Genomic DNA, 57,671 nt, shown 5'->3' with positions numbered 1-57,671 from the left:
GTCAAAACGGTGTCTCACTCAATCTGAGTTTGGCACCGTCACTATAAACAAAGCTTTAAAAACAGAAAATTTTTATAGTGGTTAATTGACTAGATGGCTAAATGATTGACGGCTTGATTAACTGTTTGTTATACGCCCCGCCCTTTTTTGGCACTACTAGGAGATTAGTTATGTTATGGACTTACATCACTAACACTCGCAAAAGCAACACTCGCAGCATTAAAACTTATAAAAACAAGACTGTAAAAATTACCACCCAAAAGATTCTGAATACGACTGCTCGCCCGCTAGCACTGCTATTGGTGGTCAGTGCGCTGACTGTAACAACCGACTTTGCGTTTATGAGCACGCAAGCACAAGCAAAAGAGCTGACCATTCAGCCGGGCACTTATCGTCCGTTATATTTGAGTAAAAATTCACCGTTAGTGGCAGTTGATAAATTTAAAATTGATGAGCTGCCAGTTACTAATATACAGTTTTATCAGTTTTTAAAAGAAAACCCAAAATTTCGCCAACGAGCAATTGCGCCAATTTTTGCCGATGCCGGTTATTTAAAGCACTGGCTCAATACCAAAGATATCTCTGTCCCTAAAAAGGCGGATTTTCGTAAGCCTGTGGTCAATGTGTCATGGTATGCCGCCAATCAGTATTGCCGCGCTCAAAACAAGCGCTTGCCAACCGTTGAACAGTGGGAATATGTCGCGCAGGCTTCTACCACCAATAAAAATGGTAGCTTGGAGGCCGGCTACAACCAACGCATCCTTGATTGGTATGGCAAATCGGCTGGTAGCAAAGACCAACTTGCCGATGTTGGACAAAGCCCTGCCAACTATTGGGGCGTCAAAGACATGCACGGTTTGATTTGGGAATGGACAGAGAATTTTAACAATAGCTTAGTGACTGGCGAATCGCGTGCCGATAGCAACCTAAACCAACAGATGTTCTGCGGCTCGGGCGCAGCAGGTGCGGTCGACCCAAGTGATTATGCGGCCTTTATGCGTTATGGTTTTCGCTCAAGCTTAGAAGCCAAATATACGGTTAGCAGCCTTGGTTTTCGCTGTGCTAGTAATTAATTTGCCTCAATACAGCGCTCTACTTTAACCTAGCGCCCTTTTAACATATTGCCCTTTTAACATAGCGCCCTACTTTTTATTCTCAATTGAATTTAATGGCCTCTAAGGATTGTCTTATGAAAACAATAAAAACCATTCAAAATACAAGATTGCAAAATACAGCGACTCACTCATTAGCTCATGTATCTCATGCTATCAAACTAACCTTGGCGGCTGGACTATGTATGGGCTTACTCGCTTGTAGCAACCCTGACGCGCCTAACTCGGCGACGACACAAGAAAGTCAACCTGATGCTACTTCTGAATCTAAAGTAGCGAAAGATAATCATCACGATATGAAGGACATGGACCATCAACAGATGAATCATGCCGATATGAATGCGCAAGAACCGGCAGAAGCATTGGGACAAGATTATTCTATCTATCAGGCAGGCGGCGACTGGACAGACCATCGTGGCAATACCTTTGAGCTTGATAATCTTAAGGGTAAAAATCAAGTAGTGGTGATGGCTTATACCAGCTGTCAGCACACCTGCCCTATCTTAGTGCAATCGATGAAACAGATGTATAAAGAGATGACGCCTGAAGCGCGTGCGCAAACGGAGTTTTTACTGGCGACATTAGACACTGAGCGCGATAGCGTCGAGGTGATGAAAAACTTTGCTGAGCATAATGATCTTGGCGATAACTGGCGCCTGATTTGTAGCGATGAAGCCAGTACCCGCATGCTTGCCAATACCTTAAATATCAAGTATCAATTTGCCGATAATGGCGATATCAACCACTCTAACCTGATTTCTGTATTAGATAAAGAAGGCCGCTTAGTCGCCCAAGGCGTTGGTGTTGCAGACTCTGGCATCAAGCCATTGATTGAGTATTTAAATAGTCACAGTTAAGCATTCAAAATCTATACCTTTCAAATGAGGTTGTTAAAGCTATCATATTAGCTTTAACCTTACTTTTAAATTTCTCTTTAGATATTATAAAAGTATAAAAAAACACCGCTTATCTGAATAGACAAGCGGTGTTTTTAATGGTGTCATCAGCTAGCTATGGCGCTGATTTTGGCGTTAAACCTTGAATTAGCCTTTTAATTAAGCGTTTAAACCGCCAAAGCCAAACCTTTTTTGACGCGCATATCGCCGGTTTCAACATAACGTTGATGCCAAGACAATGCTTCACTCAGGATATGAGGCGTTTGCATACCAGCAGTCTGTGCAGCGCGATCATAGTAATCTTGCAGCATAGGGCGATAGTCTGGATGCGCACAGTTATCAATGATTTTTTGCGCGCGTTGACGCGGTGATAAACCACGCAAGTCAGCCAAACCTTGCTCAGTGACGATAATCATCACATCATGCTCGGTATGGTCAACGTGTGACACCATCGGTGTAATACATGAGATAGCGCCACCTTTGGCAACCGACGGACTTACAAACATTGAGGTAAAGGCGTTACGAGCAAAGTCGCCAGAGCCGCCCAAACCATTCATCATGTTGGTACCCATGACGTGGGTTGAGTTGACGTTACCATAAAGGTCACACTCAATCATCGCATTGATAGCCAACACGCCGAGACGACGCGAGACTTCAGGATGGTTAGTGATTTCTTGTGGGCGCAAGATAATGCGTTTGCGCAATTCTTCGATATTGGCGTTAAAACGATCTAATGCATCTGGGCTTAACGACATAGCAGTAGCAGAAGCTTGGGTCATTTTGCCTGACATAATTAAATCTAACATACCGTCTTGCAATACTTCGGTATAGCCGGTTAAATTCTCAAACGGACTGGCTTGTAATCCTGCCAATACCGCATTGGCAACGTTACCTACACCTGATTGGATAGGCAATAAGTTAGCTGGCATGCGGCCTTTTTTCACTTCTTCATGGAAAAAGTCAATAATATAACCGGCAATTTTATTCGAGCATTCATCAGGATCAGCAAATTTGCTATTGCGGTCAGGCGAATCTGTTAAGACCACGGCAACGACTTTATCCAAATCACAAGTTAGGTAAGGCGAGCCAACACGCTCACCTGGCGTGGTAATCGGAATTGGCTTACGATACGGCGGTACACCAATATCATCAAAGATATCATGCATACCTTCTAGTAACAGGCTTTGGCGGCTATTAACTTCAAGAATAATCTTGTCAGCATTATGCAACCATGCATTATTGGTACCGATAGAGGTAGAAGGAATCAGGCGACCATCTGGCAAAATACCGGCCACTTCAACCACCGCCACATGCATGTCACCGTAGAAACCAAAGGTGCTTTGCTGAGCAACATGCGATAAGTGCATATCAAAATAATGGGTTTCGCCGGCGTTAATTTGCTTACGAAGGGCAGCTTCTGACTGATAAGGCGTGCGCATTTTGATACCATTGGCTTCAGCCAATACACCATCACACTCTGCGGCAGTTGACGCGCCGGTTAATAAACCGATTTTGAATTCTTCACCGCGTGCTTGAGCCGCTTTCATACGCTCTGCTAATGCAGCTGGGATGGCTTTTGGATAACCTGCTCCCGTAAAACCACTCATTCCAACATTCATGTCATGTGAGATAAATGTCGCTGCTTGCTCCGCAGACATGATTTTTTCACGTAAACCTTCATGACGGACGCGCTCTTCGTGATTAATTGCACTCATACCTTTTTTCCTAGTAACTTCCCTATTAAAACCAAATTCTCATAATAATGATAAATTTGATACCGAAATAGCAATAAAATACGATGTAGTATATTAACAACTTTACAATAAAAGACAAGCCGATTGTTTTAGATTTTAATATTGCACATTAAATATCATTATAATTATTAACAATAGTTCATTATTAATAATGATATCCAATCTTCTTTTTTAATTTTTTTGTAATGCTAGTTTAAATTTTCTTCAAATACATATAACCAAAAAAATTTTATACTTAGTTAGTATTTGAAAAATTTCTTGAATAAATGTTCAAAAATTTATTCAGATAGCTGTAACTTTAAAGAACTATGGACTGCTTTAAGCAGTGACTGTGAACTGAGTTGTATGCTGCTCTTTGGTGGTTCACATCATTGTCTTTTTTACTTTTATAGCTAAGTAGTTGCCAAATTACAGCGATTAAAAATAATATTAAGAGAAGATGTTTCTGAAAGAAAGAATAGGAAATATGATAAATATAATTTTTAAATAATATGAAGCCATATAACCATCATCTATCAATTAATAGATGAAGTTTTGATAGATATCAGCTTTTTGACTAGCAGACCTATTTGACAATTTTTAGAAAACACAATTATTATTGGTTCATACTCATGTTTTATAATTGCAATGCACTCTATTGTTTGCCATTACTCATGATGACTTAACTAATGAAATATTGTTCTATATTTGAAAAAATATATTCTTGGAAAGAAATTTAAAGCACAGTGCTTTAATGTTGAAATGACTGCATTTGAGGTAAGATAATAGCGAAAGACAAGTTATTAGCAATTTAGGTTAAAAATATCTATAACATCAGGATAAAAGACGCTTATCAGATGATAGATGAAACTAAGGACAGATTATGATAACGGAAGAGCACGTTTTGGCTTGTATCGATGGCTCAGCGGTGACTGGCTCAGTATGTGATTATGCCGCGTGGTACGCAAGCAAGCTGGACATATCGGTAGCATTATTGCACGTTAGCGACGTAGCAGCTTCGATCAGACACGATTTATCTGGCGCCATTGGCATTAATAGTCGCCAGTCTTTACTCGATGAGTTATCCGAGCTGGATGAGCAACGGGCTCAGGTGGTAAACAGCTACAGCAATGCATTAGTACAAGACGCAAAAAGTCATATCCAAAGTAACTTTAAAGGCGTGAACGTCTGCATCTATCAACGCCGCGGGAAGCTGCTGCCAGCGATTGAATACTTTCAAGCAAAAAACCGTGCTATCGTCATGGGCCGCCGCGGTGAAGATCATAAAAACAGCCGAATCAATATCGGTAGCCAAATCGAAACGGTTGCCCGTGCCTCAAACATACCTGTGTTAATTTGTTCAGAGAAATTTAAAGAGCCCCAATCCTATATGGTGGCGTTTGATGGTAGTAAAACCGCGATGAATGCCATCCAGATGCTAGCGAAAAGCAATCTTTTACAAGGCCTGCAAGGTCATATCGTAATGGTCGGTCATGATAATGAGGCGTCTAAAAAAAGCCTTGACGACGCTACCATGCAATTGAGGACAGCAGGCTTTAGCGTAGATGCCCATCACCTGCCACTGCTTGATGCGGTTGATGGCTTACTCGGCTTTCAACTTGAAAATAACATCGACATCATTGTGGTTGGGGCTTATGGGCGTTCTAAGCTCCAGCATTTATTTTTGGGTAGTACCACCACAGAGATTATTGCCAGCACCCTATCACCTGTTCTTTTGGTACGTTGAATAGTTGAAGTTACAGATTTTTATATCATAAATTTTGCCTTAAAAATTTTAGTTTTTATTTAATTAATTCAACACTCTATATTTCATTAGGTAATTTCTATCCGTAAAAAAGCAAGGCATCTAATGCCTTGCTTTTTTTGTTTTCCTTTGATGAGTCAATGACTATTTAGCTTGGTTTAAATTAACTACATAGCTAATTAGTCAAAGTGGAAGCCTGCGCCGATTGCAGCACCTACGTTCCCTTGCGTATCCGCTGTGCCATTTAGCTTCATTACCCAACGTCCATCATTAGACATTTTAGAGAAACCAATAGCGACGGCACTTTCACCATTATACGCTGCAATACCACCCCCTATCATTGGTTTACCGATGATGTAAGCTTGTGGCAATGAAGACATGGCCATAGCCGCTGAGATACCCGCATTGGCGTCATCTTCGACTTCGCCAATTTTGTAGCCAAGCTCATTAATGCTGTTACCTAAACCTCTGCTAACAGCGTCTAATTGCCCGAAGTTCACAGCATCTCTAGGTGCCATGCCATCCGCAACATTCGTCACCTTAGTGCCAGCTGCATTGATACCGGCAGCAGTCATACCAGGGGCAGTTTCGGCATTACCTGCATAGATGCCAGCAGCTGTCATACTTGGGCCATTTTTAATAGTAACACCACTATTATTAACCGTCGTATTACCAGTCGTCACGCTCTCTACATTGATATTACCATTCAAGTCAAACTTGATGCTACTGCCTTCAGCGGTGGTCTTAATGTTATTACCGCCTTTGAAGCTGAGTACGCTGCTATCACCGATTGGTTTATTAATGACGGCACCGCTATCGGCTCCAAAGTTGAGACCAGCATCGATTTTGTCTTTGTTGGCTTTGATATTGGTGGTATTGGTACTGATATTCGCAGTATTCGTTACGATATCAGCCGCGTTTTTGGTGATGTTGGTAGTGCTGGTTGCGATACTACCACTAAGATCATTAGCTATTACATAAAGCTGACCACCATTAACAGCATCTTTACTATCTTTTGTAATATCTCCATCCATAAGATTGGTAATCTTAGTGTTATTAGCATTAATACCAGCTACGGTGACACTAGGTCCACCTACAATCGTTAAACCATTGTTATTAAAGGTGTTAGCGCCTGCTTTTATACTATCTACATTAAGATTAGGATTCAGGTCAAAACTAACATCATTACTATCAGTAGTTTTAGAGAGAACAATATTGCCATCAGTGTTATTTAGATCAACGCTATCGCCACCTACTACTTTGCTAGCGTTAGCACCTTGGGCACTGATTCCCCAGCCTTTACCTAATGCAAAAGTTGTAGCCTCTAACTGTCCAACAGTAGCAGCGTCAGTAAAATCAATACCTGCCGCTACGTTTGTAATTCTATTGAAACCGTTGTCAATACCTTTATTTGAAATAATAACATCGCCAAAGGTTGCACTATCAAGACTAGTTAAGTCTTTAGCAAGTTTGATTGTTAAAGTACTGTTTGTATCATTAGCCACTACTCCAATGTTGTTACCAGAAGCGAGATTATCCAAGTCAGTTTCGCCGCCTTGAATGGTAAGCTTCTGACCAAGTTTACGATTAACAGTCGTCATGCTATTGTCACCAGTAAAATCAAGACCTAAAGCAATATCAGCACTGTTTTTATCTACTGCTATGTTTGTCGCATATAACTGACTACCGTTAATCGCATCAGTGCTGCTCTCATTAACCGCACCACCACTAACATGCTTTATCTGACGCTCATGTCCTTCCGAGCCAACAGATACTTGAGCACCAACTCCCTGCGCCGCTCCAGCGATATCGTACTCTACTCCACCAACGGTCATTTTCTCTTCTTTGGTTGCATCGGTGATTGTGGTTGAGCCTGCACCTAGTGCCACTGAGCCCTTTTTACTTGCTGAAGAGCCCATACCAAAGGCAGAAGATGCATCACCTGATGAGCTTGAACGCACACCCACAGCTGTGGAGAGGTCTCCTTCGGACTGTGCTTTGACACCAATGGCGACAGATGCTGCACCAACTGATTCAGTATGTCCAGTATATGGAGTAGCTGAATTTTCTATAAGATCACCACCTGTATAATACTTAAACGTATCATTTACGCCAGCACTTTTTGAGGCATCATCTAAATCATCACCACCGATGGCGATGGAAGAGTGGCCGCTTGATTCAACGTTTGCACCAATGGCGATAGATTGCTCTCCACTTGCTGTGGTGTTCTGACCACTCTCTCCGCTACCAATTGCTATTGCTTGTCCACCAGTCGCTGATGCATTGCCACCCATAGCCATGGCGTTTGATTTGGTTGCACCCAAGTTATCAGCATTGCCAACCGCACTTGAATTCACACTATAGTACTTGGTTTTATTAGCGACGACTGTGTTAGATAAGCCTCTTAGTTGCGCGACATTCACCGCATCACTGCCTTTGGTACCAGCGGCTAGATTGACGATCTGACGATTGCCGTCTTTAGCATTGCCAAGAGAAACAGCACCAAGGCTTGTGCTGTTAGTCGCTGTGATAGCAGCTTTGTCTATGACACTGGCACTTGTTGGAGCGAAACCTAGTGCACCACCTGCAACGTTAGCCACTGATCTTGAACCTAGAGCTACACCATCATCTATGATGGACTGAGCACCAGCACCTAATGCGAGTGAACCTTTTGCTGCTGCGGATGAGCCCACACCAAACGCTGATGAGGCAGTACCGGCTGCACTTGAATGTATGCCAATCGCTGTTGCTAGGTTACCAGCAGACCGGGATTTAGCACCCATTGCTATGGAGGCTGCTCCACCTGCTTCAGTGTATCCTCCATAATTGTCACTGGTGTTTAGTAAGTCTCGACCAGCATAGTCATTAAAGGCTGCGTTTACACCGCCACTATTGAATGCTCCAATAGATAGTGTGCCGTCAATATTGGTTTTTGAGGCTGTATCTAGATCATCGCCACCAATGGCGATAGAGGATGCCCCTTTTGATACTGTGTTGGCACCAATGGCGATAGACTGCTCTCCACTAGCAGTGGTGTTCTGACCACTTGAACCGCCACCAATGGCTATGCCTTGACTACCTAAAACTGTGGCATTTTTACCTATAGCAATGCCATGAAGACCTCCTGTTGTAGCATTAATTCCGCATTTTATCTCTGTACTAGCGTCGCAAGGTACGGCAATCGCCTGCATACTAAATCCAGCCGTCACTAACCCCAACCAGATAGTGGTTATACGAAAAATACGGGTAGATGAAAGAGTGGATGTGGTATTGATAGTAGCGTTTGAGCTCACGCTAGATTTTGACGATTTACCACGCGCTTTAGCGTACTCAGAAACTGCCATAAAGCAGTTTAAAGACGCATTCCATATGACTTTATAATTCCGGTTCATGATGTATACTCCCTTACAGACTTATGTGATTTGAGAAATCAAAAGTAAAATCCATTTTTAGAGAGCTGATATGACAAAATAAAACGGGGTATAAATTCATAGGATAAAAGCCATACTTCAGGGAATGTTACCAGTAACAACACTTAACTAACAGTACGCCTTGTTTTGTAAAATCATTATTACTCTCTGTATATTATTATTAATGAATATACAGAGAGTAACAATACCACTCGTCGGAGATTTATTACCGTTCATCATATATATGTTAAATATTGAATATATTTAAATAGGAGAGTTTTTATTATTGATTTATTATTGCTAATTAGCGTTATTGAATAGGCAGCACTATCTGTACTACTAAACCTTGAATAGTATCTTGGCGATTACGAACACTAATTTGACCTTTATGTGCCATCACTACTGCGTGAACGATTGCTAATCCCAATCCATAGCCGCCTGTTTCCCTGTGTCGCGCACTATCAAGGCGTACAAATGGCTGAAAAATACGCTCTAAGTCTTTTTCTGCTACCCCGCCGCCTTCGTCTGTAATGGCGATTGCAAGGGTATCTTTTTTATTATCGAACCGTTTTTTTGTGACTTCAGCGGTGACGGTTGAGCCTGAGGATGTGTGCATAAAAGCATTACGGATAATATTTTCAAGGGCGCTATGCAACTGTTCTTGATTGCCAATCACAGTCAAAGACGCACCAGATGATGACGATGATAAAACATCGGGAGGCGTCCACTGCCAGCGCACATTTTTATGCTGAAACTCAAAACAGACGTCTTTGCCAATTTCAGTGATGAGTTCAACAATATTTACGGCATCATTTTCTAAATTATCGAGGGTATATTGCTGCATTTGTAGCGATTGAATATGAATAATTTGCTCAATCAGCTCATTCATTCGTGCTGACTCTTTATCGATACGGTCAAGGTAGCGGCTGGCATTGGGCGCAAAGTCACGCGTCAGTTCAGTAGCCACATCAAGACGCGCCAGTGGTGAGCGCAGTTCATGGGAGATATCACTTAACATCTGTTTGCGCGCCAGCTCACTATCCGCCAATCGCGTCGATAATTGAGCAACATCTTTTGCCAATAGTCCTAGCTCATCAAAGCCCATCTCTGATAAATGGGGGTTGGCTTGATAATCGCCATCGATCATACGGTGCACGGTATCTTGCACCTGAGCGATGCGCCGAGTCAGTGTACGACTGAGCCAAAAGCAGACCAAAGTACTAAAGAGGATAATCAGCAGCAAACGCACCGTGAAATTACCGCGTTGTAGCTCTAAAACGTCGGCAAAACGTAAATGCGGGCGCAATTGTATAATGGCCGTTTGGCCGTCCGGCAAATCTACGGTTAAATCTGCCAGTTCTGGGCGATTATTAGGGTCAAAAATCACTTCTCTATTCGGCATCGCTGGATGCAGAATTTCGTTAATGAAAGAAGGCTTTTCATAGGCGCTGTCATTTTTATTATTAGGCGCTCTACGATTGTCAGACATAGCCTGTGATGGCAAGTCACGCTCCACTTCCTGACCGTTTGTTTGACGCTCTTCCCTATAACGATAACGCGGAAAAATAATAGCGCCCTGCTCATCGTAAATTCTAATTTGACTCATCAACCGTCGGTCTTGCCGGTACAGCTGCCTGACGGCCAATAAATCACCCGCTTGTAGCGCCGTAACCACTGCTTGACGCTTGAGTAACAGACTGTCAATTTGCACGTCCATCCGAGCGCTGAGCTCTTTACCATTGAGCCAACGTTCTACCATAACAGAGATGATAGAGGTGATGAGTACAGTCAATAACAGACTGAGAAATAGCCGCCAAAATAGCGTCATTCTTGGCTTAAATGTAGAAGTAGGCATTGATGAGTCCGTCATTACAGCACCAGCTGATAACCTTTACCACGAATCGCCTTGATAGACTCCTCATGAAAAGGTTGGAGTTTTTTACGCAGGCGAGATACATGCACATCAAGGCTGCGATCGAACGGCTGCAGTTCACGCTGTAAGACATTTTGTGACAGCCATGCTTTACTTACCACCTCGCCTTTCTGTTTAAGTAGCGCCAACAATAAATCGAACTCTGTACCAGTCACTTGTAGCTCAACGCCATCTATTTGACAAATACGTTGATTTTGGTCCAAATGCAGGCGACTCTCTGGCAATATCGTATGCTCTGACGAGGCTGCACCCAAGGCGGTAATACGGCTGCGTTTAATCACCGCGTTAATACGTGCCAGCAGCTCACGCGGGTTACAAGGCTTGGTAATATAATCATCTGCCCCAAGTTCCAGCCCAATAATGCGATCAATTTCTTCACCTTTTGCCGTCAACATAATCACAGGGATATCGCTGATAGCGGGCAGCTGACGCAGGACACTGAGCCCATCTATCTTTGGCATCATAATATCGAGCACCAATAAATCATAAGGTGCACTGTCATGCATCGCTACTTTTAAGCGTTCGATGACTGCCTCGCCATCATGAACACAATCACAGCGAATACCGTGATTATGCAAATATTCTTGCAACAGTTGGGTCAACTCTTCATCATCGTCACCCAATAAAATATTTGGCATCGTCATCCTCCACTCCTCTCTACTTTCTTGCCGCTCAGTCAAATGATTCCAAGCATGCCATAGTATGGCGCATATTATCAGGCAAGCGCCCATCAATGCGCCACAAACGTTACCTTTCTTAATATTTCATAAATGTTCGCAACTTCTAGCTGTCGTATGATAGCCGCTATCAGCAACAAACACTGACGGCAAGTAATGATTCATAGTGGCTATCCGGGACACTTGCCAATCGTTACTTCTCAGACAAAAAACTGCTTTTCGTAATAAGTGCAGCTTGTAACATAAATTTTGTAACATAAGTAACGTTTGCTCCCTCATTTAAGGTAACTATTAAGGTAATAATGATGAAAAAATTATTGATAGGCTCAGTATTGGCGATGTCTAGCGTGTTAACGGTTACGGGCTGTACCAGTGTCAACGCAACCACCGATACGACGTCAGCAACGCCAACAACGACCAGCATGCAAAAGCAGCATAAAGCTGGAATGAAAGACGGCATGCACAAAGACAGCATGAGAGGCCCTATGGCGCAGCTAGATTTGACAGCGACGCAGCAGGCGCAAATCAAAGCCATTATGCAAGAAAAATATGCTGGCAACAAAAACGATCGTAGCAAATATCAAGCAGAGCGCGCGCAAATGCAGCAACAAATGCAGACGTTGACTAATGCCAAAACTTTAGATGCCGCAGCAGTTAACCGCCTAGCCGATCAACAAGCAGCAAAGACCAAGCAGCGCTTTATTGAACGCGTACAAACCGAGCATGCTATCTCGCAAGTACTGACCCCTGAACAACGTCAAAAAATGGTGCAATTAAAATCAGAAAGAAAGGCAAAAGGTCATCATGGTTCAAAAAATCGTCAGATGCATGGCAAGTATCAGCAAGGCATGTAATTGACTGCTACTCTTCAATAACAATATGAATGTTTTAAGAAGAATATGAGTATTTAAGAAAGTAGATTATAAAAAAGCGCATCGGTTAGCCGGTGCGCTTTTTTAATTTCAAATGCCTTCTTTATAGGATTAATTACACCCAAATTGGTTGCATGAGTAATTAAAGCTATTTCCATCACTATCACTACCATTATGGTAAGTATAAGACCCAATCTGGCGAGAAGATTTGTTCCAAGAACTCCCATTAGCACTAGTGCCATTAGTATATGAAGTGTCCCCAATTCTATTTGTATTCTGACTCCAATTACTTCCCGTATTGCTATTATAACCAGGCGTATAGGTTGTATTTCCTATTCTACTATTCGTATACGAGTTCCCACTTGCATCAGAGCAGGTCGAAAATGTCGAGCTTCCAATGCATCCTGCCTGTGCTGAGCTACAAGTAATTACAGCAAAGATAATACCCACTAAATACTGTTTCATATCTATCCTTTTTAATTTAAATAATGTTTCTATTTATAAGAAACCATCTAACTCTTTAAGTACTTTAAAAAATAAAACCCATTTTCTTAATCCATTGAGCCCAAGCGCTGTTTATACATCGGTAGCATATTAAATAGCGTTTTGCCCATTGCGGTACCATTACCTTGACGGTAATATTCGCCAATCTCAGCGCTATATTCTTTTAAATCAATGCTGTTATTGGCGTTTGGTATCTGACTGTCATTCGGTAGGTTGGGAAACGCCTTATCTTGAGCACGAATAGGCATATATTGAGTAAGGGCATCAATAATGAGACTGCTCTTTTCTGTGGTTTCTACACTTAACTCATCACTTGATTCACCACTGGCATCGTTCGGTAGATAGTGGCGACTGTGCTGCCATTGCAACTGACCTCCTTTATCAAAGCCGTATAGTTTTTGCACGGGCAGATTTGCAGTCAAGGCCGGTGAGCTTGTTTCTAGTAAATCCGCTTCTTGTGTTCTTAGCATTTTATCATCAGCAAAATCTTTCATTTTTACTAAAACTTGTTTGACCATTGATTTACTGGTGATTTTACTATCCGCAGCATAAATGTCATCTTGTGTATCAGAGGCACTGTGTGTTATCAGCTCAGGGTATTGCTGAGTGATGAGTTTATAAAAGGTGCGCATATAGTCTTTATATGCCTGTTCATCGCTCGCGCTACTTTGGACACGGCGAATGATTTTTGCAGTATTGAGCATAGGTGCTAGCTGCTTTTCAGGTAATTTAGGCGCTAGTGCCGTTAGAATACTTGGATTAATAAAATCGAATTGACTCACATCAGCCTTTGCATAGACGCTGTCTTCTGCTTGAATATGACTTTTTATCATCGCACGACCAAAATCCTTCGGTAACGTACCATCATCAAGGCCTATTTTTAACCATTTATTTTGCCATTTGGTGCCCAACTTATCATCAGCAAGCTTTGATGTCAGCAAAGCAAAATTGTCCGCCCACAGATAGACGCTAGCGGTTTTAAAATCGATATAAATAGGTTGATTGATACTACTATGATGGTTACGCGCCAAATACTGCGCACTACCCAGCATGGTAAACTTACCTGCCAGCGGCTGATAAACACCCTGCGCATTCATAGATAATGGCTTTAGCAGATAAGCATCCAGTAATTGCGATTTTTTGATATCTAGTGTAGATTTTTTGCTGTCATATTCATTAAATAGCTTTTGGTAATAAGGTGAGATGGTAGCAACACTGGCGGCGCTAGCAGAATCTATATCAGATGATGCTGGCACCGCGACCTCTGCCGCCGCGTCTACCACGTCCTCCGCTGCTTCCTCAACGCTATAAGCAGTACTATCATAGTGAACCTCCGCCCACGCTTCATAAGCTGCTGAGCAGGCTAGGTACGATTGCTTAAGTGCCTCACGCTGGGGCGCGTAATCAATCGACGTAATCTCTTTTTTCTGTGCTTCTGCTTTTGTTAATAAGGTAGCATAAGCTTGGTCGTGGTTATCTTCGCAATAGCTATCAACATCGTCTGATGCCACCCGTTGTGTACTATCGATAGCTGTAAATTGATGCTCATTAATAACCTCAATATTACTATGATAAGCAAAAGACTGCCGGCGTTGCTGCTGTAATGCGCTGGCTAATGCGTTTTTTGCAACGCTTGGCGCATTATCTGCCTGCAAATTTTTTGATTGACCAAGATTGGTAGATAAGTTGGTAGACTGGCAAGCCGTTATCAGTAATGTACTGGCGACCAATGTCATAGAAACCAAAGAGCTTACCGTCATCATTGATTTAGAGCACAAGGTATTTATCTGCCTTGGTTTATTAATGGATAAGGCCACATTTAATTTTTTCATTTTCTCTATCCTTGAAAGACGTTATATTTTGCTAGACGTTATATTCTGCTAAGCATTGTGCAACGATGATTGATACTGAAAATATATCAGCATATCAGCGCCTATCATCAAACGAGGCTGCCTACTCTGCTGAGTTTGTGACATCATCATAATCAGCACTTGCATCAGTCGCTTCTACCTCTGCTGCTTCTACTTCCGTTGCTTCTATATAGTCATAGCGCGCATAACGTGCCTTCTCTAACTTCTCTTTTTGCTGACGATTTGTTGCAAGCCACGCGTTGCCATCGATAGCGGTCGGCGACTTTGCGCTAAAAGATTGTGCCAATAATGGTGCTAATGGATGTTTGTTAAAGCTGGCACTATCATAGCGCGTCTGATTCAAGACCGTGTTTTGTGAACCAAAAAAGTCACTGCCGATATTGGTTCGTTGCTGTTTTGCCAATAAATGATCTGAGCCATCTAAATAATAGTAATTGATATGATTAAAAGAGATAGGACTCACCGCTTCTATCAGCTGCAGCAATCCGCCAATATCTGCACTTTGATAGCCTTTGTTATACAATTCAATCTTAGCAATCGCAGCTTTCAACACATTATCATCAGGATAGTCTTGTGGATTTTGGTCAATATGCTTTTGCAACGATCGTGAGATGTTTTTAAATATTTTACCTATCATCTCACCGCTTTGACGACTGCCAAAATAGACTTTAACCGCCCTATCAGCGCCTACCTCTTTAGCAAACTCATCATCACGTATATCCACAGCACTGAAATACTCTGGCTCTAGCTCTGCCATACTGTTTTGTACTGCGTCAATGACCGCATCATAAATGACACCTGACGGTATTTGAGCAATAGAAGTAACCGCTTCAGGTAAGCCAAAATTCACCGTATGAGTGGTCATTTGCGCGGGCAACGGCGTATGCTCAGGATTGCCTAGTGCCAAGATGGGCATCAACGCCGATGGATCGATCGTCGCTGCACCTTTGTCAAAATCAAGAGCAAGCGGTAGCTGAATCGATGAATGGATGGTCGGCGCTACATAGTCGTAGCTGTATACACTCTGTAGCTGCTTTTGTTTGGGCTTATAATGACTGACGCTATTGAGGGTCAGGTATTGATAATGGTAGGCATTCATTGCTTGAACTTGTTCAGGGGTACGGATAAACATATTGATAAGATTGGTCATTAACCCCGGATAAGCATGAACGGCATTTTTATCTTTAGGGTCATTTGCCGTTTTGCTAGCTTGCATGTCTTCATAGTTACGTAGCCAATCTTTTGATTTGATACGACTTAAATTAGATAACAAACCACTAGCGTCGCTTTCGTACGCGCTATCATCTCTCTGATTGCCGTATTCATTGTAGTTATTCTCGTCATAACCCTCTGTATCGTAACCATACTTATCGTGGCCATATTCATCATAACCTTCACTATCATACCCATATTCGTCGTAGCCGTTTTGATCATAGCCTTCCTCATCATAGCCATTTTGATCATAGCCATACTCATCGTAACGACGCTCTTCTTCGACAGTGCGCGCAGCGACAGCGGCAGCCACCGCTTCAGCAGCAGAATCGCCGCTATAAACCTTATCACTATCCTCAATATCATTTTCTTCATTATCGCTGTTAATGTCTTCTTCGACCGCCACCTCGTCTGCTGCTTCTAGATTTTCATCATCATTAATATTTTCATCAGCGGTACTGTTATAAAGATAAAGCTCGAGCAGTGTTCTAAAAAAACTGCTCGAGCCGGCGTCAATACTGTCGGCTTTAATATAAGGGACGGAATGATAATTAGCCTGCGATACTGACACGTGCTCCGTCGCTAAATTCTGACGAATAGCACTCAGTAGACGCGCCTTGGCTTGCACTTCTGGATTTGGGTTTTTAGTTTGGTCAAATAAACGCTGATAACGTTCAGCATTCTTATTCAATTTGGTGTTGAACACTTTACCCTGAGTTTGGTTTTGCTGAGTATCAGCAACACTAAAATCTATGCCTGTCGTGGATAAATTGGACTGCGATGACAAATCTGCCGTTGTTTGACAACCCACCAACGTCACCGTGGCACTTGCAGCACTAAGCACATAGACAACAAACTTGGTAGAAGGATTTTTATAATTGGTAAATGATTGGGCTACCAAATTTTGAAACCGATGCGGCAAGGTGCGTTTAGGAGAAGTAATCGGTGACATAAAAATCCCTTTATTTGATAAAAACAGACAATGATAACTTTAGTCATTATTCTTTTATTTATAACATAAAAGGTTACATTTTAGGAAAGATACAGAAATATTTTAGTGAAATTTTTATAATTACTCTTATATTCTAGAAAACAAAAAAGCGCTACCCGATAAGATAGCGCTTCATATTAAATAAGCATTAAAGAAATTTACCATAAACGGATATGTTCTTTACCATCCTCATTAATAATAACCAAACCTTTGGTAAAATCTATACTTTGGCGAGCATTTTTAATCGTTTTATAATTATAGCTTTTACGGTCTGCTAAATTGATGAGCTCATACACTTCATCGCCACCTATATCTACATAACGACTACTGTCACCATCCGGCCATTTGATAGTAAGGAGCGGTAAAGACTCATGAGAACCAAAAAGTGCTTTAGCTCTAGAATCTTTTGCTGAGCTAATTTCTGACTTTTTTACCAAGCATTTTTTGCTGGCAATTTTAAGTTTATAAGCACAATTAAAATAACCTGACCCATTCTCAGCAGACATAAATTCTTCAATCGTCGACGCAGCTTGGACGTGCATTGTTCCAACCGCAAAAGCTAAGCCTATACCTGCTGCTAATAGTTTATTCATAACTACCTCCAGAGATTTTGCTAAAGTAAGATTCACAACAAAATTTCATTGTAATACAATTATGAATATTTGAATGATTTTTAGTTTAAGCTATTTGTGTATTTCATAAATAGCAATCACAATAAGACTTTATCTTCTTATCTACGTAAAAAGGAATTTACGATGCAACACTCAGCATTAAGAAATAAAATGGACGCTCCTCATAGCAATCTTCAAGCTAGAGCAAAGATTAAAGCGGCTATCTTATTAATCAGTAGTACGTTTTTAGTCTCATTATCCGCTCATGCTGCTGAGCCGATCAGCAATACGAAAAACACTATCAATCCGATGTCAATAAACCAAGAATCAATTAATACCAGTGCAATCAATCTAGCAATTATGGCAGAAAACCCTACCATATTGTCTGAGACGCAGCGCGTAACAAGAGCGAAAACCAACACGCTCACGCCTAAGAGTAATCAAACTAAGACCACCCAAGCTAAAACTGATCAGGCCATCTATTCTGAGGATGCTATCCACCACCCTGTTTGGGCAAAGAACGGTATGGTCGCAAGCCAAGAAGCAATGGCTTCTGATATTGGACTAAAGATTTTAAAAGAGGGCGGTAATGCCGTTGACGCCGCTGTAGCAGTTGGTTTTGCTCTAGCGGTCACATTGCCGCGAGCTGGCAATATCGGCGGCGGTGGTTTTATGATGGTTTATGATGCCAAACAAGGTAAAACCGTGGCGCTCGATTATCGTGAAAAAGCCCCCAGTAGCGCCTCACGCGATATGTATCTTGATAAGGATGGCAATGCCGTCAGCGACTTATCTCAATATCATGGCTTAGCCGTTGGTGTACCGGGTACAGTTGCAGGCTTACTCAAAGCATTAGAAGATCACGGCACAATGAGCCGCGGGCAAGTGATGGCGCCAGCGATTGCACTGGCAGAGAAAGGTATCGTGGTAACACCTGGACTATCTGAATCACTAGAAGCGTTAAGCAAGCGCATGCAAAAATGGCCTAGCACCAAAAAGATATTTTTTAAAGCTGATGGCAGCGCTTATCAACCGGGTGAGCGCTTAAAGCAGCCTGAGCTTGCCCATTCGCTAAAACTGATTGCAGCCAAAGGGGCTGATGGATTTTATAAAGGGGAAACGGCACGTAAATTGGTTAAAGCGGTCAATGATGCTGGTGGCAATATGAGTTTGCAGGACTTGGCAAATTATGAAGCCATCGCTCGCGTGCCCGTTAAAGGTGATTATCGTGGTTATGAGATTGTCTCAATGCCACCACCGTCTTCTGGCGGTATTCATATTGTGCAGATTTTAAACATTTTGGAAGGTTATCCGCTAAAAGACTATGGTCAAAATAGCGCGCAAACCATTCATTTGATGGCTGAGGCTATGCAGCTTGCTTATGCCGATCGTGCTGAGTATTTGGGAGATTCTGATTTTATCGATGTTCCTGCCAGCGGGTTAACCTCACAAGCTTATGCCGATAAACTGCGCGCGTTAATCAATCCAGATAAAGCCACACCAGCTGCGACTATCAAAGCCAATAACCCTCTACCGTACGAGAGCGATCAAACCACGCACTTCTCGATTGTCGATAAGGATGGCAACGCGGTTGCCAATACTTATACACTGAACTTCTCTTATGGCACAGGCCTTGTCGCTGAAGGTACGGGTATCCTGCTCAATAATGAGATGGATGATTTTTCTGCCAAGCCTGGCGTACCTAATGGCTATGGTTTAATCGGCGGCGATGCAAATGCGGTTGAAGCGAATAAACGTCCGTTGTCTTCGATGAGTCCAACAATCGTATTTAAAGACAGCAAACCTTATATCGTCACGGGCAGCCCAGGTGGTAGCCGCATCATCACAACCGTCACGCAAGTGATATCCAACGTCATCGACCATGATATGAATATCGCTGAAGCTACGCATGCACCGCGGATTCATGACCAATGGCTACCCGATGAGATTCGTATCGAAAAAGCACTGAATGTCGATACGATTAAAAAACTTGAATCAATGGGACATAAGATCAGTCCGCAGTCAGCTATGGGTTCAACACAGTCGATTATGATGACGCCAAATGGTGTCTATGGTTCTTCAGACCCACGTATTGTCGATGCGGCAGTGGTCGGCTATTGATTTGATTTTACAGTAAATGTATCTGGTGAAACTGAGTGGGCGATATTACTATAAATTATTTGAACTGCCGGCTAAAATAGCCGGCCTTCAACGATATTTGATTAACAGCTGTCTATCTCAGTTATGTAAATAGCGCTCATTTTCTTAATCCATTGAACTGGGCGTGTCGTCATTTTTATCCCCGTTTTTAAAATGAAGGCACGCCCTAAGGTTATTGGTTTTAGCTAGATGACCGTTATAACACCAGTTACTTCCTTCTCCTTAATCAGTGCATGAGCACTTTTAGAATTTTTACAGAGAACGTTTATGGACACCCCAAACTTCGATTTACATATCATCGGTGGCGGTATTATTGGTCTGGCAACTGCAGTGACATTACAAGCACGAGGTGTAAAGGTCGCTCTACTAGAGGCAAATGAAGTTGGACAAGGTGCGTCATTTGGTAATGCAGGACATATCGCGCCAGAGCATGTATTCCCGATTGCCGATGCCAGTATGCTCCGTCATATTCCAGCTATGTTATTGAATCCAACAGGTCCACTGCGCATAGATTGGCGCTATCTGCCACGCTTGACGCCTTGGGCCATTCAGTTACTAATGAATATGCGCCCTGAACCATTTGCTCGTATTCATCAAGCGCTATTAAGCTTAAATGATAATTGCCTACAAGCATGGTTAGACTTCGCCCAGCAATGGCAGTTAGACGATTGGATAAAAGTGAAAGGCTCGTTATTAACAGTCGAGAAGACCAGTAGCTTAGACTCTCTGAAGACCCATGGCAGACGTCTTAATGATGTCGGCGTAGCTAATGAGTTGTTGACGAAAGAGAGCTTATTAGAGCATGAACCCGCCTTACAAGATAACCAGTTAGCGGCGTTATTGTTCCCAAATACAGGCCATATCACCAACTTAACAGCCGTCATCAACCAGCTTAGCATCACATTTAGACAATTAGGCGGTCACATTATTGAACATTGCCGTGTCTTTGAAGCGAAGACTAACGTTGAAGGCCTCCATTTAACGACCAACCAAGGTGATATCATAGCTTCCAAGGTGATGTTGTCGGCCGGGGCTCATTCTAAAATATTGGCCAAACAGCTAACAGGCGTCAATGTTCCTTTAGACACCGAACGTGGTTATCACTTAATGCTACCGCACGAAAGCGCACGTTTACAGATGCCCGTAACCAGTCTGGATCGGCGCTTTGTGATGACACCGATGCAAGAAGGTCTACGCTTGGCGGGCACAGTGGAATATGCAGGACTTGAAGCCCCTGCTAATATGCAACGGGCACACATCCTCTTACAACACGCGCAGCCCATGTTAAAAACGCCATTAAATTCGGCTGATAGTATGCCATGGATGGGCTTTCGACCATCGACCTCAGACTCCTTACCAGTTATCGATAACATTGAGCGGGTGTTTTTAAATTTCGGCCATCAGCATTTAGGGCTGACGCAAGCGGTTGTCAGCGCACAAATGATCGCGGCATACTATTTTGATGAAGCGCACGCTATCGATCCAAAACCCTATCAACTTGCCCGCTTTACATAAACAACTTATGAAAAGCTTATCCATTAAGAAAAAACTACCGACATATCTTTAAGCATAATAGTTTTGAGCACAATAGTTTATTGCTACGCAGACCTACTCTCAATGTCTGTCACCTCGCTGTTGGGCGCTGAATCAGTGGCTGTTATGGGCAAAGAATGCTATTATTATCCGTTAAGATTAGAAGACCCAAACCAAGCGATGAATCGCTTGTCGCCGCATCAATAATGCTAAAGCTTCGTAAATGAGCTTGCAATGTCTTCTGACCTTCTCTCTTAGCACCACACCCTTTTGATCGCATCCGTAAGAGTCCTCTATGGCATTTGTACACCTTGGCATCCACAGCGAATATTCAATTACCGATTCTATCGTGCGTATAAAGCCGCTTATCAAAGCGGCGGCGGCAGACAATCAAAGTGCGCTGGCATTGACTGATTTATCCAACCTTTATGCCACGGTGAAGTTTTATCGTGCCTGCTTAGGTGCGGGTATTAAGCCAATCATCGGCAGTGAAATCATTATGGATAATGAAGACACGCGGTTGGTATTGCTGGCGATGGACAATGAAGGCTATCAAAATATCACCCGCATCGTATCGCTCGGCTTTACTGAAGGGCGCGCCGATGCTGCCAATCATGGTGTGCCCGTTGTTGAGCGTCGCCATGTTTTACAGCACGCAGCCGGTGTCATTGTTTTATTTACTGAAAAATCCGATGTCGGACAAGCACTGGTCGGTTCCATGCCAGAAAAAGCCGACGAGCTGCTGGCAGAATGGCAGGCGCAGTTCGATAATCGCTTGTATTTTGCTATCAAGCGCACCAATCGCTCAGGTGAGGACGCTTTTATTAAAGCGGCTATTCATGCAGGAGCCAAGCATCACATTCCTATTATTGCCCATAACGATGTGCGTTTCTTAGAGCAAGACGATTTTGATGCCCATGAAGCACGTGTTTGTATTGCAGGCTCGTATGTACTTGCTGACCTTAATCGTCCACGACTCTATTCGGACGAGCAATATCTTAAAACCCAAGCACAGATGGCACAGCTATTTGCTGATATTCCGCAGGTGATTGACAATACCTTGCGCTTAGCAACCCGCTGTAACGTGACCTTAACGCTAGGTATTAACGTCCTGCCTGAATTTCCTGTACCTGAAGGCGAAACAATTGAATCTTTCTTTCGCTTAGAATCGCAACGTGGGCTTGAAAATCGCTTAGACAAGCTATTTCCGATTGAAGCACGTACTGACAACTGGAGCGACTTTCGCCAAAAGTACGATGAGCGTTTAGAGTATGAGCTAAAGGTTATCCTCTCAATGGGTTTCCCCGGTTATTTCTTAATCGTAATGGACTTTATCCGTTGGGCAAAAGCCAATGGCGTCCCAGTCGGTCCTGGTCGTGGTTCTGGTGCAGGCTCGCTCGTGGCTTACGCGCTCAACATCACCGACCTTGACCCTATTCATTACGACTTATTATTTGAGCGCTTCTTAAACCCTGAACGGGTATCCATGCCCGATTTCGATATTGATTTTTGTATTGAAGGTCGCGATCGGGTCATTGATTATGTGGCGCAGACCTATGGTCGTGAAGCGGTCTCGCAAATCATTACCTTTGGTACGATGGCAGCAAAAGCAGTGGTACGAGATGTTGCGCGAGCACAAAGTAAATCCTACTTCCTTGCGAGTAAGATGTCGAAACTTATTCCCAAAACACCGGGTATCACCCTCAGTCAAGCGCTTGAGCAAGAACCACAGCTCAAAGACTTAATCTCCAATCCTGACAACATGGATTATGAAGATGCCACTGAAGTGTGGGATATGGCGATTAAGCTTGAAGGCATTTGCCGCAACGTGGGTAAACATGCCGGTGGCGTATTGATTGCGCCACACAGAATAACTGATTTTAGTGCTATTTATTGTGATGATGAAGGTCATCGTGTCAGCCAGTTTGATAAAGACGATGTTGAAGCAGTTGGGTTAGTAAAATTTGACTTTTTGGGTCTGCGTAACTTGACCGTGATTGATGCGGCGGTCAGAAATATCAACCTGCGTCGTGCAAAAGAAGGCAAAGATGCGTTGGTGTTAGAAGACCTACCACTAGATGATAAAAAAGCCTATAAGTTATTGCAAGATGCTAAGACCACTGCCGTCTTTCAGTTAGAAAGTATGGGCATGAAAAAGTATCTGGCGAAATTACAACCGACCAATATCGAAGACGTCATCGCCATGTGTGCGCTCTATCGCCCGGGCCCGCTCGATGCAGGTATGGTAGAGATGTATATCGACCGTAAGCATGGTCGTGAGGAAGTTATTTATGACCATCCAAACCTTGAGCCTATTTTAGAAAATACCAACGGCGTTATTGTCTATCAAGAACAGGTCATGCAAATCTCGCAGGTTATGGCAGGCTATAGCTTGGGCGGCGCTGATATGCTACGCCGAGCTATGGGTAAAAAGAAACCTGAAGAAATGGCTAAGCAGCGTGATATCTTTATCACGGGTGCGACGGCGCAAGGTATTGATGAGGCAACGTCAGGTGGTGTTTTCGATTTGATGGAAAAATTCGCCGGTTATGGTTTTAACCGCTCACATTCCGCCGCTTATGGCGTGCTGGCTTATCAGACCGCTTATTTAAAACAATACTACCCTGCCGAATTTATGGCAGCGGTACTCACCTCTGATATGAACAATACCGATAACGTGGTTTTCTTTATCAATGATTGCCGTGAAAACTTTGATTTAACCGTCGTTAATCCATCAGTGAATCGTAGTGAATGGCATTTCGTCGCCGACACCCCGACCAATATTATTTATGGATTGGGGGCGATTAAAGGCGTTGGTGAAGGTGCCGTCGAATCTATCGTCGATGCACGCCGCCGCGAAGGCCCATTTAAAGACTTATACGACTTTTGCCGCCGCGTTGATATCAAAAAGGTCAATAAACGTACCCTTGAAGGACTGATAAACGCTGGTTGTTTTGATGACTTTGCGGCGACCTTACGTCCAGACTTGCCAAGCGATGAAGCTTACGAGATTCGCGGCGCATTAATGAGTCAGTTACCAAGCGCCGTACAAGCAGCGGAGCAAGACCGTCAAAACCGTGAAATCGGCATGATGGACTTATTTGGTGAGATGGATGGTGTCGTTGCTGCGCCGCCACTGGTTATGACGCCAGAGCTGATTTGGGGTGATAAACACCGCCTCAAAGCAGAGAAAAATACTCTAGGTCTCTATTTAACCGGACATCCTATCGATGAATATCGTGAGGAGCTAAAACGTTATACCTCAGGCGCCCGTCTCGATAAACTAACGGACACTGGCTATAACGGCAGCTGCTATTTTGCTGGTTTAATCATTGATATTGCTAACTTCGGTACGCGCAACGTCATTACCCTAGACGATGGCACGTCACGCTTAGAAGTCAGCTGTTATGCTGAGCGCTTTAACCGCGTAAAAGAGCAATTAAAAATAGATGAAGTGGTCATCATTAAAGGCAGTATTCGTGAGCGTGACGGACGCCTATTTGCCCGTCTTGATAATGCCATGAGTATGGTTGATGCCCGCCTAAGATGGCTGAAAAAAATCAGCATCAAAGTTCACGGTAGTGATATTAATCTGCTGACACGTATGCAGCCGCTGCTTAAATCCGCTCAAGCTGACATCATACCAGCGCCGCGCTTGTCTTATAACGATGAGCAGGACGAGCAAGGTAATAATGGTGGCGGTGGTAACGGTGCTTATGACCCATCGATGGGTGGCAGCCTATATGATGAAGATGGCAATGATTTATTGGCGCTAGAAAATGATATGCATCAAGATGCGCTACATCAAAATAGCAATGGTTATGCCAATAATGCCCTTAGCAATACCGATGCCTCTATTAATGATAACTGTCTGCCACTTGGTTTAAGTATTTATGAAGAATACGGCATTGCCAATGTAGGACTCTCCGAGCATTGGCGCATCTACCCTAACGATGACAACATACAGCAATTAAAGAGTATGGTTAGCGAAGATAATCTACATTTTCATTATAACTAGCCGCTTTATGATGATTAACTTTACTGCTTTAACTTTCAATATATTGGACACATGATCATGACTGAAAACCCAAATAATAATATGAATACTCAAATTGATGACGAGATTATCAATGACGAGCAATTTGATGATATGCGTGACTTGTTAGAAGAGGACTTTGTCGATTTGATACAAGTGTATTTTACCGACAGTCAGCAGCGAATTACTGACTTAAGAAACGCCCAACAAAAAGATGACAACGCCAATGGCTATGAAATTGCTCATGCGCTAAAAGGTGCCAGTGCCAATTTGGGCGCAACTCAATTGATGCATCTTAGTGGGCAATTGCAAGAAGCTTGCCGTGAGCGTCTTATCGGCGACCAAGCTGAACTTATTGAAGCAGTTGCAGCAGCGTTGCAACGTGTTGAGCAAGAAATAAACCAAAGATTGGGGTTGTAATGAATCACGATTCTTCCTCAATCTTAGCAAGCTCGACTGTCAATCATACGGTAAGCGACTATTTGTCTTGTGTGCAAATCGTCATGGTCAATACCACATTGCCTGCCAATATTGGTTCAGCAGCTCGCGCTATGCACACCATGGGTTTATCGCGCTTGACCGTCGTTGATCCTAAGCTGCCTATTGATGAGACCAGTGTCTCTCATGCAGCAGGCGGCAATGATTTACTATCATCAGCCACTATTACACCGACGTTAGAATCTGCGATAGCGGATTGCCAGTTGGTATTTGCGGCCAGCAGTCGTAGCAGGCATTTACCGCGCCCTGTAGTGACGCCTACGCAAGCCGCCAAAATCATGTTTGATTTTATCGATAAGCAAATGGCTGTCGATGTGGTGGATAACAATGCAAACCCTCAACTGAGTGAAAATTCTCAACCTATAAGCAAGCCAAATATCGCCATTTTATTTGGTCGTGAAGACCGCGGTTTGACCAATGAAGAATTGGCTTACGCCGATTATCATATTCAAATTGATGCCAATCCAGCGTACCCCGTACTTAATGTTGCTTCAGCCGTCCAAGTCATTGCCAGCTTTATCTTTGCTTATGCGCAGACCCATGCTCAAACGACTAGCAACAGCCTAGATAATGATAAAAATACAACGTTACAGCCAACATTAGACGTACATCTGCGTCAACAATGGGATGAGCCTGCCATTAGCCAGCAGCAACTGCAACAGCTGACTCAGCGCACGACAGAGCTGATGGTCCAACGTGGTTTGGCCGATAGCGAAAACCTAAAGTCTTTACCGTCGCGACTATCACGCCTTGGCTCACGCGTTCAGCTTGATCAGAAAGAGTACCAGCTACTGAGTGCTTTAATTGCTAAGCTTGCAAAGGACTAAAGCTTATCATTTGCAAGGTTTAGAGCATTGATTTTAGGAAATTGATTTTAAGGCATTGAGTGCTTGGTGTTAGCAGCAGTAGCCTTAATGTTCTACAAGTTCTATGGTTTAATAATAAAAAGGAGTTAACAGTGAACTGGACTGTTTATTTATCTGGAGAGATACACACCGACTGGCGGCAGAAAATTATGCAAGGTGCGAAAGCCCATGGTCTTGCTATTACCTTTACATCCGCCGTGACTGACCATGAAGCCAGCGACGCGGCTGGTGATGTGTTGGGTGAAAATGACAATGGATTCTGGCGCGACCATCAGTCATCAAAGGTTAATGCCATTCGAACCAAAAATATGATTCAAAAATGTGATATCGCTATCATTCGCTTTGGTGATAAATACAAACAATGGAACGCTGCATTTGACGCGGGCTACTGCGCCGCATTAGGCAAGCCTTATATTACTTTGCATGCTGAAGATATTATTCATCCGCTGAAAGAAGTGGATGCGGCAGCAATGGCATGGGCGCAAACGCCTGAACAGGTTGTCGAGCTGCTAAAATATGTGACCAGTGACAGCTAAATGACACCTGCTTGTCACCGATAAATCGTCGGTAATGGGCGTTTTATCTACAGACCCTCTGTTTTAATTTATCACTCATTGCTATATTTTGTACGGCGAAACTGCTATAACTAAAGAGATTGTCATTACAAAACAATAGGACGCTTTATGTCATTGCCAACCACCTTATTCAAATCGCTTGCCAATATCAAAAAAGACCTAAAAGAAGATATTGAAGCGGTATTCAATCGCGACCCTGCAGCGCGTAATAGCCTAGAAGTCATCTTGACCTACCCTGGCATCCACGCCCTCATTTTACATCGTGGCGCGCATTGTCTCTGGCAAAATGAGCAAAAACTTGCCGCGCGCGTGATTTCTTACGGCTCGCGTATCGTCACTGGCATTGAGATTCATCCTGCTGCAAAAATCGGTAAGCGCTTTTTTATTGATCATGGTGTTGGCGTGGTGATTGGTGAGACGGCTGAGATTGGCAACGACGTTACGCTTTATCACGGCGTGACCCTTGGCGGTGTCTCATGGAATAATGGCAAACGTCATCCTACTTTAGAAGACGGTGTCATTGTCGGTGCCGGTGCCAAAGTATTAGGGCCTTTCACGGTCGGTAAAGGCGCTAAAATTGGCTCAAATGCCGTGGTGGTAAAAGCAGTGCCAGCCGGTGCGACGATGGTCGGTAGTGCCGCCCGTATGATCTCAGACCATCATGACGAAAAAGGCAATCCTATTACGACCAAAGTAGACGACGCCAAACAACAAGAAAAAGCCGCGCAAGCAGGCACAACTACTCATCATCAGGCTAAAAGCGCCGCTTCTAGCACAGCACGAGCGACAGCGTTTCAGGCTTATGGGATTGACCCCTCTTCACAAGATCCTGTTGCTGAAGCTTTTGCTAAAATGCTCGAGCATATTCAGCAGTCAGAAAATCGACTCGACCAACTGCAAGCCGCTATGTGCAAAATAGATCCGGATTTTTGCAAAAAGGAATACGATAAATTGTGCTTAGAGGACTTGGATGTGATTGGTCGTACTGATATGGAAGATATAGGCACTGAGCAGAAGTAATCTGCTAGCTGTCGTCAATACTGAATAAAAAAGAGGCCAAACAGCCTCTTTTTCTATTTTAACCAATTGATAAGCAGCGCTTTATCGACTAGCTAGTTAACAGACAACATTTATAAAAAAGATGAGTCAGGCTGGGTCAAAAACTCTATTTCTTCACTACTCGAAACCCGTCCTAAAATGTCATTACGATGTGGATAACGACCAAAACGATCGATAATAACTTTATGTTTAAGCTCAGCATCCACGGTGTCTGCATTGGTATATTGCTTAAATAGCTTTTCTGCTTGCTGATGAATCAGTTTTGATTCGCTGTGCATATAAGGCATCAACAAAAACTTACGTTCATCCATCGTTTCAAGCGCCTCTAATGCACCGGCAGCAACCGCTTCTTGCGCGAGCGCGAGACTCATCGCATCTTGGGCAAAAGCCGCTGGCGTGTCACGGTAAATGTTGCGCGAAAATTGATCCAATATAATAATTTCAGCCAACCTACCCTGAATATTACATCGCCATTCGTATAGCTCTGACGCCGCTACTTGCTCAAGCAAATCACTGTATCGCTCTATTAGTAATTTATCAAAATCCTCGTCTTTCTCGAAAAACTTCTCACTACCCGCCTCATTAAAACAGAAATTTAATATGTCGTTGTACATTATTTCCTCACTACATTATTTAAAAAAGTCAGCCAAAAGCATTATTTAAAGCTATCTTTTAAAAACATAAAGCATTGACTTTTGGTTTCATAATTACTAAGGAGTATTTAGCGATTCTGCCCTATACTCTCTCATTATTCATAACTAAAAAAACAGGAAAACTTATGGCTCGTTTACAAGATAAAGTTATCATTATCACTGGTGCCGCCCAAGGCATGGGCGAAACTCATGCGCGTTTATGTATGGCAGAAGGCGCGAAAGTGGTCTTGACCGATATCAATTCTGATAAAGGCGACGCCTTGGCTAAAGAGCTTGGCGCTGATGCGCTATTTATTAAGCATGATGTTACTAGCGAGCAAGATTGGAAGCAAGTCGTTGAGCAGACTGAAGCGCGTTTTGGACGTATTGACGTCTTGGTCAATAATGCAGGTATCACCACTCACAAATCCATTTTAGATACTTCAGTAGAAGAGTATCGCAAGATTCTAGAGATTAACCAAGTGTCAGTATTTTTAGGCATGAAAGCGGTCATTCCAACCATGAAAGCAGCCAAACAAGGCTCTATCATCAATATCTCATCGATTAATGGCTTAGTTGGCGGTGCAATTGGCTATACCGATTCTAAGTTTGCGGTACGCGGTATGACCAAAGCGGCAGCATTAGAGTGTGCCCCTCATGGCATTCGCGTGAACTCCATTCATCCAGGCGTCATTGCCACACCGATGATTATGCAAGGCGATACCAAAGATGCGGTTGAAGCTTTTGCCAAAACTATTCCGATGAGACGTGTGGCTCAGCCAGAAGAAGTCAGCGGCATGGTGCTATTCTTAGCGTCAGATGATTCAAGCTACTCAACAGGTTCGGAGTTTATCGTTGATGGTGGTTTAACGGCGCAATAAGAATTTTCAATCTAAACCATGTGAGTTAAATAAAAGCTAGGCATTTCGCCTAGCTTTTATTTTGAGATTTTTTTCAGAAAAATACTAAGCTATCGAATACTAAGCCTTCAATAGCTTAATTCTTAATAAAATTTCAGCCGCTTAATTTAACCTCTTTAAAGCCCATTCGAAATTAATTCCTCAACTCCTGCTCTTTCATGCGCCTTAAATGGATATCTATCCGCCATGATTACCCATTGCTTTGGGCTTTTGGATATTTCTTTTTTGCTTAGGCTATTCTTATTAAAAGCAGTTTCTATCAGTAGAATGTCGATATCCATAGTGACTGTTTCTATCGGGCGTTTTATTGACGTTTGCGCTTCCGTTAAACGCTGCCTTTTGCAATCACTTTCAAACTTTTTAAAAGTCTGCTGCAACTGTTGCAAGGTCATGGCGGATGTAAGGGCTAAATAAACACACTGATTGGTATAATCAGGTTTTGGCAGCTCAGGTGTTGCCGTAAAATCAGGGTTTTGAAAAGCCGTCGAGAGTTGTATTTCACCTAAATCGGCTAACGTCTCTCGAACGCGGGCTAAGTGTTTTTGTGCTTGATAGTTACTACCTAAAGCCAATAGCAGCGCCGTCACAGAATACGTTTGCAGCTGTTCAGGCGCGCAATTTTTTAAGCCCTCAAGATTCAAATTAGCCAAATTTTTATGCATCTTAAACGTCATCGCCGTTGCTTGCAGTTGGCTTGTCAGTACTGGCTTTTGCATAACGTGTGATTTGCACTCCAACCGCATCAGCCTGCTTGATAGCAGTCGGCTTGGCAACGCTTAACGTTATTTTATGACAGTTGTATTTTGCGAGTAGCTTATCAGAAATTTGACCGGCCAAATGCTCAAGCAGCTGCGCCTTAATTGCTTGGCACCATTCGCTCACATCGTCACAGACCGCTTTGTAATTCAGCGCATCCTTAACATCGTCTGAAACAGCAGCTTTACTAATATCCGTCTCAAGCGCAATATCAATCAGGAGCGGCTGCGTAATAGCGCGCTCCCATGCATAAACACCGATAACTGCTTCTACTGTTAAGCCTTTGACAAATACCACATCAGATTCGGTACTAAACATGCGCTCATCCTTAATTATTAATTTTTTAACTGAGATTTTTAATTTAAGTCTTTAGCTCGAAATTTTATTTACTTTGTTGTTTTTCACTTACTCTGCTGCAACGCTTCTTCGCGCAAGCGCTCAGCTTTTAACGCTTTACTAGGACGATGACGCCACAAATCAATACTGAATAATAATAGCCCGAGCCAAATCAAACCAAAGACGGCTAAACGGTTTAAGTCAAAAGGCTCTTTATAATAGAATACCGCCAAGAAGAAAATAAAGGTCGGCGTCAGATAATTCATAAAACTTAAAATACTATAAGCAACTAGCTTAGTCGATCTATTAAATAACAGTAACGGTATTAAAGTAATCGGACCTGCCAGCATCAACAGCCAAATATTGGGCGTAAACCAAAAGCTCAGCTGACTACTCACAACATCCGCTTGCCAAAACCACCAAATAAATATAGGTACCAGCATCGTTGTTTCAACAAACATTGCATCGACTGCAGTCAGTGGCGTTTGGCGCTGAATCGTGCCATAAGTACTAAAACTAAAAGCAAGAATAAGTGATAACCATGGCAAGCTACCGAGCATCACTACTTGAATGACCACAGATAATAGCGCAAACCCAATCGCGACCCATTGCAAAGGTCGCAGGCGCTCTTTGAATAAAATCATCGATAGCGCCACCCCAACGAGCGGTCCGATAAAGTATCCTAAGCTTGCCTCAAGTATTTGATCGTGATTAACCGCCCATACGTAAGTCAGCCAGTTGGTGGCGATAATAATACCTGACAAAAAGGTCAATCCTATCCACTTTGGATTTCGCTTTAAAGTCTCTATCCATTGCCAGCGCTTGGTCACGACTACGACAATAAGCAAACAGGCAAACGTCCAAACAATGCGATGACCGATGATTTCTGTGGCGTTATAAGCGGCTAATTGTTTAAAATATAAAGGAAATGCGCCCCATATACAAAAAGCGATCAGCGCAGTTATGATACCACTTCGTGTGGTTTTAATAGGAACGACTGGTTTTTTGACAACATTTTGAGTGGTCATAAGACAAGACAACTTAAATTAGAGCAAAGCGCGACCTTACTTATTTATTATTTATCAATAATGAAAACTTAGCGGTAAGAGCGCAGGGTTACTACATATAGGGTAGAAAGTAAAAAGCAATGCGTTAATACCCGTTAAGTATCAACACATTGCTCACGACAATAACTTTGAAAAAACAACTTTTACGTCAAGGTTAATAATTAACCTTATGGACTTCATTGAATTGCGAAACCAACACTACAAAAGCCAATACTAGTGCTCATCAAGTGAATAGTCTTTTAGGGTCTAAGCCGCACCCTTATCCACTTGAATAGACATACCAATTTGATTGGCAAGCTCAGCAAATCCTGGGAAACTGGTATTGACGGTTTCAACGCCTTCAATAGTAATCTGCTTAGAGGCACGCAAGCTTGCAACCGCAAAACTCATGGCAATACGATGGTCATGGTGTGAGGTAATATGTCCGCCGCCAAAGACTGGCTGGCTGTTATTCACTTCATTAATGTCAACATTACTGCCCTTACCTTCAATAATTAGACCATCTTCGGTAACCGTACAATCAATACCTAACGTTTGTAGACCCTCTGCCATGACAGCAATACGATCTGATTCTTTCACGCGTAGCTCTTTCGCACCGGTTAACACCGTACGACCTTCTGCACAGCTAGCAGCAATGAACAATACTGGAAATTCATCAATTGCTAAAGGTACTAAGTGTTCTGGAATCTCGATACCTTTTAGGTTTGAGCTACGAATGGTAATATCTGCCACCGGCTCGCCGCCGACATGAGTCTCATTACTCAGGCTGATATCCGCTTGCATCAACTTTAGAATATCGATGATGCCGGTACGTGTCGGATTAATACCGACTTGCGTAAGGGTTAGCTCGCTACCTTGACTGATAGCAGCAGCGACCATAAAGAATGCCGCAGAGGATATATCAGCAGGGACTGCAATGTCACCGCCTGTAAGCGTTCCGCCACCTTTGACACTGACACGATTGCCATCAACAGTCACAGGATAGCCAAAGGCTGAGAGCATACGCTCAGTATGATCACGGCTAACTTCAGGTTGAATGACTGTTGTAGTGCCTTCTGCCCAAAGTCCAGCTAGCAATAAGCAAGACTTAACCTGTGCAGATGCGACTGGCATATCATACTCCATACCTTGGAGCGACTTGCCAACAATGTCACGACCAGTGATACTCAGCGGCGCGGCACCATTATGACCGGTGCTTTGAATGACTGCACCCATCTCACGTAAAGGCGCGGCTACACGCTCCATCGGACGCTTATTTAGACTGGTATCACCTGTCAATACACTATCAAATGACTGTGCAGCTAAGATACCGGCAAGCAGACGCATACTAGTGCCTGAATTGCCCATGTATAATGGCGTTTTGCTTGGTTTTAGACCGTTCATACCAACGCCATGAATAGTCAATCTGCCTTTATCAGGTCCTTCGATGCTCACGCCCATATCACGAAACGCTTGCAAAGTGGCAAGTGCATCTTCCCCTTCTAAAAACCCTGTGACGTTGGTGACACCTGTCGCAAGGCTACCAAGCATGATACTGCGATGCGAGATAGACTTGTCACCAGGAATGGTAATGGTGCCAGAGACGGTGTTGCTAGGAGTAATATTATAAGAAGCTGACATGGCAGAAGTATCCGTATAAGGGGTGCTGGCTAACATATGGCCAAAATGTCGCCGTGCGGCTTGCGCGCGGCCCAAAAGCCCCATGAGGGCGGTCGAATCTTTATCAATGATAAGCTGGCGCATATTCTGTAGATAAACGCCATACTCGTCAAGAGCGCTTATAATCGCGCTTTGATTGGCAAAAAATATATCATGCCACATCTTAGGGTCACTGGCAGCGATGCGGCTAAAGTCGCGAAAGCCGCCCGCTGCATAACGAAACATATCTAAATTATCATCATGACTCGCCAGCTGCTCGACCAAATTAAACGCCAGCAGATGCGGTAAATGACTGGTATGCGCTAAGATAGCATCATGATGCGCGGCATCCATTGACATAACAGTTGCGCCTACCGCTTCCCATAACTGGCGCAGCTTAAAAACGGCGCTATCATTGGTCGTTGGCAACTCACAGATAATCACGCTATGATTGACAAATAAATTGGCGCGCCTAGCATGATAGCCTGAATTTTCCGCACCAGCAATCGGATGCGCGGGTACAAAACCTGTTGGTAGAGAGGTAAATACTGACTTTGCGGCCTCAATAATATTAACCTTAGTACTACAGACGTCTGTAATGATGCAATCAGCAGCAAGCTGTCCATGATCCATGGCGGTCTTTATATCGACAAATACGGCTTGCACCGCTTGCACTGGTACGGCGATGATAATTAGGTCACTGCTAGATACCACTTCACTTAATACCGCACTACCCGCGTCTAGTAAACCATGTTGAATGGCTTCGTCGATGCTTGGCTCATGTTTATCAACCGCCACCAAGCGCTCACTTAAACCATTATCTTTGATGGCTTGGGCAAGGCTAGCACCAATTAGCCCTAGACCAATGACACAAACTTGTTTAAATAACGGCGGCTGAGTATGGATATTGCTAATATTATTTTTCTGGCGACTCACGGCGTTTCTCTTTCAACAAACCAGCATCACTATGCATAAAGCAAGCTGATATTGGCGTCATAAAATTGAATAATTAATCGAATGATTTGCTTATCAAGCAACAGATAGCTCACTTTTTATTAGTTATAAGTCATCAGTCAAGATTGAGCGCAAGGTATCAATGAGGCGCACATTATCTTCTGCTACCCCTACTGTAATACGCAACCAATTAGGCAAACCATAACCTTCTAATGGACGCACGATAACGCCCTGCTCTAGCAATGCTTGATGAATAGAAGCCGCTGTTATGTCTTCCATCTCGACTTCTATTTCAACCATAATAAAGTTGGCATGCGACTTGATAAACCCTAGTCCCAAGGCATCAAACTGCTTTTCTAACCAGCGCATTTGTTCTTGGTTAGTAAGCCTCGTTTTTTCAATGAAATCTTGGTCGTTAAGCGCCGCAGCGGCAGCAGCTAGCGCCACTCTGCTCACATTGAATGGCTGACGAATTCGATTGAGTAAATCAGCGACTGGCACTGAGCTTAACGCATAGCCAACACGCAAGCCCGCCAGTCCATAAGCTTTGGAAAAGGTACGTACGATGACCACGTTATCAAACTCATCTAACAGCGCCCGATTATTACTCTCAGGGCTATATTCGATATAGGCTTCATCTAATACCACCAATACCGAGCGTGGCACACTGGCCATAAACGCTTGCAACTCTTGATGCGCAAGCTGGGTGCCGGTTGGGTTATTAGGATTGGCGATAAACACCATTTTGGTATTAGGATTGTCTTGAACTGCCTTACTCATCGCCTTTAGATCATGACCAAAGCGATGAGCAGGTACTTCTATGCCTGTCGCCCCTTGCATTTTAGCCAGCATCGGATAAACGATAAAAGCATACTGACTGTAAATAATGGCATCGTCAGCACCAGCAAAGCTACGTGCTAAAATATTAAGCAAATCATCAGAGCCATTACCCAAGGTAATCTGGTCGACACGGACATCGTTAAAATCAGCAAGCGCTTGTTTTAGATAATAACCATTGCCATCAGGATAACGTGCCAGCTGACCCAACTGTTCGGTAATCGCCAGCGTAACGTGCGGTGAGCAGCCTCTTGGGTTCTCATTACTGGCAAGTTTTACCACATCTGAGACGCCATACTCACGTGTCAGCTCTTCAACTGGCTTTCCACTCTGATAAGGTATCAGCTCTAGAATACTGTCATAGGCAGGCACAAGCGGTGATAAATTTGACTCTGTCGAATGAGATGACTGCATGATTTATCCTTAGAGTTGATAACGCATCTACTGTTCGTTAATACCTGTTATTCGTTTGATAAACAATTTGATTAAATCAGTTTTACAATACTGCTTTTGGATAAGAACCTAGTACGCGCAAATCTTTGACTAATGGGCGGATATCAGCGATAGCTGCGCTCACATTTGCGTCTTCAATGTGCCCATCCATATCGATAAAGAACACATAAGCCCATTTATTAGGACGTTCAGGACGCGTCTCGATACTGGTCATCGACACGCCATGATAGGACAATGGTTTTAAGATTTCGATCAGGGCGCCCGCTTTATCATGCGCCGAAACCATGATTGAGGTCTTGTCTTGACCCGATGGCGCAATCGCCTCGTGACCAATAATGAGGAAACGCGTGGTATTACTTGGATTGTCTTCGATGTTTGAGTAAAGCTTATGTAAATCGTACTCTGCCGCCGCCACATCACCTGCAATCGCCGCTGAATGCCACTCGTTTTTTAAACGACGCGCCGCTTCACCATTGCTCGACACAGCCACACGCTCGACATTAGGATAATTGACGTCAAGCCAATGACGGCACTGCGCCAATGATTGCTGATGCGAGTAAATACGGCTCAAACCATCAAGTTTGGTATGCTCAGCGACTAAGAAATTCTGGTGAATAGGCAGCTCAACTTCACCGATTATTTTTAGTGTAGAAGATAAAAAGCCATCTAACGTATGGTTGACCACGCCCTCTGATGAGTTTTCGACTGGCACCACACCATACATCGCCGTGCCTGCTTCAACTTCACGAAAGACGTCAGTGATGGTATTTAGTGGCACAGTATCGGCAGCTTTACCAAAGTGTTTTAACGCTGCTGCATGGGTAAAGGTACCGACAGGGCCCAAAAACGCAATACGTTGCGGCGCTTCTAAATCCAAGCACACCGACATAATCTCACGGAATAATCGTGCCATTTTTTCATCAGCAATGGGTCCAGTATTACGTTCCATCACTGCCTTTAACACTTGCGCTTCACGCTCGGGACGATAAAAAATAGGATTGGTTTTTTCGGCGTCAGAGCTATTGGCAACGTGGTCTTTTTTCACTGTCGCCACTTGCTGAGCCAGTTTGGCACGATTGTTGATTAGCGTTTGAATTTCGCAGTCTACCGCATCAATATTTTGGCGCAATGTATTTAAAAACGCTTTATCAGTTGCAGCCTCATCGACACTTGCAGGGGTTTGGTTTAGATTGTCTACATTTTGCTCTGGTGACTGCTCACTCATTACCGCCCATCCTTTTTCTAATGTTGTTACTAAAGTTTATAACTGTTATCTGTTAGCGATGACTGTCTGTGCAATATGCTTATTTTAATAATAAATGCTTGCTTACTTCTCATGTTTCGCGCGAGCCAAAAAGCTGATCGGCTCTACTATAGCAAAAACTATCGACAGTGCCCATTCGTAAATGCGCGTAAATGAGCAATTTGCCATAAATCTTAGCACAGTTATGCCCTATAACAACTAAGTGCCGTGAAACTATCAGGCTACAGATGCTCAAATATATGATACAGTTTGATAGGTATAGGTTTAAGAAAACCTTTAAAAGGCCCTAAGCAGAACATTTAAAATTGCCATGATAAACCACTTTATGAAGATAAATATCATGGATAACCCACTTAAATAACACGACTAAATAAGAACATAACAACGTTAATTGACCATATCAAGGATATATGATGAGCGCATTACAACAGCTTCGCACCATGACCACTATTGTCGCTGATACCGGCGACCTTGCCGCCATTGCGCGTCTAAAACCCATCGATGCCACTACCAATCCAAGCCTCATTACCAAAGCACTCATTCATCCGGATAATGAAGCGCTAATGTCAGAAACCATGAGTCGCCATCGCGGTGATATCGATGCGGTAATTGATGAGCTGACTATTCAAATTGGCTGTAATATTTTGGCGTTGATTGAAGGTCGCGTCTCAACCGAAGTCGATGCGCGCCTGTCTTATGACACCCAAGCCACCATTGATAAAGCTCTCAGCTTTATGGAAGCCTATCAAAAAGCAGGTATCGACTCAGAGCGCGTCTTAATTAAGATGGCAGCAACCTGGCAAGGAATTGAAGCGGCTCGTTACCTTGAAACTCAAAATATTCACTGTAACTTAACACTATTATTTGGTCAGCATCAAGCGATTGCCTGTGCCGATGCTGGTGTGACGCTGATATCCCCTTTTGTAGGGCGTATTTTAGATTGGCAAAAACGCCAGCAAAACCGCCAGAACGTCCCAGCTTCAGACGATATGGGCGTGCAATCGGTCAAACTCATTTATCAATATTACAAGCAGCATGGCTATAAAACGCAAGTGATGGGTGCAAGCTTCCGCTCGATTGAGCAAATATTGGCACTGGCGGGTTGTGATCTTTTGACTATCGCGCCCAATCTAATTGATGAGTTGGCAGCCATGGATGTTGAAGTCACGCGCCAACTGTCACCAAGCATGTCCATGGATTTGGCCGACATGACCAAAGTCAGCTTAACGCATGACGAATTCAGTGCCGCTTATCAGCAAGATACGGTAACCCAAGACCTATTACCCAAAGGGATTGATGGCTTTATCAGTGCACGTGATGAGCTTGCGCAAATGCTAGCAGCCATGCGTGATTAATCACCCTAGTTAATTATGTCCTAGGCTTCTTAGGGGTTTATTTGCTAACAGACATTACTGAAACTGCCTGGGCGTGAACCCCTTGTCATAAAAGAAATTTGCCTGCTCCTATTAAGTTGGCTATGATGAACAACTTTATATAACAAAAAGCAAGGCTCGATTATGAAACGGCTAGCAGTGATATTAGCAGGTAGTACACTTGCAATGAGTGGCTATGCGGCAAACTGGTTAGAGGTATCAAAAAGTCAGACTGGCTCTATTTTTAGTTTAGATTTGGATTCTATCGAACGTTCAGACATTCATATTATTGATGAAAAAGAGGTCGAAAATATTACCGTCTCGATTCGCAGAACCTATCCTGCGCCAAAAAGTGTGAAGGAAAATGGAGAGGCGAAAGATAGTAAAGACACCACAGAAGCTAAAGAGAAACAGAAACAGAAACAGAAAGACACTAAACAAACAAGCACTCATCATAGCGACCAACAATGGCTTATCTCATGTAAGGACGCAAGCTACTATCAGCGCGCTTACGTGAATTATGCTGCTGATGATAAAGTGTTAAAATCTTGGCAATCAGATAAACCGATACTGACCACTAAAGACTTTAGGCTTACTAAACCAAAAACAATTAGTCGCTTGCTCATCGAACAAGCTTGTAAAAATTACCAGCAAGCTAAATAGCGTAAAATAAAACGAGTTAAGACAAACAAGTAAAATACGTCCAATTCAAAAAAAGCGCGCTGAACTATTTATTCAGCGCGCTTTTTATTATGCTAAAAACCATTTCTCTAAGCTTTTAAAACCGTATAGACAGGTACAGGAAATTCACCGTGTAAATCAACCAAATCTAACAATACCAATGCGCCAACCACCGTATGCTCAGCAGACTTGCACAGCTCATAAGCAGTAGTCAGTGTACCGCCAGTAGCCAAGATATCATCGACCAATAATACCCGCTCAGGTGGCAAATTATTTTGCATCTCAAGCGTGTCTTTGCCATATTCTAAAGCATAAGCTTTATTAGCGACTGGTGGTGGTAACTTGCCAGGTTTACGTAGCAAAATCATGCCTTTACCTAAGCGCCCCGCCAGCAAACTGGCAAATACAAACCCACGCGCCTCCACTGCACCCAAGCAATCCACCTCATCAAGCAAACCTGCAGGCAGTACAGCAAGCATCTCGTCAATCACGGCATTAATATGACTGCGTAGTAACGGCGTAATATCATAAAAATCAATGCCGACTTTCGGGAAGTCTGGTACTGTGCGAATGATTTGCCAAAATGGATGGTCAGTATTGAGCGTAGGAGACGACTCGGTTGTGGTATTTACTGCTGTAACGGCGGCATTAGCGCTCATAATAACCCTTAGCTTATAGGACTGCGATGATGATATGGCAGAGTCAATCGATATATCAATTGGCAAACTTAGTGGCAAGGATTATAGCATAATCGACTTTATCGTGGCGGCAAAACTGGCAAACTTACCATCGCTAAAACCATTAAAGTGACGCTTAAGAACTTGATAAAAGCTGGTTAATCTCAATATACAAGTGTAAACTTAACTATGAAAATGACGGTTATATGCTAAACTATGGGCGTTTTTAGTAGCTAGATATTGCCTATTATGGTTAATAAATACCTTAAAACATGTATTAACTACCTATTTAATATGGGTAATAGAAACACTGGAAATCGTAATACTGGAAATAATCGATAGGACTATTTATGAAACGTTATGAATGTATTGTCTGCGGTTGGATATATGACGAAGCGCTTGGCTGTCCTGAAGAAGGCATCGCTCCTGGCACCAAATGGGAAGACATCCCAGATGACTGGACTTGCCCAGAATGCGGCGTTGGCAAGCTTGATTTTGAAATGCTCGAATTTTAAGCCAACGATCGTCTAAATAGGATACTTCATGACAGAATCAAACCCCATTAACGCTGTGCCCGGAATCTCTGAAGCGCCTAACACGTCGGGAACAGCTGAGGTTGCAGAAGGAAATGGTAATTATCCAACGCCTGAATGGCAGCAATTTGGTGACCATGACTGGCATGCTTCAGACTTAAGCGAGCATCTGCATCAAGCCATGATAGATATTGGTGACGGTATCGAGCTGTGTGTTGAGGCGGGTGGCAACCCAAATAATCCACCTCTACTCATGATTATGGGACTTGGCTCACAAATGATATTTTGGCCAAATAACTTCATAAAGCGCTTTATCGATGCCGGTTTTTTTGTGATTCGTTTTGACAATCGTGATATCGGCTTGTCGTCTAAAGTACAGATTGATGGTTTACCACGTATCAGTCAGTTAAAAATGATGATGCGCCTGCAAACAGGATTGTCGAATAAAGGCGCGCAGGTTGCTTATAATTTAACCGATATGGCAGAAGATACGGCTCGTTTAATCAAGGCCTTGCACCTAAGTAAAACTCATCTACTTGGTGCTTCTATGGGCGGTATGATTGCTCAGATTGTCGCCGCGCGTTATCCAAGTTTGGTACAACGCCTAGCTTTGATGTTTACCACTACTAATCGCGCCTTTTTAAAACCGCCAAAGCCCAAGCAGCTATATACTCTCATCAATCGTCCTGAGAGCCATTCTGAGCGTGATATTGTGCGTCATAGCGTCTGGTTTATGAAAACCGTTGGTACGCCAGGACACGTCAATGTGCGCATGGTGCGTGACATCGCCAAGATACGCTATCAGCGTAATTTCCATCCACTTGGTACCGTACAACAGCTCAATGCTATTTTAGCCTCAGGCTCAATTAGCAAATACAGTAAGCAAGTTAAAGCACCGACGATTGTGCTGCACGGTAGCGCAGACGGGCTGTTACCCGCCTCGCAAGGGCGAGTGGTTGCAAAGACCATTCCCAATGCAACATTTCATTTAATCGAAGGTATGGCACACGATATTCCAGAATACTATCAGCCTTATATGGTCGATTTGATTAGTAATCATCTGTTAGAGAAATAGTGTTTTAAGTGTAGAACTGTGAATCAATAAACCATAAAAAAGAGTGTCAGAGCGATAGATTATCCATCGTTCTGACACTCTTTTTTTACCTGCGAGTTTAACCACAATATTAAATGATAAGTGTTAATCACAACCGACACCAGCGCCCTCTTTGTCAATACACATCTTAGCGCCATTCTTTAAATTACCAATCCATGCTTTACCATTTATAAATACAAATGCTGGCTGGTCTTTATAACTATCGCCCGCGCTCACGCCGCTATTATCAAAGCGAAAAGGAATCACCAACTCGCCGCCTAAATTGACAAAACCCCATTCGTTATCGATGCGCACGCCCGCCAATCCTTCAGAAAATGGAAGCACCTCATCAAACGAATAAGTAATCATGGTGACATTGTCATCGTCAACAAAGCCCCATCTGCCATCTTGTTGACGTGGGTGCAGCGTGGTAAAACGACCTGCTGGCACTAATGGCTGCATCTCCTTGGCGTTTTCGTTAGCATTATTACTATTGCTAGCAGGCGCTCTTGTCGTCGATGTTTGGCTATCAGCCTTACTGTTTGAATTCGAGTCACGTGTGGGTTTGCCGTTTTTATCCAACCAGCTTGTGGCTTGGTTTTTACGCACGCGCGTCATCCCGCCGCGATAATCATCGATATCACTAATTGCAGCGGCAAATGGCACAATAGTCTTATTGGCGGTATCGATAACCCCATAATGACCGTTTTGTTTGACCACGATGCGACCTTCAGAGACGGGACGCGCCCAACCTTGACTCTCCTTGAGCATATCATACATCGCAGGGATAGCCTCGCGACCTTGCATATTGACATAACCTACCCGACCATTATGGAGTACCGGTATCAATCCGCCCGATATTTTATCGGCATCTACTTTTTGATAGCGTGATAAATCAACCACACTTTTACCTTGTTTATCAATCAAGGCAACTGGCGCGCCAAAATCTTTTATCGCTAAGAAATAGCCGCTACTGGCTGTACAAGCGACATTTTTATAATAACTTTTGGGTATTTTACAGCTGACCGCTTGCGCATTTGACATCAAAAAAAACGTAGCAGCTATTATGCTTATCACAAACAGGCGCACGCCACAACTGCCACGCGGCAGTTGTGGCGATAATGTAGATAAGAAATCTATTTGTCGTTTTGATATAGAACGTACCAGCATAAGCAAACCTAGGCTAAAAATAATAGAGGCTATATGAATTTGAATATACTAAGTTAAGTATTTGAAGAGCATCACTATTTTAAAACATGGCGGATTTCAAATACAGATAGACAGTAGAGTAACAAATGACAGCGTTTGCGCCAATGCTATTACTGTAAGAAGGTGACTGTTTTATTTATACATAGTGTGTGATCCGTTATTATAAAATAAATCGTATCAAACCATTCCATTTCAAGTGCAAAACACTGACAATATAGCTTGTTTAAGTCACCGCTTTAGCAAACAACGATAAAAACCATTAAAAAGTATCATAGTAATGAGATAAGGATATTGCATGGCTATTGCCGCTTCACGCTCCGCCGCTACTGGCTTGGTTATTGGTTGTGTTATTTTTGGTTTGGGCAGCTTGATTGTCGCCCATGTCGATATTGGTGGTTGGGCGATGTCATTTTGGCGGCTGGCTATTTCAGGCGTGGTATTCGCTGTATTGGCTAAAATGACGGGGCAACGACTACCGCGCTCAAAACGTGCGATTTTTTACGGTTTATTATCGGGCGCATTTTTAGGACTCGATTTGGCACTATGGCACGAGAGTATTTATGCGGTAGGCCCTGGTATCTCAACCTTACTTAATAGCTTGCAGATTTTCTTTTTAGCGGGCATTGGTTTTTTATATTTTAATGAGCGCCAGTCTATTTTGCAGCTCATCAGTTTATTTCTAGCGATGTTAGGTGTTGCAATGATAGGCAGTCCTGAGTTTGCGCAAAATACTGCCGCGACTTGGGGTTTCGTCACTGGTATCGTTTCAGGCGCCATGCTTGCCGCGTCGATGACCTTTATCCGTAAAACCCACGATACTGAGCCAACGCCGATATTTATGCTCATGCAACTGATTAGTATCGGCGGCGTAGTGGCAATGATTATCCCAATGTTCGTGTTTGATATGGGTCATATTCTGCCCAATACGTGGTCTGAAATTGGGTGGGTGTTGATTTATGGCACAGTGATGCAATGCTTAGCGTGGGGGCTTATCGCCTACTCTATTCCTAAGTTGTCATTAGCATTGACAGGGTTGCTATTATTAACCGAGCCCATTGCCGCTTTGGTGATTGATTATAGCTGGCTCGATAAACCCATTAATACTTTACAATGGAGTGGTGCGCTGCTGACTATGTTTGCCATTTATTTAGGTTCATTGAAACCTAAACCACGCGCGCTACGACGTTATCGGTTTTTTTCACGGTTTTATAAACGTGACTATAAATAAAGAACACAGCAAATAACAATGTTTATAAATAAGCGTCATAACGAATAAAAGCCACAATAATGATTATGGCTTTTATTCGTTATATGAAGTTCTTTAATTTTATGATTAAAACATCACTCTTTTTAACAGTTAGTCTTTTTGTTTATTGAATAAGGCATTAAGCACAATCGCGGCTAAGGTAGCCGTACCAATACCGCCCAAGTCAAAACCACCTAGATTCAGGCTAAAATTACCCGTACCCATAATCACGGTAACGGCAGCAATGATTAAATTGCTGTTTTTACTAAAGTCAATATGATTGTCTATCCAAATTTTTGCCCCTGCAATCGCAATCAAACCAAACACTACGATAGATGCACCTCCCAATAAAGCTGCCGGTATTGTCTGAATAATCGCGCCAAACTTTGGAGATAATCCAAGCAAGATAGCAACCAAACCAGCTACTACAAAAATCGTCGTACTATATACTTTGGTCACTGCCATGACACCGATATTTTCTGCATAAGTGGTCACCCCTGTACCACCAAAACCTGCCGAAAATGTCGTTGCTAAACCATCAGCAAAAAATGCTCGACCCATATAAGGCGTTACTCGCGCCTTAGTCATACCTTCGACCGCTTTAAAATGCCCCAAGTTTTCAGCCACTAAAATAAATGCGACAGGCGCAATTAATATAATCGCACTCATCTCAAAACGCGGTGAATGAATACTTGGCAGACCAAACCATGACGTTGCTGATACACCAGTAAAGTCAATCGGAACGCCATAGCCAAGCACATTGGTCATGACAAAATAGGCGATATACGACAAAATTAAACCAACAAGCAACAACAGACGGCGCAGCATACCGCGGGTAAATACAGCCACCCCACTGATAAGCAATACTGTCAGCGTCGCCATCCATGCATCAAACTGGTTGGCGGAAACCCCTTGAATGGTGACGGGGGCCAAATTAAGACCAATAATCATCACAATTGCACCGGTAACAATAGGTGGCATCAAGCGCTCAATCCAACCTGTACCCGTCTTCATTACTAATAGACCTATCAAGGCATAAATGATGCCGCATGCCATGATACCGCCCAGGGCGACATTCAAATTGTCATTGAATCCCACACCCGCATAAGCCGTCACCGCAATCACTGGACCAATAAAGGCAAAGCTGGAACCCAAATAGCTTGGCATACGCCCGCCGGTAATGATAAAAAACATCACCGTACAAATACCGGACATCAAAATGGCTAAATTAGGGTCGAAGCCCATTAGTAATGGTGCCAGCACCGTCGCCCCAAACATCGCAAAAGTATGCTGCACACCTAACAAAACGCTCTTAGCGGGCGGCAAATACTCATTGATACCGACCGGATCACGATCCAAATCACCGCTATACGGACGCCACGTTGGAAACCAACGACCATTATCAAAGTCTGGATTGTGAGGATAGCTCACCGCTGCTGCATCAATGCCAGCCGCTTCTAGTGCATTGTGAGGAGCCGCCTCTTGATTGCTATTTTTGGGTTTTACAGAATGAGGTTCGGGAGTTGTCATGCGCTGTCCTATTTGAGCTGAGATAATATTCGTCAGCTAAAAAACCGTGAGAAATACAACTATGAATTGAGCCGAGAAGAAAACAGATAGATCGGTGAACTATCAAAAATAATAAACACTGACGAGCTTACAGGATGTTACACAGGTAATGGCTGCGAGCATGATAACGGAGTTCTATGATAAATAAAAGTTATTATTCAATGCTCCTCTGTACGCCTATACTGAGTGACATCTATAGATAACTTTCCAATATTATTTAAATGCCTCATCTATTGAAATACGCCTTTAAATAATCGTGTACCTTGTCATCGTGCTGTATTCATCAAGGCTTTTGCGAGCGTTATCTATTATTTTTTTCCTACCAGTCCTAAAGCCTATCTATAACATACGCTGATGCACTGACAATTTCTTGGTATTTTTATGATTAGTGTTTTCGACTTATTTAAAATTGGTATTGGACCATCGAGCTCTCATACGGTCGGACCCATGATAGCTGCCAACTTATTTTTGACGTCATTGCTTAAACAAACCGCATTAACGACGATTAAAAATATTGAAATAGAGCTTTATGGCTCTTTGGCGGCTACCGGTAAAGGGCACGCAACCGATACGGCGATATATTTGGGCTTGCTTGGACATACGCCGAGCACCATTGATACCCGCTTAACTGGCGAATATCTAGCGCCTATTTTTACTGATAAGCAGCTCAATTTGTCGGGTAAACATATCATAAACTTCGATAGCGAGCGCGATATGTATTGGTACGATGATACCGTGTTGCCCTATCATCCGAATGCATTGACCATCCGCGCGTTATTGACCGATGGCAGTAATTACCAGCAAACTTATTATTCGGTTGGTGGCGGTTTCGTCATCAACGAAGATGATGCCAATAATCCCGATGAGGATCATGCCAGCCCAACGATTGATATCGTTCCCTACCCTTTTAATAATGCCGCAGAGTTGCTTGAGCAGTGCCGTGAGCATGGGTTAAGTATCAGCGAGCTGGTACTCGCCAACGAATGTCACTACCGCAATCAAGCAGATATTTTTAGCTATTTAGATACGATTTGGGAGGTGATGCAGGACTGCGTGACTCAAGGTTGTAAAAACAGCGGCATTTTACCGGGCGGGCTGGATGTTAAACGCCGCGCCCACGATTTACATAATCAACTATGCGCTGAAAAGGACTTGCCTATCGCCAAAACCGATAAGCTCGCAGCGATGGATTGGGTCGATTTGTATGCCCTTGCCGTCAATGAAGAAAATGCCAATGGTGGTAAAGTCGTCACCGCACCGACCAATGGTGCCGCGGGTATTATTCCTGCTGTACTGCACTATTATCGTGATTTTTTATCCAATTATAACCAAGATGGCTTCCGTAATTTTTTATTAAACGCCACCGCTATTGGTAGTTTGATTAAACAAAACGCCTCTATCTCAGGTGCGGAAGTTGGCTGCCAAGGCGAAGTCGGTTCAGCTTGTGCGATGGCAGGCTCGGCATTGGCAGAGATTATGGGCGGCTCGCCAGCCCAATGTTTGAATGCCGCTGAGATTGGCATCGAGCATAATTTGGGTCTGACTTGTGACCCGATTGGCGGCTTGGTACAAGTTCCTTGTATCGAACGCAATGCGATGGGCGCAGTAAAGGCCATTAACGCCGCTCGTCTTGCCTGCCGCGGCAATGGTCAGCACTTTGTTTCTCTAGACAAAGCAATTGAAACCATGAAGCAGACAGGCGCTGATATGTCTGATAAATACAAAGAAACCGCACGCGGCGGGCTTGCTATTTATGCTGACAATCGCATCCCCACTGCCACCCGTGGCGTTAGTGTTAATTATAGTCAATGTTAATATAAACATCGATTTTCATTGTTTAAAGTCATCACCAAAAAAAGCCTCTAATGATTAGAGGCTTTTTTATAAGTGGTTAACTATTCTAATTTAACAATATTAGCTAATGCTAATTATGTCTAGAAGTTACTCAGCAGTTTTTGAAACCACTTCGTTTAGAATCCAAACTGGTTTAACTACTTTGGTCGCTTCATTCATAACCGCTTCTTGGCGCACATCTAGAATATAGCGATAATTTGGCTCATAAGTAAAGCCTTGGATATCACCGTTTAAAGGCGTGTAGTTTTTCTGATAAGTCTGACGATATTGTAGGCATTCTGATTCAACCATAGTGCCATTTGCAGTTGGTAGCTCACATACTGCTTTTAGTGGCGCTATTTCTATTTTAAAGCTTGGAATATTAACCACTTTCACGTTCACAGGTTCGCCTTCAACGACCATAGTACGCTCATCATTCATACCCATAGTAGAACAACCTGACAAAACAAAAGTCGTCATCAATGCAGCAATTGCTAATTTTTTCATTATTAAATCCTCAGTTTATTTGTATTAATCATTACCTTTTGAATTCATTTTAATCAATTATTACTATTCAAAAGGTAGTAGGTATTTATAAAGATACTGCTAATTAAAAGACTAATTAATTACAAGCACTAATCACAAGCTATGAAATCGAGACAAAGTTGATCTATAAATTGATATCTTGATTTGTAAAAAATCACTCAGCTCTTATTAGCAGTACCGTCTATTGTTTACTGCGGTAAGTATAGGTCGCCCAGTCCCTAACGCTCTATGACTGCTTTGTAAAGTAACGTCAGCTTTTGCAACTGATGTTAATAAATGATTTTATTACGACGTATCAGACAAGGTTATTTTACCCATAAAAAACGCTCAAAACTATGCATAATAATGATAGCGTTGAACGTTACACTTAGTGCGTTAATCTAGGAAAGCCTAGATGACTTTTAGCTACGATAATCGGCGTTTATCTTGACGTAATCGTAAGATAAATCGCAGGTATAAACGGTATCGTGAGCATCACCACGTGCTAAATCAATATGAATGGTAATCTCAGGACGACTCATGACTTCTTTGCCCGCCGCTTCCGTATAACTCGGGGCAACGCCACCATTTTCACAAATCATCACTTCGTCTAGATACACATCGACTTGTTCTGTATCAAGGTCTTCAATACCCGCATAACCAACCGCTGCTAAGATACGACCCCAGTTGGCATCACTGGCAAAAAATGCTGTCTTAACTAGTGGTGAATGAGCAACGGCATATGCTACATCGCAGCATTCTTGCGTGGTATTACCGCCCGTGACTTTTACGGTCATAAACTTAGTGGCACCTTCTCCATCTCGCACAATCAATTGCGCCAAACGTACAAATACGGCGGTTAAGGCAGCAAATATCGGCCGATAATGTGGATGCTCTGGGCTATCAATGATCTCTGAGCTCGCCGTTCCAGTTGCAATCAACACGCAGCAATCGTTGGTTGAGGTATCGCCATCGACGGTGATGCGGTTAAAGGATTGCTCATTAATTTTGCTAAGCATTTCTTGCAGTAAATCAGCGGCGATATTGGCATCCGTAGCCACATAACCAAGCATGGTGGCCATATTAGGGCGTATCATTCCCGACCCTTTTGACATACCCGTAATATGATAACGGCTAGCATCGACATCCACCTTTTCACTGGCAAGCTTTGGAATCGTATCTGTCGTACGAATACCATTCGCGGCTGCCAACCAATTGTCAGGGGCCAAATTGGCTAATGCATTGTCCAAACCTGCGATGACAGCATCACTGTTTAGTGGCTCGCCTATCACACCTGTCGAAAATGGCAAGACGGAACTGACGTCCACGTCAGCTTTAGCAGCTAAGGCAGCACAGATATCAACCGCACGGCGCATGCCATCAGCGCCTGTACCGGCATTGGCGTTGCCCGTATTGGTAACGAGATAACGCGGACTGGCTTTAGCGAAGTGTTCACGTAAGACGCGTACGGGCGCGGCACAAAAAGTGTTTTTCGTAGTAACAACCGCAGTGTTGGCGCTATCAGCAATTTCTATCACCACCAAATCATCGCGGTCTTTATAGCGTACACCTGCAGCAGTGGCGCTTAGCTTAATCCCATTAATAGGATAAATCGTATTGGGTACTGCAACGTTGCCGACAGCCATCATTCAATCCTTATTCATCAATGCTGATGCATTATTTATTGGTTATAAGTTATCTTTTATAAAATATTAGTTATAGACTCTTAGTTTTACAGTCTTAGATATAAAACTTGGTGATTAAAATCTGATATTAAAAGCAAGTTATTATACTTTGTTTAAGTCAAACGCTGCCCAAATTGGCGCGTGATCAGACGGTTTTTCCATACCGCGCAGCTCATAACTAATACCTGCATCGACGCAGTTATCTATTAGATCTGCCGTGCATAAAATGTGATCGATACGCAGTCCACGTTTAGGCTCATCATTAAAGCCGCGGCTGCGATAATCAAACCAGCTATATAATTCGGTACTCTCTGGATAATGGAGACGATAAGTATCAGTCAGCTCGCGCGACATCAAGTCACTATACCATTCACGCTCTTCAGGTAAAAACGAAGTCTTTCTATTTTTCAGCCAGCGCTTGGCATTGACCTCACCGATACCAATATCGGTATCTTCTGGGGCAATATTCATATCACCCATGATAATCAAAGAGCGCCCTTCTGCTTTTAGCGTATCGATATAGGTCATCAAATCTGCATAATAGGCACGCTTCATAGGAAATTTGGTCGGATGGTCTTGGCTCTCTCCTTGCGGGAAATAGCCGTTGAGGACATCTACTTCACGGCCATTGAACACATAGCGCGCATGGATAAAGCGTTTTTGCGCCTCCGCATCTTCACCCGGAAAGCCTTTTTGTACAAAAATAGGGGCAACTTTGGACAGTAGAGCGACACCATAATGGGCTTTTTGACCGAAATACTCGACGTGATAACCCAAGCTCTCGACATTTTCGAGTGGAAACTGCTCATCATGTACCTTAGTTTCTTGCAAACCCATCACATCAGGGTCGATTACCTCTCGTACCGCCTCTAGTTGGTGTTGGCGAGCGCGGATACCATTGATATTAAAACTGACAAAACGGGTCATAAATTATCCTATACTAATGAATTAAAACAAAGTGTGACTACAAACAAGTGCTACTGTTAAAAAGTGCTGCTATAAACTAGACAAAGCGGCAATATATAAAGGATTATGATAACAGACATCAGCAAGGCTATCTGTTGCGCGCCCTTATTTCTTACGATAGAGTAGCTGTTAGAAGTCACAACCTGTGCGTTTACATTATTAATGAAGCAGTTTTTTATTAAACGCTTTGGTTAAGTGCTTTTACTAAGTACTTTTTTCAAGCAAATTTATTGAGCATTATTATGATAACAACCCCGAATAAAAATACCAATACCACACCCATTAGCGCAACCAAACCGCTATTTGCCACTGACTATAATGTGTATATTAACCATACTGATGCAGGTGGCATAGTCTATCATGCCAATCATTTAGTATTTTTTGAAAACTGTCGCCGCGACTGGTTTACCAAGCTTGGTTTAAATGGGTATTTTTTGCAGACCGATGATGGTGACATTCAGCACTTTGTCGTCAGTCAAGCAGACCTACAATACAAAAAAGCCATTCTATTAGACGAAGTTATCAATGTACGCATCGATAAGGTTGAGCTCAAACCTGCCAGCATTATATTTTATCAAAGTATCCATCGCTCATCGCCAAATGTGGATGCAGATGATAACACTCAAGCGAGCGCTGCTTTTTTAAGCAGTACCTTATTAAGCAGCACCAAAATCGTTATCGCTTGTGTACAAAATCAAATCATGCCAACTTCTATATCGAATGATGGTTCTGATGCTACTGTGAATCACAACGCGCCCATGCGTCCTATTCGTGTACCGCAAAAATTGCGCGATACCATTCAGCAAGCAATCACACAACACGCTGATCAATAAAACACTTAACTGACTGGCCTATGAGCGCTGATAAGACAAATAATAAGGCCTTTTATGCTAGCATTTGAAGATATCTGGATATATAGCAAGGGCGCTGCGATAGCAAACCCTAATCATAGCGCGCTTGCTCATTCAAGCTTTACTCCGTTTCCTACTTACCGCCGATGGCGCACAAAAAGACAGAAGAACTCAGCGTCCGATGGCGTTGATGCTTTATCTATTAATAAACGAGCACTGATAAGTGGCAGCAGTGGTACCTTGTTGGCTGGGCAAGTAACTGTTTTGACTGGTGCTTCTGGCAGTGGTAAGTCCCTTTTATTGCGTGTATTGGCAGGGCTACTGCCTATGACCACAGGCGATGTTTGGCTACAAAGCGATGAACAAAATAGCCATACTCGTCATAGCATTCATGAAATGGCACTCAGGCAATGGCGCTCACAGGTCGCCCTTCTCGCGCAGCAGCCTCAATTACTAGAAGGCAGCGTGGTTGATAACCTGCAGTTGCCTTACCGCTTGGCAACCCATCAGCAAAAGCATTTTAATATCGATTGGCATATCGAGCAGCTTGAGCATTTAGAGCGCACCCCTGACTTTTTACAACAAGACGCTAATACTTTGTCAGGTGGTGAAAAGCAACTGGTCAATACGCTGCGTTTATTACAATTAAACCCGCAAGTGCTGTTATTGGATGAACCTACTGCGGCCTTAGATGTCGATACCTCAGCGAAACTCGTCCACTTGCTTGTCAGTTGGTTACGGCGTGAGCCAAAGCGAACATTACTATGGGTGACTCATGACACGCACAATATTATGCCGTTAGCAGATAAGCATTGGCATATGCAAGCAGGCATCTTAACCAAAGTAAGTTAAGCCACTTTTTAAATCCTATGCTTACCATCAATCGCTCAATGTTGCTTAATTTGACTATTATTTGTTTAAGCCTTACTTGTTTGACATTCATTTCTTTTATAGCGAGTTCCTGTAATGAGTACAAACAATATGCAAATCGTACTGACTTACGCTGATATTGCGCTTGCCAGCAGTTTGATTATCATCGTGCTGCTCGTCTCATGGGTCTTACGTCTAAGATTGACCAAAACACTCGTCATTGCTGCTATCCGTACAGTGATACAGCTGAGCTTTATCAGTTTGATATTGGCATGGATTTTCGCTCGGGAACAATGGTACGAAGTCCTTATTATTTTGACCATCATGACCTTGATTGCAAGTAGCGCTGCCAAAAATCGAGTCAAACGTACTTATAAAGGCTTATTAGTCGATACGCTAATCGCTGTCAGCATATCAGCGGTGTTGGTGACGGTCATCGCCATTAGTCTGATTTTGCAGGTGCAACCTTGGTATACACCGCAGTTCATCATTCCTATATTGGGCTTAATACTCGGCAACTCTTTGACCGCTATCTCCTTGACCAGCAACCAGCTTATCGAAAACCTCCATGGCCAACAAGGGCGCATAGAGATGATGTTAAGCCTGTCTGCCACACCATTTGAAGCGGTACACAAACAAATACGAGCCGCTATTATTAATGGCATGACGCCTACCCTAAACTCGATGCTGGTTGTCGGTATTGTCAGCCTACCAGGTATGATGACTGGGCAAATACTTGCTGGAGCAGACCCTACCCAAGCGGTACGTTATCAGATTGTAACGATGTTTTTAATCTGCGTCAGTAGTACCCTTGGCTGTACGATAAGCGCTTTACTCATTCATCGGCGTTTTTTTAATAAAAAGCAGCAGCTCGTCCTACCATAACGACCGTTGGTCATTTTTTTCTTGCATAATAGTTAAATGTTTTTATTAGCATTAAATATGTACTGGGCAGTACGCTCATGTTAATATTGCCTTTACTTAGATTCATGCTAATGTATTGCTTAAATGTATCATTATATCGTCGATGCATTATCCTTTGGTTGCGAGTAACGGGTAAAAATGCTTTAAAATTGAGCGTCATTTTTTAAGATGATTGTATGCATTTAAAACCGACACTTTTATCATTCATCAAAACTGAACAACAGTAAAAAAATTTAGTGGTCCGTCAATAGATAAGGATGTTATCAAACTCAGCGGCAATTGTTTTAAGTCAGCGCTGATTTTTTTATTGACATGGATATGACTGCTTAACGATAGAAACCTAATTGAACTTCCAGGACGCTGACTATGATGTTGAATAAACCTTGGCTTGCCCAATACCCTAAGAGTGTACCAAAAACTATCGATCCAGATAGATATGGCAGCATCATGGAGCTGTATGAAGAGTGCTTTGATCGCTTCCGTCTGCATCCAATGAGTATCTGTATGGGCGTAACCCATACTTATGATGACATTGATAAGGCGTCTCTTGCGGTCGCTGCTTGGTTACAGGCGCAAGGATTGCCTCAAGGCAGCGTGGTTGCACTCATGATGCCAAATGTGCCGCAGTACTTACCGACGATGATTGGTATTTTGCGCGCAGGTTACGTCTGTACGCCAGTCAACCCTCTGTATACTGGGCGTGAGCTGCGTCATCAGTTAAATGACTCAGGCGCTCAGGTTATCTTTGTGGTTGATAATTTTGCTCAAGCACTCGAGCAAGTTATTGATGAGACCAATATCAAACGTATTGTCTTATCAAAAATGGGCGATATGATGGGTCTAAAAGGTATTTTAGTGAATACCATTATTCGTCAGGTCAAACGCTTGGTGCCCAAGTATAAGCTCAACGATCCTAAACATGAAGTAACGAAGTTTCCAGATGTGCTAAAAAAAGGCAAGCACTTGCCCTTCCAAAAGCCAAAAATGAACTTGGATCAAAAAGCATTTTTACAATATACCGGTGGTACAACAGGTTTATCTAAAGGCGCCATTTTATCTCAGCGTAATATCGTCGCAGGCGCCATGCAATCAGAAGCTTGGACGCGCCCGATTACCTCAGAGATTAATGAGGTCTATATCAATATGGTCATGGCACTACCGCTGTATCATATTTTTGCCTTTATGTTGAGCTCATTAGGCATGCGTTCGGGCTATACCTTTATATTGATACCTAATCCACGTGATATTCCTGGATTTATCAAAACCTTATCCAAACAACCGTTCCATATTTTCCCAGCGGTTAACACCTTGTTTAAAGGCTTGCTTGATCATCCAAACTTTAAAGACCTTGATTTTAGCTCGCTACGTATCTCGCAAGCAGGTGGTATGGCGGCAACCGAACAGACGGCAGCGCGCTGGCTTGAGACCACTGGCTGCGCGATGATTGAAGGTTGGGGTATGACCGAAGGTGTGGCAGTCGGTACTGCCAACGTCGTTACTGACCGTAAGTTTAATGGCACCATTGGCGTTCCTGTGCCAAGCGTTGATGTTATCATCATTGACGATGAAGGCAATCGCGTTGGTGTGAACCAAGCAGGTGAGATGTGTGTTAAAGGCCCTAACGTTACTTCAGGTTACCTGAACAGAGACAGTAGCGAAGACTTTACCCAAGATGGTTATTTCCGTACTGGCGACATCGTCAGCATGGATGAAAAAGGCTACTTTAGATTATTAGACCGTAAAAAAGACATGATTTTGGTCTCAGGCTTTAACGTCTTCCCTAACGAAGTAGAGTCCGTCATGCTTGATTGTGAAGGGATTATTGATTGCGCCGTGATTGGTATTCCTGACGATCGTCAAGGTGAAGCAGTCAAAATCTATGTTATTCCTGCTGATAATAACGTTACTAAAAACTCAATCAAAGAGTTTGCCTTAGACAACATGACTGGTTATAAATGCCCGCGTCATATAGAGTTTGTGACTGAGTTGCCAAAAAGTAATGTCGGTAAAGTACTGCGCCAAAAACTGCGTGAAAAGCATATCGCTGACAATCCACAACGTTAATTAACGCAAAGTCTCAATAGCTTGTTAATATAAAAGTTATAAAAAAAGCGCTCTATCATAGATATAGGGCGCTTTTTTTGTGCTCTAAACCTTTTATCTTATATTCACAACCACTTATCTTATTTTACTTGCAACACAGTTCTTTTACTTTATCAAACTTAATTATAAACTAACAAGTTCTTGTATAAGAATAACCAGCTAAATGGTAGTTATGTTAATGTACTGCCAAAATATATTACGCTATTATTTATTAACTTATATTAATAGTATCTTCGATTGAGGTTAACCGACTGGCCTTATTTGGATGATAATATTTTTTGTTTTAATATTAAAATCCTTTACTGGCCGTTTAATCTACTTAAATACTTATTTTTGGTAGTTAAATATCTTTTTCGTAAAAAAATCTTGCAATTCAATACATTTGTATAAAGGTCACCGTATTTTAGCAGTCTGTGAATAAATAGGATAACACTCGACAATCCATTGCTCCTAGGGCGATGATAATGTTGTTGACAGGGATGTGACTACTTTTTTATAGAACCTTAACTTATCGTAAATTTAAGGACGCTAAGTATGACCACTGATAAACCTTGGCTTGCTCAATACCCAGCAAACGTACCTAAGACCATCAATCCTGATCAGTATGAGAGCCTGATAGAGTTATATGAGGAGTGCTTTAACCGCTTTCGTATGCACCCGATGACTATTTGTATGGGTGTGACTCATACTTATGGTGATGTTGATAAAGCCTCTCTTGCCGTCGCTGCTTGGTTGCAAGCACAAGGCATTCCTAAAGGCAGCGTCGTTGCGCTTATGATGCCAAACGTACCACAGTACTTACCGACCATGATTGGTATTTTACGTGCAGGCTATATTTGTACCCCTATCAACCCTCTGTATACCGGTCGCGAGCTGCGTCATCAACTAAATGATTCAGGTGCTCAAGTGATTTTTGTGGTCGATAACTTTGCTCAAGCAATCGAGCAAGTGATCGAAGAGACGGATATCAAACGTATTGTCCTATCAAAAATGGGCGATATGATGGGTCTAAAAGGTATTTTGGTCAATACGGTTATCCGTCAGGTCAAACGCTTAGTACCGAAGTACAATCTGAATGATCCTAAATATAACGTTACCAAATTCCCTGACGTGCTTAAAAAAGGTAAAAATCTGCCGTTCCAAGCACCAAAAACGTCGTTGCAACAAAAAGCTATTTTGCAGTATACCGGTGGTACGACAGGATTATCTAAAGGTGCGGTATTAACTCAGCGTAACGTCGTCGCTGCTGCGATGCAGTCAGAAGCATGGTTTCGCCCTGTTACCTCGGAAATTAATGAGGTATATATCAATATGGTCATGGCACTACCGCTGTATCATATTTTTGCCTTTATGCTGAGCTTACTTGGTATGCGTTCTGGTTATACCTTTATTTTGGTACCAAACCCACGTGATATGCCTGGATTTATCAAAACCTTATCCAAACAACCGTTTCATATTTTCCCAGCGGTCAATACCTTGTTTAAAGGGTTGCTTGATCAACCTAATTTTAAAGACTTGGACTTTACCTCACTCCGTCTCTCACAAGCAGGTGGTATGGCAGCGACCGAACAGACCGCTGCGCGTTGGTTAGAGGTTACTGGCTGTCCAATGGTTGAAGGTTGGGGTATGACCGAGTGTGTGGCAGTTGGTACCAACAATATTGTCACTGATCGTAAGTTTAACGGTACCATTGGTACTCCTGGCCCAAGCGTCGATATTATTATCATAGATGAGAGCGGTAAGCAGGTAGGCCTTAATCAGTCAGGCGAGATGTGTATTAAAGGACCTAATGTTTTTTCAGGTTACTTTAATAAAGATCCTATTGATGACTTTACGACAGACGGTTACTTCCGTACCGGCGATATCGTTAGTATGAACGAAAAAGGTTATATCACCCTACTTGATCGCAAAAAAGACATGATTTTGGTCTCGGGATTTAACGTTTTCCCTAACGAAGTGGAATCCGTCATGTTTGATTATAAAGGAATTGTTGATTGTGCGGTCATCGGCATTCCTGATGACCATCAAGGTGAGGCGGTTAAAATCTATATCGTCCCTGCCGACAATAATGTAACTAAAGAAGATATCAAAGAGTTCGCTATCGATAACTTAACCGGCTATAAATGCCCGCGTCATATCGAGTTTGTAAGCGAGCTACCAAAGAGCAATGTCGGTAAAATACTACGCCAAAAACTACGTGAAAAACATATATCAGATAACCCGCAAACCTTGTAGTATTTAAAACTTTAAAGTTTCAAAATAATAAAAGCCCGCTATATAAAATGTGAACTGACCCCCTAAACTTAGACAGTTTAAGTTTGCATCAAGGACTGAGCTTTGTACTTAACAGGGCTCAGTCCTT

At 42.9% G+C, this 57,671-nt stretch carries 44 protein-coding genes; 24 read left to right on the top strand and 20 right to left on the bottom strand.

The genetic code is table 11. From position 1 onward, the window contains the following. Positions 1–170: 170 nt before the first annotated feature. Positions 171–1,073, top strand: a complete 903-nt coding sequence (locus AC2FA3_RS02400; protein WP_490508144.1) for a formylglycine-generating enzyme family protein — start codon at positions 171–173, stop codon at positions 1,071–1,073. Between the two features lie 116 nt (positions 1,074–1,189). Next, positions 1,190–1,969, top strand: a complete 780-nt coding sequence (locus AC2FA3_RS02395; RefSeq protein ID WP_490508143.1) for an SCO family protein — start codon at positions 1,190–1,192, stop codon at positions 1,967–1,969. Positions 1,970–2,175: 206 nt separating this feature from the next. Here AC2FA3_RS02395 and scpC read toward each other — a convergent pair whose 3' ends face one another. Next, the gene (gene scpC, locus AC2FA3_RS02390) at positions 2,176–3,723 is read right to left on the bottom strand and encodes a succinyl-CoA:acetate CoA-transferase ScpC (protein WP_201618566.1); all 1,548 of its coding nucleotides are present in this window, start codon (positions 3,721–3,723) and stop codon (positions 2,176–2,178) included. A gap of 901 nt (positions 3,724–4,624) precedes the next feature. On the opposite strand from scpC, the gene AC2FA3_RS02385 reads away from it, so the two are divergent. Continuing rightward, entirely contained in the window at positions 4,625–5,488 is an 864-nt protein-coding gene (locus tag AC2FA3_RS02385; RefSeq protein WP_490508142.1) for a universal stress protein, read from the top strand. A gap of 197 nt (positions 5,489–5,685) precedes the next feature. On the opposite strand, the gene AC2FA3_RS02380 is transcribed toward AC2FA3_RS02385, so the two are convergent. The 3 genes from AC2FA3_RS02380 to AC2FA3_RS02370 all read right to left on the bottom strand — a co-directional run bounded on the left by AC2FA3_RS02380 (position 5,686) and on the right by AC2FA3_RS02370 (position 11,493). After that, positions 5,686–8,898 (bottom strand): YadA-like family protein, encoded by a 3,213-nt coding sequence (locus AC2FA3_RS02380; RefSeq protein WP_490508141.1) that lies wholly within the window; start codon positions 8,896–8,898, stop codon positions 5,686–5,688. A 328-nt stretch (positions 8,899–9,226) separates the two neighbouring features. Continuing rightward, positions 9,227–10,771, bottom strand: coding sequence for a sensor histidine kinase (locus AC2FA3_RS02375; RefSeq protein ID WP_490508140.1), 1,545 nt, complete (start codon positions 10,769–10,771; stop codon positions 9,227–9,229). Positions 10,772–10,785: 14 nt separating this feature from the next. Then, positions 10,786–11,493, bottom strand: coding sequence for a response regulator transcription factor (locus AC2FA3_RS02370; RefSeq protein WP_490508139.1), 708 nt, complete (start codon positions 11,491–11,493; stop codon positions 10,786–10,788). A gap of 338 nt (positions 11,494–11,831) precedes the next feature. Between AC2FA3_RS02370 and AC2FA3_RS02365 the strand changes: the two genes are divergently transcribed. After that, on the top strand, positions 11,832–12,380 hold the full coding sequence (locus AC2FA3_RS02365; RefSeq protein ID WP_490508138.1) for a Spy/CpxP family protein refolding chaperone: 549 nt from the start codon (positions 11,832–11,834) through the stop codon (positions 12,378–12,380). A 569-nt stretch (positions 12,381–12,949) separates the two neighbouring features. Here AC2FA3_RS02365 and AC2FA3_RS02360 read toward each other — a convergent pair. The 3 genes from AC2FA3_RS02360 to AC2FA3_RS02350 form a co-directional block, all read right to left on the bottom strand. Further along, positions 12,950–14,734, bottom strand: coding sequence for a hypothetical protein (locus AC2FA3_RS02360; protein WP_490508137.1), 1,785 nt, complete (start codon positions 14,732–14,734; stop codon positions 12,950–12,952). Between the two features lie 121 nt (positions 14,735–14,855). Further along, positions 14,856–16,937 carry a hypothetical protein gene (locus tag AC2FA3_RS02355; RefSeq protein ID WP_490508136.1) on the bottom strand — a complete coding sequence of 694 codons (2,082 nt, stop codon included), beginning with the start codon at positions 16,935–16,937 and terminating at the stop codon, positions 14,856–14,858. A 197-nt stretch (positions 16,938–17,134) separates the two neighbouring features. Continuing rightward, positions 17,135–17,569: a hypothetical protein gene (locus AC2FA3_RS02350; protein ID WP_490508135.1), complete on the bottom strand. Its 435-nt coding sequence runs from the start codon at positions 17,567–17,569 to the stop codon at positions 17,135–17,137. 162 nt (positions 17,570–17,731) lie between these two features. Here AC2FA3_RS02350 and ggt point away from each other — a divergent pair, with 162 nt between their 5' ends. The 8 genes from ggt to cysE all read left to right on the top strand — a co-directional run bounded on the left by ggt (position 17,732) and on the right by cysE (position 28,275). Next, a complete protein-coding gene (gene ggt, locus AC2FA3_RS02345; protein WP_490508134.1) occupies positions 17,732–19,708 on the top strand; it encodes a gamma-glutamyltransferase in 1,977 nt (658 codons plus the stop codon). A gap of 306 nt (positions 19,709–20,014) precedes the next feature. Beyond that, positions 20,015–21,262 (top strand): NAD(P)/FAD-dependent oxidoreductase, encoded by a 1,248-nt coding sequence (locus AC2FA3_RS02340; protein WP_490508133.1) that lies wholly within the window; start codon positions 20,015–20,017, stop codon positions 21,260–21,262. A gap of 63 nt (positions 21,263–21,325) precedes the next feature. Then, a complete protein-coding gene (locus AC2FA3_RS02335; RefSeq protein ID WP_201609893.1) occupies positions 21,326–21,487 on the top strand; it encodes a hypothetical protein in 162 nt (53 codons plus the stop codon). An 88-nt stretch (positions 21,488–21,575) separates the two neighbouring features. Continuing rightward, positions 21,576–25,298, top strand: coding sequence for a DNA polymerase III subunit alpha (gene dnaE, locus AC2FA3_RS02330; protein WP_490508132.1), 3,723 nt, complete (start codon positions 21,576–21,578; stop codon positions 25,296–25,298). A gap of 57 nt (positions 25,299–25,355) precedes the next feature. Beyond that, positions 25,356–25,736 (top strand): Hpt domain-containing protein, encoded by a 381-nt coding sequence (locus tag AC2FA3_RS02325; RefSeq protein WP_490508131.1) that lies wholly within the window; start codon positions 25,356–25,358, stop codon positions 25,734–25,736. Then, positions 25,736–26,641: an RNA methyltransferase gene (locus AC2FA3_RS02320; RefSeq protein WP_490508130.1), complete on the top strand. Its 906-nt coding sequence runs from the start codon at positions 25,736–25,738 to the stop codon at positions 26,639–26,641. The genes AC2FA3_RS02325 and AC2FA3_RS02320 overlap by 1 nt, the downstream gene beginning before the upstream one ends. A gap of 131 nt (positions 26,642–26,772) precedes the next feature. Beyond that, positions 26,773–27,216 carry a YtoQ family protein gene (locus AC2FA3_RS02315; RefSeq protein WP_490508128.1) on the top strand — a complete coding sequence of 148 codons (444 nt, stop codon included), beginning with the start codon at positions 26,773–26,775 and terminating at the stop codon, positions 27,214–27,216. Positions 27,217–27,363: 147 nt separating this feature from the next. Further along, positions 27,364–28,275, top strand: coding sequence for a serine O-acetyltransferase (gene cysE, locus AC2FA3_RS02310; protein WP_490508127.1), 912 nt, complete (start codon positions 27,364–27,366; stop codon positions 28,273–28,275). Between the two features lie 110 nt (positions 28,276–28,385). On the opposite strand, the gene AC2FA3_RS02305 is transcribed toward cysE, so the two are convergent. Beyond that, a complete protein-coding gene (locus tag AC2FA3_RS02305; RefSeq protein WP_490508126.1) occupies positions 28,386–28,928 on the bottom strand; it encodes a DUF924 family protein in 543 nt (180 codons plus the stop codon). 164 nt (positions 28,929–29,092) lie between these two features. On the opposite strand from AC2FA3_RS02305, the gene AC2FA3_RS02300 reads away from it, so the two are divergent. After that, positions 29,093–29,827 carry a glucose 1-dehydrogenase gene (locus AC2FA3_RS02300; RefSeq protein WP_201542995.1) on the top strand — a complete coding sequence of 245 codons (735 nt, stop codon included), beginning with the start codon at positions 29,093–29,095 and terminating at the stop codon, positions 29,825–29,827. 155 nt (positions 29,828–29,982) lie between these two features. Here the strand turns inward: AC2FA3_RS02300 and AC2FA3_RS02295 are convergent, their stop codons facing one another. The 6 genes from AC2FA3_RS02295 to pheA all read right to left on the bottom strand — a co-directional run bounded on the left by AC2FA3_RS02295 (position 29,983) and on the right by pheA (position 37,132). Continuing rightward, positions 29,983–30,582 (bottom strand): 2-amino-4-hydroxy-6-hydroxymethyldihydropteridine diphosphokinase, encoded by a 600-nt coding sequence (locus AC2FA3_RS02295; protein WP_490508125.1) that lies wholly within the window; start codon positions 30,580–30,582, stop codon positions 29,983–29,985. Continuing rightward, positions 30,530–30,940, bottom strand: coding sequence for a dihydroneopterin aldolase (gene folB, locus AC2FA3_RS02290; protein ID WP_490508124.1), 411 nt, complete (start codon positions 30,938–30,940; stop codon positions 30,530–30,532). Before folB ends, AC2FA3_RS02295 begins: the two co-directional genes overlap by 53 nt. An 83-nt stretch (positions 30,941–31,023) precedes the next feature. Next, the gene (gene rarD, locus AC2FA3_RS02285; RefSeq protein ID WP_201542997.1) at positions 31,024–31,986 is read right to left on the bottom strand and encodes an EamA family transporter RarD; all 963 of its coding nucleotides are present in this window, start codon (positions 31,984–31,986) and stop codon (positions 31,024–31,026) included. Between the two features lie 285 nt (positions 31,987–32,271). Beyond that, positions 32,272–34,599, bottom strand: a complete 2,328-nt coding sequence (locus AC2FA3_RS02280; protein ID WP_490508123.1) for a bifunctional prephenate dehydrogenase/3-phosphoshikimate 1-carboxyvinyltransferase — start codon at positions 34,597–34,599, stop codon at positions 32,272–32,274. A gap of 123 nt (positions 34,600–34,722) precedes the next feature. Further along, positions 34,723–35,868, bottom strand: coding sequence for a histidinol-phosphate transaminase (hisC, locus tag AC2FA3_RS02275; protein WP_490508122.1), 1,146 nt, complete (start codon positions 35,866–35,868; stop codon positions 34,723–34,725). A gap of 82 nt (positions 35,869–35,950) precedes the next feature. Next, complete coding sequence (gene pheA, locus AC2FA3_RS02270) at positions 35,951–37,132, bottom strand: prephenate dehydratase (protein WP_490508121.1); 1,182 nt, start codon at positions 37,130–37,132, stop codon at positions 35,951–35,953. Between the two features lie 452 nt (positions 37,133–37,584). On the opposite strand from pheA, the gene AC2FA3_RS02265 reads away from it, so the two are divergent. Beyond that, positions 37,585–38,526, top strand: a complete 942-nt coding sequence (locus AC2FA3_RS02265; RefSeq protein ID WP_490508120.1) for a transaldolase — start codon at positions 37,585–37,587, stop codon at positions 38,524–38,526. Positions 38,527–38,688: 162 nt separating this feature from the next. Further along, positions 38,689–39,207: a hypothetical protein gene (locus AC2FA3_RS02260; protein ID WP_490508119.1), complete on the top strand. Its 519-nt coding sequence runs from the start codon at positions 38,689–38,691 to the stop codon at positions 39,205–39,207. Between the two features lie 107 nt (positions 39,208–39,314). On the opposite strand, the gene AC2FA3_RS02255 is transcribed toward AC2FA3_RS02260, so the two are convergent. Beyond that, entirely contained in the window at positions 39,315–39,884 is a 570-nt protein-coding gene (locus tag AC2FA3_RS02255; RefSeq protein ID WP_490508118.1) for an adenine phosphoribosyltransferase, read from the bottom strand. 368 nt (positions 39,885–40,252) lie between these two features. Between AC2FA3_RS02255 and rubA the strand changes: the two genes are divergently transcribed. Together rubA and AC2FA3_RS02245 are read left to right on the top strand one after the other, a co-directional pair. After that, positions 40,253–40,417, top strand: a complete 165-nt coding sequence (rubA, locus tag AC2FA3_RS02250; protein WP_201609864.1) for a rubredoxin RubA — start codon at positions 40,253–40,255, stop codon at positions 40,415–40,417. Positions 40,418–40,445: 28 nt separating this feature from the next. After that, complete coding sequence (locus AC2FA3_RS02245; protein WP_490508117.1) at positions 40,446–41,510, top strand: alpha/beta fold hydrolase; 1,065 nt, start codon at positions 40,446–40,448, stop codon at positions 41,508–41,510. A gap of 123 nt (positions 41,511–41,633) precedes the next feature. Here AC2FA3_RS02245 and AC2FA3_RS02240 read toward each other — a convergent pair whose 3' ends face one another. Then, entirely contained in the window at positions 41,634–42,698 is a 1,065-nt protein-coding gene (locus tag AC2FA3_RS02240) for a WG repeat-containing protein (RefSeq protein ID WP_490508116.1), read from the bottom strand. Between the two features lie 334 nt (positions 42,699–43,032). On the opposite strand from AC2FA3_RS02240, the gene AC2FA3_RS02235 reads away from it, so the two are divergent. Next, positions 43,033–43,965, top strand: a complete 933-nt coding sequence (locus AC2FA3_RS02235) for a DMT family transporter (protein WP_490508115.1) — start codon at positions 43,033–43,035, stop codon at positions 43,963–43,965. Between the two features lie 129 nt (positions 43,966–44,094). Here the strand turns inward: AC2FA3_RS02235 and AC2FA3_RS02230 are convergent, their stop codons facing one another. Continuing rightward, positions 44,095–45,513, bottom strand: a complete 1,419-nt coding sequence (locus AC2FA3_RS02230; protein ID WP_490508114.1) for a solute carrier family 23 protein — start codon at positions 45,511–45,513, stop codon at positions 44,095–44,097. Between the two features lie 420 nt (positions 45,514–45,933). On the opposite strand from AC2FA3_RS02230, the gene AC2FA3_RS02225 reads away from it, so the two are divergent. Beyond that, a complete protein-coding gene (locus AC2FA3_RS02225; RefSeq protein ID WP_490508113.1) occupies positions 45,934–47,367 on the top strand; it encodes an L-serine ammonia-lyase in 1,434 nt (477 codons plus the stop codon). A 126-nt stretch (positions 47,368–47,493) separates the two neighbouring features. Here the strand turns inward: AC2FA3_RS02225 and AC2FA3_RS02220 are convergent, their stop codons facing one another. From AC2FA3_RS02220 to xthA, 3 genes are all read right to left on the bottom strand, one after another. Beyond that, positions 47,494–47,892 (bottom strand): DUF4377 domain-containing protein, encoded by a 399-nt coding sequence (locus tag AC2FA3_RS02220; RefSeq protein ID WP_201543008.1) that lies wholly within the window; start codon positions 47,890–47,892, stop codon positions 47,494–47,496. A gap of 440 nt (positions 47,893–48,332) precedes the next feature. Continuing rightward, entirely contained in the window at positions 48,333–49,556 is a 1,224-nt protein-coding gene (gene argJ, locus AC2FA3_RS02215; protein ID WP_490508112.1) for a bifunctional glutamate N-acetyltransferase/amino-acid acetyltransferase ArgJ, read from the bottom strand. A 141-nt stretch (positions 49,557–49,697) separates the two neighbouring features. Next, entirely contained in the window at positions 49,698–50,522 is an 825-nt protein-coding gene (gene xthA / locus AC2FA3_RS02210; protein WP_149490046.1) for an exodeoxyribonuclease III, read from the bottom strand. 281 nt (positions 50,523–50,803) lie between these two features. On the opposite strand from xthA, the gene AC2FA3_RS02205 reads away from it, so the two are divergent. The 5 genes from AC2FA3_RS02205 to AC2FA3_RS02185 all read left to right on the top strand — a co-directional run bounded on the left by AC2FA3_RS02205 (position 50,804) and on the right by AC2FA3_RS02185 (position 57,544). Then, positions 50,804–51,394, top strand: a complete 591-nt coding sequence (locus AC2FA3_RS02205; protein WP_490508111.1) for a hotdog family protein — start codon at positions 50,804–50,806, stop codon at positions 51,392–51,394. Between the two features lie 54 nt (positions 51,395–51,448). Then, entirely contained in the window at positions 51,449–52,264 is an 816-nt protein-coding gene (locus tag AC2FA3_RS02200) for an ABC transporter ATP-binding protein (RefSeq protein ID WP_490508110.1), read from the top strand. A 114-nt stretch (positions 52,265–52,378) separates the two neighbouring features. Further along, positions 52,379–53,167: an ABC transporter permease gene (locus tag AC2FA3_RS02195; RefSeq protein WP_490508109.1), complete on the top strand. Its 789-nt coding sequence runs from the start codon at positions 52,379–52,381 to the stop codon at positions 53,165–53,167. A gap of 405 nt (positions 53,168–53,572) precedes the next feature. Further along, the gene (locus tag AC2FA3_RS02190; RefSeq protein WP_490508108.1) at positions 53,573–55,270 is read left to right on the top strand and encodes an AMP-binding protein; all 1,698 of its coding nucleotides are present in this window, start codon (positions 53,573–53,575) and stop codon (positions 55,268–55,270) included. Between the two features lie 573 nt (positions 55,271–55,843). Beyond that, the gene (locus tag AC2FA3_RS02185; protein WP_490508107.1) at positions 55,844–57,544 is read left to right on the top strand and encodes an AMP-binding protein; all 1,701 of its coding nucleotides are present in this window, start codon (positions 55,844–55,846) and stop codon (positions 57,542–57,544) included. Positions 57,545–57,671: the final 127 nt, after the last annotated feature.

The sequence above is a fragment of the Janibacter sp. CoH_79_TC_3 genome (assembly GCF_058197955.1).
Note: the sequence above shows the minus strand (reverse complement) of the source record. Positions and strands in the feature narration are given on the sequence as shown.

What these genes read in the sequence shown, in the direction of transcription:
- AC2FA3_RS02400 (WP_490508144.1), top strand. Translation starts at nt 171, where the DNA reads ATGTTATGGACTTACATCACTAACACTCGCAAAAGCAACACTCGCAGC.
- AC2FA3_RS02395 (WP_490508143.1), top strand. Translation starts at nt 1,190, where the DNA reads ATGAAAACAATAAAAACCATTCAAAATACAAGATTGCAAAATACAGCG.
- scpC (WP_201618566.1), bottom strand. Translation starts at nt 3,723, where the DNA reads ATGAGTGCAATTAATCACGAAGAGCGCGTCCGTCATGAAGGTTTACGT.
- AC2FA3_RS02385 (WP_490508142.1), top strand. Translation starts at nt 4,625, where the DNA reads ATGATAACGGAAGAGCACGTTTTGGCTTGTATCGATGGCTCAGCGGTG.
- AC2FA3_RS02380 (WP_490508141.1), bottom strand. Translation starts at nt 8,898, where the DNA reads ATGAACCGGAATTATAAAGTCATATGGAATGCGTCTTTAAACTGCTTT.
- AC2FA3_RS02375 (WP_490508140.1), bottom strand. Translation starts at nt 10,771, where the DNA reads ATGCCTACTTCTACATTTAAGCCAAGAATGACGCTATTTTGGCGGCTA.
- AC2FA3_RS02370 (WP_490508139.1), bottom strand. Translation starts at nt 11,493, where the DNA reads ATGACGATGCCAAATATTTTATTGGGTGACGATGATGAAGAGTTGACC.
- AC2FA3_RS02365 (WP_490508138.1), top strand. Translation starts at nt 11,832, where the DNA reads ATGAAAAAATTATTGATAGGCTCAGTATTGGCGATGTCTAGCGTGTTA.
- AC2FA3_RS02360 (WP_490508137.1), bottom strand. Translation starts at nt 14,734, where the DNA reads ATGAAAAAATTAAATGTGGCCTTATCCATTAATAAACCAAGGCAGATA.
- AC2FA3_RS02355 (WP_490508136.1), bottom strand. Translation starts at nt 16,937, where the DNA reads ATGTCACCGATTACTTCTCCTAAACGCACCTTGCCGCATCGGTTTCAA.
- AC2FA3_RS02350 (WP_490508135.1), bottom strand. Translation starts at nt 17,569, where the DNA reads ATGAATAAACTATTAGCAGCAGGTATAGGCTTAGCTTTTGCGGTTGGA.
- ggt (WP_490508134.1), top strand. Translation starts at nt 17,732, where the DNA reads ATGCAACACTCAGCATTAAGAAATAAAATGGACGCTCCTCATAGCAAT.
- AC2FA3_RS02340 (WP_490508133.1), top strand. Translation starts at nt 20,015, where the DNA reads ATGGACACCCCAAACTTCGATTTACATATCATCGGTGGCGGTATTATT.
- dnaE (WP_490508132.1), top strand. Translation starts at nt 21,576, where the DNA reads ATGGCATTTGTACACCTTGGCATCCACAGCGAATATTCAATTACCGAT.
- AC2FA3_RS02325 (WP_490508131.1), top strand. Translation starts at nt 25,356, where the DNA reads ATGACTGAAAACCCAAATAATAATATGAATACTCAAATTGATGACGAG.
- AC2FA3_RS02320 (WP_490508130.1), top strand. Translation starts at nt 25,736, where the DNA reads ATGAATCACGATTCTTCCTCAATCTTAGCAAGCTCGACTGTCAATCAT.
- cysE (WP_490508127.1), top strand. Translation starts at nt 27,364, where the DNA reads ATGTCATTGCCAACCACCTTATTCAAATCGCTTGCCAATATCAAAAAA.
- AC2FA3_RS02305 (WP_490508126.1), bottom strand. Translation starts at nt 28,928, where the DNA reads ATGTACAACGACATATTAAATTTCTGTTTTAATGAGGCGGGTAGTGAG.
- AC2FA3_RS02300 (WP_201542995.1), top strand. Translation starts at nt 29,093, where the DNA reads ATGGCTCGTTTACAAGATAAAGTTATCATTATCACTGGTGCCGCCCAA.
- AC2FA3_RS02295 (WP_490508125.1), bottom strand. Translation starts at nt 30,582, where the DNA reads ATGCAAAAGCCAGTACTGACAAGCCAACTGCAAGCAACGGCGATGACG.
- folB (WP_490508124.1), bottom strand. Translation starts at nt 30,940, where the DNA reads ATGTTTAGTACCGAATCTGATGTGGTATTTGTCAAAGGCTTAACAGTA.
- rarD (WP_201542997.1), bottom strand. Translation starts at nt 31,986, where the DNA reads ATGACCACTCAAAATGTTGTCAAAAAACCAGTCGTTCCTATTAAAACC.
- hisC (WP_490508122.1), bottom strand. Translation starts at nt 35,868, where the DNA reads ATGCAGTCATCTCATTCGACAGAGTCAAATTTATCACCGCTTGTGCCT.
- pheA (WP_490508121.1), bottom strand. Translation starts at nt 37,132, where the DNA reads ATGAGTGAGCAGTCACCAGAGCAAAATGTAGACAATCTAAACCAAACC.
- AC2FA3_RS02265 (WP_490508120.1), top strand. Translation starts at nt 37,585, where the DNA reads ATGAGCGCATTACAACAGCTTCGCACCATGACCACTATTGTCGCTGAT.
- AC2FA3_RS02260 (WP_490508119.1), top strand. Translation starts at nt 38,689, where the DNA reads ATGAAACGGCTAGCAGTGATATTAGCAGGTAGTACACTTGCAATGAGT.
- AC2FA3_RS02255 (WP_490508118.1), bottom strand. Translation starts at nt 39,884, where the DNA reads ATGAGCGCTAATGCCGCCGTTACAGCAGTAAATACCACAACCGAGTCG.
- rubA (WP_201609864.1), top strand. Translation starts at nt 40,253, where the DNA reads ATGAAACGTTATGAATGTATTGTCTGCGGTTGGATATATGACGAAGCG.
- AC2FA3_RS02245 (WP_490508117.1), top strand. Translation starts at nt 40,446, where the DNA reads ATGACAGAATCAAACCCCATTAACGCTGTGCCCGGAATCTCTGAAGCG.
- AC2FA3_RS02240 (WP_490508116.1), bottom strand. Translation starts at nt 42,698, where the DNA reads ATGCTGGTACGTTCTATATCAAAACGACAAATAGATTTCTTATCTACA.
- AC2FA3_RS02235 (WP_490508115.1), top strand. Translation starts at nt 43,033, where the DNA reads ATGGCTATTGCCGCTTCACGCTCCGCCGCTACTGGCTTGGTTATTGGT.
- AC2FA3_RS02230 (WP_490508114.1), bottom strand. Translation starts at nt 45,513, where the DNA reads ATGACAACTCCCGAACCTCATTCTGTAAAACCCAAAAATAGCAATCAA.
- AC2FA3_RS02225 (WP_490508113.1), top strand. Translation starts at nt 45,934, where the DNA reads ATGATTAGTGTTTTCGACTTATTTAAAATTGGTATTGGACCATCGAGC.
- AC2FA3_RS02220 (WP_201543008.1), bottom strand. Translation starts at nt 47,892, where the DNA reads ATGAAAAAATTAGCAATTGCTGCATTGATGACGACTTTTGTTTTGTCA.
- argJ (WP_490508112.1), bottom strand. Translation starts at nt 49,556, where the DNA reads ATGGCTGTCGGCAACGTTGCAGTACCCAATACGATTTATCCTATTAAT.
- xthA (WP_149490046.1), bottom strand. Translation starts at nt 50,522, where the DNA reads ATGACCCGTTTTGTCAGTTTTAATATCAATGGTATCCGCGCTCGCCAA.
- AC2FA3_RS02205 (WP_490508111.1), top strand. Translation starts at nt 50,804, where the DNA reads ATGATAACAACCCCGAATAAAAATACCAATACCACACCCATTAGCGCA.
- AC2FA3_RS02200 (WP_490508110.1), top strand. Translation starts at nt 51,449, where the DNA reads ATGCTAGCATTTGAAGATATCTGGATATATAGCAAGGGCGCTGCGATA.
- AC2FA3_RS02195 (WP_490508109.1), top strand. Translation starts at nt 52,379, where the DNA reads ATGAGTACAAACAATATGCAAATCGTACTGACTTACGCTGATATTGCG.
- AC2FA3_RS02190 (WP_490508108.1), top strand. Translation starts at nt 53,573, where the DNA reads ATGATGTTGAATAAACCTTGGCTTGCCCAATACCCTAAGAGTGTACCA.
- AC2FA3_RS02185 (WP_490508107.1), top strand. Translation starts at nt 55,844, where the DNA reads ATGACCACTGATAAACCTTGGCTTGCTCAATACCCAGCAAACGTACCT.